Source organism: Cohnella sp. 56, assembly GCF_037963805.1.
In the GTDB taxonomy this organism is placed as follows: Bacteria; Bacillota; Bacilli; order Paenibacillales; family Paenibacillaceae; genus Cohnella.
On record NZ_JAZDQE010000004.1, the window covers coordinates 345874 to 402229 of the forward strand.

Sequence of the window (56356 nt, forward strand, 5' to 3'; positions counted from 1 at the left end):
ACGCGCGTGCTGTTCAAACGCTGTTCACTCCCTGAGACGGTTTAAATCCCAGTATCGCCCATTTATACGGAATCTAACCGCCTTCCTCCCGGTGCAGCAGACGAAAAGGCGAGACGGCGTTCGCGCTCTGAACGTATCGGATACCTCTGAACCAAAGCAAAAACATGAAAGGTACAATAATCCACATCCAAGTGCGAGGCAAAGATTGCATCAGAAAATCGTAAATACCGTGCCACGCAATCGGAAGCACGAACGCCATCGCCTGGAACAGCCGGGCTTGCTTGCCGGACGCGAACTTCGCCTTGCCCATAAAATAACCCATCACGACGCCGAACAGGGCATGTCCGGATACGGGCAGCAGCGCCCTGACGAGCAAGGTGCCGAACGTGGAAGGCTCGGCAAAGGCATACATTACATTTTCGATGGTGGCAAATCCGAGCGAGACGGCCGTCGCGTAGACGATGCCGTCATAGGGCTCGTCGAACTCCGTGTGATTGAATACGATATGGTACAGCACAAACCACTTGAACAGCTCCTCTACCCCTGCCGATACGACGAACGAAAAGGCAAAGGGAGATTCGCCAAGCCAGATCATCAGCCCCCGCTGCACGATCATAATCGGCAGCACGATCAGCGCACCGGTTACGAACATTTTGGCGACCATCGACAGCGGTTCCGTATCGTAGCGGTCCTTCCAATAAAAATAAGACAGCAGCGCAAGGCCCGGCGCGACGGCGGCAGCCAGTACCGACAGGATCAGCAAGTCGACCCCCTCCTTCCCTCCGTTATGGAATCGCACATGCCGGCTGACGGCGCGGGCGCAAAAAAAGGACAGCCGCATAAAAAACGTTGGACGTTTTTATGCAGCGTGTCCGTCTGAGAACGCCCGATCAGGCGAAGTGCTCCGTCAGTACTTGAACGGCATTGGCAGGTATAACCAACTGGCCGTACTCCTCGAGAACGGCAGGCGTCACCGAAGTTGCCTCGCCGAACTCGGCGAGCAGCGCGATGAGCGCATTGTCGTTCGCGTTTTCCCCGGTTGACGGATCGAAGCACAGTATCCAGTTGTTTTGGTATTTGTACATTCGGCCCTCGTCCGTAATGTGCGATCTCAGCATCTTGGCCGCGCCGATCGCATCCTCGATATCCCGGAACCGATATATGATGGCTTCGCTCTGCTCAAGCGTGACTTCCATTTCGTACACTTCTTCGTCAAGCTCTTCCTCCGCGCCTGCGTCGGAGCTTCGCTCGGTCTTGCCCCGCGTGACGATGACGACCATGCCTTGCGCCGGCATGGCGAACACTTCGACGGCAAGCGGCCCTGAGGCGTCGAAGCCGAGTTCGCTGTAAGCCTGGTCCATCATCTCGCTGAAGAGCTCATGTACTTTCGGAATTTCCCGCCACATGTCTTCCTTCTGGATCCCGCGTTCAGACAGATCGTCAAAGGTAAGGAAAATCCTAATCTTGTCTTGGCTAAGCCGCTCCATCCTCATGACAGGATCCTCCCTTCTGCACACGATGGGTGATAACAGCGTATGACGCAACGGGCGACAGGTGTGTAATTTGTGCTTTAACATATGTTATCACTTCTACCCTTGAAATGCACTAGCCAAAACCCACAAATTTCAGTTAAACTCGCATCTTCCGCAAGCTCCGTTATATGTAAGCGAAACAAAAACGGCCCGGCGTCTTCTGTCCGAAGATGCGCGGGCCGCCAGCCTGGATCGTTCAGATCCGGTGCTGTCCGTTTTCGCTCAAAATCTCGTTCACGTCTTCGCGCACATCCGCATCCTGGGAGATCAGATGCGCGATGTCGCCGAATCCTTTGGCTTTGGCGTCGGAAGACGATTCGGCCGCGGACTTGGCGCCGGCAGCATGCTTGCGTTCGGATCTGTCCGAGCCGAAGCGCATATCGAACATTTTGCCGATCGCGCCTTCTTTTTTGCCGAAGGAGCGATTTTTGATTTCGTGGCCGATCATGCTCGCAGCCATCGACCATTTCGGACTGCGGCGAATCGCGACCGTCAGCGCGGCTCCGACGATACCGCCCATGACAAATGCACCCATTTTCATTGCTGCCGCCCTCCGTTCGTATGCGATCAATATGTGTTGTGCGTTCCCTCGTTATTGTAGGCCTTCTCCGCCCCTCGCATCCGGCTTAAATAAAGGAAGAAGATTGACCGCGCGCTTCCTTGGGTATGGTACAATCTGATAAGCTTTAGTACCGCTGAAAGGATGTAATCGCTATGATCAAAAAAGCCGGCGGCTTCGCAGCCGCCTGTACGCTCGCAGCAGCGCTGTCCGCATGCAGCGGCGACGGGGCCAATCAAGGCGCCTCGTCCCGGGCGCCCGTCGTCTCGGCTACGGCCTCGTCTTCGGCATCGCTGCCTTCATCGCCCTCAGCCGCGCCTACCGTGGCCCCATCGCCGACCGTCTCCCCGTCTGCTTCGCCTGAAGCGACTGCGACCGGCGAAGCAGTCGCCAAAAACTACAAGATGAACAAAAATTACGACATCGTGCCTGTCGACAAAGCATCGGGCAACGACAAGGTCGTCCTGCTGACGTTCGACGACGGCCCCAAAGACGAGAAAACGCTCGCCCCGATACTCGACACGCTGGACAAGCATCACGCCAAGGCCATTTTTTTCGTGAACGGCTATCGGGTCAAGGCGCATCCCGAGCTGCTCCAGGAAATCGACAAACGCGGCCATATCGTCGGCAATCATTCGTACGACCACATTCAGCTGGGCAAGGAGAAGGCGGACAAAATCAAAGAGCAAATCGGCAAGGTGCAACAGATTGTCGAGGCGACGATCGGCAAAAAGCCTGTTTTTTTCCGACCTCCGAACGCTTCTGCCAACGCGGACGTACACAAGATCGCGGCCGACAACGGCTTGCTGTTCATGACCTGGTCGAACGGGTCGCTTGATTGGACGATGAGCGGCACGAAAATAAAAGACAAGCCGCAAGCGATCATCGACAACGTGCTGAAGCAGCTGCATCCCGGGAGCAATATCCTGATGCACGAGCTGTCCTGGACGGGCGAAGCGCTGGACAGGCTGCTCACGACGCTCGAGGACAAGGGCTATGCCTTCGTCGATCCCGACGCTATCCAAACGACTTCCTAACATGCAAAAAGCCCGCCGCATCGGCGCCGCAGTGCGGCCGAGCGTCGGGCTTTTTCAATTCTCAGATGGAATAATGCTCATACCCCCACCAGATCAAAAAACCGACCAGTCCGGCAAACAAAACGAGCAGCGTACGGTAAAACCACTTGCTGTAGCTCTTGCGAAGCGAAGGGTGAACGACCGCGCGCGGCGGCATCCCTGTCTCCGGCATCCCCGATGCCGCCGCCGCTTCGGCGATCGCCCGCTCCAGCTCGTCGATCGACATGGGCCCTGACGCCGCGGGCTGCTCATCGTCCGGCGATAGCGCGCGACGCTTCGCGGCAACAAACTTGTCCCAGGCGGTCGGGGACTGCTGCTCGCTCATGGCTGCTCCCTCCGATAGCGGATAATGATGCCCATCACGAGATCTACCAGAAAGTGAGCGACGATCGGCGCCCATATCGTGCCCGTATGCGACATCAGCAATCCAAGGCCGTAGCTGATGGCAAATACGAGTCCGGTCGGAATCCAGTGCCGCAAGTACCGGACGTGGATCGCCGCGAATATGATGCTCGTCCAATACGGACCGAATGCATGCTGTAAGGCCCCTCTGAAAAGCAGCTCCTCGCAAAAACCGACGACCGCACATAGCAGCGCGATATGCCACAGCGGACGGGCGCGGAAAATACGTTCGTTGACCCCGCCGTCATCCTTGGCATCGTCCGGAATCCAGCGGGAAATGCCGATGTCGACGGCAATTACGGCAGCAGCGGTCCCCGCGCCCCAATATAAAAACGACCAATCCCTCGGCATGTGCAATAATGCCAAAATATTCTGCCCCTGAAAAAAAATCCACGCCAATCCGATAATGAGGGTAAGCGTCTGTGTGGCGTATAAATTGATCAAAAGTCCGCGATCGCTAAGCTCGTCTACAGTCACTTTTCTAAGTTTAATTTTTTTGATGTCGAATTTACGCATGTTACCTCGTTTGATGTAAATTTTTGATATGTACGTATGCTAATAATTTCCTTATACTTGTTCTATTCATGTCGATATTTGCGAGGAGTCACCCATGGAAAAGCGTCTCTCTAGAACGGATCTGTTGTTCGCGCTCGGATTTTTGTTTCTGCTGATCGTCGCGATCGCCGCCTTCTTCAGCGGCGTCAAAGTAGGCACGCAGCGCACCGAGGCGCTGTACGCGAAGCCGTCCCCGACAATGGAGGCCAGGACGGTCACATCACCCAACGCTTATACGCAGCAGGATCTCGTATCCTTCTATCATAACGTATTTTTACCTCATCGTGAATGGATGGCCGAATGGTCCGCCGCCCGCACCCGCTGGCTCTCCGACGATACCGCGGACCGTTCGGCATCGCTCAAGGAGCTCGCGAAGCTCGCCGCGGCCAAGTACGAAGAATCCAAAGTCACTGCCGTCTCGAGCGTGTCTCCGCTGCTCATGAACGCGCAAAACAATTACTTGAAAAGCCTGAAGCTGTTCGAAAACTCGCTGGGCGAGATGGCCGCCAAAGTCAACGACGGCTCCTCCGCGTCCGCGATCGCGGCGGTATCCAAGAACGCTTACTTCAGCGAAGGCATCCGGCTGACGCTGCTCGCCCAGAGCCAATATTACAACGCGATGCTCAAATGGGGCGCCACCGTCAATCTGTCGTTGCCGGACAATTACGAGCTGCCGAACGTACTGCCGAATTCCGAGTGGTCCAAGCTCCCGCTGCTCGTCAAAAACGCGATAGCCGCGCAGTACATGTTCAAAAACCGCTCGGATTACGACTATCTGCCGCAGGATCTGACGGCGCGCATCGATCAATTCATCAATTCGGGCCAGGCGGACAAGATGAAGCAAAAAACGGTCCGTTCGACGGTCGATATGCTGATGGGAACCGGCGCGATCCGCAGCGGCGACTATCTCTCGCTGCGTTCGCGTTATTATGCCAAAGAACTGCTGCCGATGCTCCCGTTTTTCTCGTCGGATACGTGATATTACGCCGGCCGGCGACAATTGTTCCACATTTTCCATTGCAATTGCAAGTCCCATTGCTTTACAATAAGAATCGCCGCTTTTACGAGATCACCCTCAAAACGCTGTTGGTCCGTTCGGGCCGCGGGGGTTTTAGGGTGTTTTCTATATATTCATCACTTCGTAGTACAGGGGGATTACTATGTTTAAAGTGTTGGTATCGGATCCGATCAGCGATCTGGGCATCTCGCTCCTCGTCGAGGCGAGCGACATCTCCATCGATAAGAAAACCGGTCTGTCCGAAGACGAGCTGGTCGCCATCATCGGCGAATACGACGCGCTGCTCGTGCGCAGCCAGACGCGCGTCACGGACCGCATCATGACCGCCGGCAAGCAGCTCAAGGTCATCGGCCGCGCCGGCGTCGGCGTGGACAATATCGATCTGGACGCCGCCACGAAGCGCGGCATCGTCGTCATCAATGCGCCGGACGGCAATACGATCACCACCTGCGAGCATACGTTCGCGATGATGATGGCGCTCGCCCGCCATATCCCTCAAGCCTACGCCAAGACGATCGGCGGCCAATGGGACCGCAAGTCGTTCGTCGGCGTCGAGCTGCGCAACAAGACGCTCGGCGTGCTCGGCATGGGACGTATCGGCAGCGAGGTGGCCGCAAGGGCCAAGGCGTTCGGCATGAAGGTGCTCGGCTACGATCCGTTCCTGACCGAGGAGCGCGCCGACAAGCTCGGCGTGACGCTCGCCAGCGTCGACGATGTCGTCCGCGGCGCCGACTTCATCACCGTACACACCCCGCTCACGCCTGAGACGCGTCATATGATCGGCAGAGCGCAGTTCGAGGTCATCAAGCCGGGCGTACGGATCGTCAATTGCGCGCGCGGCGGCATCATCGACGAGCAGGCGCTGATCGAGGCGATCGATGCCGGGCGCGTAGCCGGCGCCGCCTTCGACGTGTTCGAGGAGGAGCCGCCTGCAGCCGATCATCCGTTCCTGAAGCATCCCAAGGTGATCGTCACCCCCCACCTTGGCGCTTCTACCGTCGAGGCGCAGGAAAACGTCGCGATCGACGTATCCGAGCAGCTGCTGCATATCCTGAGAGGCGAGCCGTACAAAAACGCAGTCAACATGCCTCCGGTGCCGGGAGACGTGCTCGCGAAGCTCGAGCCGTACTTCACCCTCGGGCGCAAGCTCGGCAGCTTCGCCGCCCAGATCACGGACGGACCGGTCAAGGAGATCAACGTCGCCTACGCCGGCGAGCTGGCCGACGTGGACACGGCGCCGCTGACGCGGCAGATCGTCCAGGGCGTGCTCGCGCATCATCTCGGCTCCGATCAGGTGAACGCGGTTAACGCGATGCACCTGGCCAAGATGCGCGAAGTCAACATCGTCGTCACCCAGTCCCAGGCCGCGAAGGGCTTCACCAACCTGGTGACGGTGACGCTGAAGACAGGACGCGAGGAGCGGTCCGCCGCAGGCGCCCTGCTCAACGGCTTCGGACCGCGCATCACGCAGATCGACAAGTACCCGGTTGACGTCGAGTCGCAGGGTCATCTCGTCCTGATCTCTCACCACGACAAACCCGGCATCATCGGACGCGTCGGCACGCTGCTCGGCACGAACGGCGTCAACATCGCGACGATGCAGGTCGGACGCAAGATCGTCGGCGGCGCCGCAATCATGGTGCTCGGCGTCGACAAAGCCGTACCGAAGGATGTGCTGAGCCAGCTCGAGGAGCTGCCGGACCTGAATTCGGCCAAGGAAATTCAGCTCGTATAAAGCAGACGCTATGTAAAAGACCGCCCGTCCGTTTGGACGCGCGGTCTTTTTTGGCGTTCCGGCATTAATGCGATCAGACTTCGAACGCGACGTTCTGGTCTGGCGGATGCGCCGGGTCGCAACTTTCTTGCGGTCCGGGGCGGCGCCTGAATACGAATGCCATACCGCTCATATCGACCGGCAGCGCAGGGCTGACGACATAATCGCAGTATGCGTGGCTGCCGCTGCTGCCCCCCTGATCTGTGCGGCATTCGAAGCCCTCTCCAAGCTCAAGCTCATAGCTCATCCAAAAGTGGGCGGGCAAATCCGGGGCGTCCATCTCGTGCCGGTCGATATGCAGCGTGACGACGCTCGCATTGTCGTACTGCCGCGCGGCAGCCAGCGTGTACAGACAGCCCGCGTGCTCGACAGAGCGATGAATCGGGACGTATCCGACGAAGCCCGCCGGCTCGATAGCCGGCTTGAACGTGTCCTCGTGCAGCAGCAGGCCGAACAACGCCTTCAAGTGCTCGTCATACAGGCCGCAGCGCGCCGCCCATTGTTCGATGTACGCGAAGGGCGGGTAGCCCGGATTGTCTGGCGAGAGCCGCTTGCGCTCCTGCAGCAGCTTGCATAATTGCTCGTCGACCGACTTTACACGTTCGTCGTAATAATCCGTGGGGCGCTGGTAAGGCATTCGCTTCATCGTTGTCCAACCTCCTCGATCATCGTTTTCCCCGTACTCTGCCCTCTGCGCCCTGCACCGATAAAAAAAGGCCCGCTCCTCCTACCCAAGAAGCGGACCTCCCTTCATTTTGTTGCAGCATAGCTGCGGTCAATCTCCGACCGGGATCAGCAGCTTGAACTCCGTGCCTTCGCCGTGCGTGCTCGACACGCGGATCGTACCGCCGTGCGCCTCGACGAGATTGCGGACGATGGCGAGTCCGAGCCCCGTCCCTGCCTTGGCGTCGCGCTTGCGGGCCTTGTCGGCCTTGTAGAAGCGCTCGAAGATGTAGGGCAAGTCTTCGGCGGGAATTCCCTCGCCCTCGTCCCTGACGGCAATCTCGACCTGCTGCGTGCCGGTCTCGTCCTGCCGCACGCAGGCGCCGAGCGAGATCGACGCGCCTGCCGCCGTATGGCGGAGCGCATTGTCCATCAGGTTGGTGAGCACCTGCTCCAGACGATCCGGATCGGCGCGATGAAGCCTCAGCTCCGCCTCCTCTCCGAATCGGACCAATTCGATGCCCCGCTCCTTGGCCAGCGCGGAGAACTTGCGCTGCACGCGCGCGAGCAGCGCGTTCACATCCACTTCCTGCATCGTCATATCGATGTAGCCGGCCTCGAGCCGCGCCAGATCGAGCAGGTCCTTCACGAGCCTGCCCATGCGCAGCGATTCGTCGTGGATGACCTGCACCAGCTCGTGCCGCTCCTCCGGCGTCGAAGCGATGTCGTCGAGCAGCGCCTCGCTGTAGCCCTGCACCATCGCGACCGGCGTGCGAATCTCGTGCGACACGTTCGCGACGAAGTCCTTGCGCATTTTGTCCACCCTGAACTCCTCGGTCACATCGCGCAGCACGGCCACCGCGCCACCGCCCGCATTAACCCCGCCCGAGGCGACCGGCGTCATGACGACCGACCATACGCCGCTCTGGACGTGGATCTTGCCCGTATGCGTCGCGCCTCTGGCGATCTGCGTATCGTAGATCTCGCGCAGCGGATCGGGCACCGAAGCCCGCACCGGATCGCCGCTGTCGTCCTCCCACTTCAGTCCGCGCCACGCCTCGAGCAGATGACGCCCTTCGGGATTGGTCAGCTTGACGCGTCCCTCCGCATCGAACAGCAGTACCGCATCGCTCATGCTTCGGAGCACGCTGTCGAGCTGATCGCGCTCGTACTGGATGTCGCGGATGAGCGTGCTCAGCTCGGACGCCATCTGGTTGAAGCTGTTCGCCAGCTCCCCGATCTCGTCCCAGGAGCGGACGACGAGCCGCGTCGAATATTCGCCCTGCGCGACCCGGTTGGCCGCCTGCTTCATCTCGCGCAGCGGCTGCGTAATCTTCGTCAGCAGAAAAAAAGCGAAGAACGTCGTAAGCAAAAAGCCCACGGCGCCCGAATAAATAAACAGATGCTTGATCTCGGCCAGCGAATCGGCGCTGACCGTCACGTCGACGATCTTGAGCAGGAACAGCCCGACCGTCGAGATGACGACGGCGACGAGCAGGATGATCGTGAGCCACAGCTTGCCGACGACAGTTCTCCAGATCGCCATCGCTTACTTGGCGACCTCGAGCTTGTAGCCGACGCCCCACACGGTCGTGATCATCGACGCCGCTTCGGTCGATACGCGGTTCAGCTTTTCCCGCAGCCGCTTGACATGGGTGTCCACCGTGCGCAGATCGCCGAAGAAGTCGTAGTTCCAGACGTCCTTCAGCAGATCCTCGCGGGAGAACACCTTGTCCGGGGAGCTCGCCAGATAGTGCAGCAGCTCGTACTCCTTGGGCGTCAGGTTCACTTCCTGGCCGCCGGCGGTGACGCGGTGCGCGTCATGCTCGATGATCAGATGCGGGAATACGATGTTGTTGCTCGTGTTCATCTCTTTGGACAGGAACGCGGTCGCGGACGACCGCCGCAAAATCGCCTTGATGCGGAAGATCACCTCGCGCGGGCTGAACGGCTTGACGACATAGTCGTCGGCCCCGGCCTCGAAGCCTTGCACGCGGTTGACCTCCTCGCCCTTGGCCGTCAGCATGATGACGGGCGTTGCCTTGGACTGGCGCAGACGCGAGCATACTTCCATGCCGTCGACGCCGGGCAGCATCAGGTCGAGCACGATCAGGTCGTACTCCTCCTGCAGCGCCATTTTCAGCGCGGTCTCGCCGTCCTCGGCCTCCTCGATGACATAGCCTTCCTTTTCCAGATACATCCGCAGCAGACGGCGGATCCGTTCCTCGTCGTCCACGACCAATATGCGATTTCCGGCGCTCATTATAGGGACAGACCCCTTTCTCCAGTTCGTTGTATACGTTATACGCCAGCGTAGGAATGCAGGCCCGCGATGACGAGGTTGACGCCGATCAGCGTGAACAGCACGACGATAAAGCCGATGACGGCAAGCCATGCCGAGCGCGTGCCCTGCCAGCCCCGCGACAATCTTAAGTGCAAGTATGCGCTATAGAACAGCCAGGTGATGAGCGCCCATACTTCCTTGGGATCCCAGCCCCAGAATCTCGACCAGGCGATCTGCGCCCAGATCATCGCGAAGATCAGCGCCCCGAGCGTGAATACCGGGAAGCCGATCGCGATCGCGCGGTAGCTGATCTCGTCGAGATCCTCGGGATCGATATCGGTCAGATGCGGATGGATGACGGCGGCCAGCGGACGGCGCGCGATCAGGCGCAGCAGCCCGTACAGGATCGCGCCGGACAGCACCGACCAGATGACGGTGTTGAGCTTGCGGCCGGCATTGACGCCGTTCATCCACGACGGGGCCTCGAACAGCGGCTTGGTGATGCCCAGATACGGCTGCATCGAGATCTGCTCGCTGTTGTACGGCGCGGCGATCGGCGGCAATCCGTATTCGACCGTCTGCGTGACGCTCTGCTCGGCGCCCTGCTGGTCGATATGAACCTCCTCCTGACGGAAGCTCGCTTCGTAGCCGCCCCCGCGGAACGCGAACACGGACACGAGGAATCCGATGATGACGACCATGAAAAAGAGCACGAACTCGACCCATTTCTGCTCGCGTCTTCCCTTCTTGTCGGTGCGGCTGAAGTCGATGACGCGCAGCAGCTGCACGAGCGCGGCAGCGAAGGCGACGGCAAAGAAAGCTTCGCCGGTCGCGGCGGTCGTGACGTGGATCTTGAGCCAGTAGCTGTTGAGCGCCGGGATCAGCGGCTGCACTTCGGACGGGAATACCGCCGCATAGGCGACGATGATGACGACGAGCGGCAGCGCGAACGCGCCGAGCAGGTTGTTGCGATAGATCGAATGCACGACGATGAACGCGAATACGATCGCCATCGCGAGGAAGGTCATGAACTCGTACATATTGCTCGTCGGGATGTGGCCGCCGCCCTTCCAGCGGGTGAAGAAGAAGGTCAGATGGCACGCCCAGCCGACGACCGCGAGTACGAAGCCGATCCGTCCCCAGCGGCGGTTGTGCAGTGCGGGCTCCCGGTTGCTCCAGCGCTTGCCGGCGACCGCGATCGCGTAGCTGATGAAGGAAGCGCAATACAGGTAAAAGGCCGCCTGGAACGCGGCGCTGCTAATATCGAGCCATTGGTTCAACGTGTATTCCTCCTGTTATCGAGCACCTTCGGATCGACCGGGATGCCGCATTTGGCGAGTGCGGACGCTGCGTCCGCCCGGATGCCGTACGTATTCTTGTTCGTATGCGCACCGAGCGTGAGCCGTCCGTCGTCGATGCGAACCCAGATGCGGCGATGCTGCCAGTACAAGCCCATGATGACGCCGATCATGAAGATCGCCGCGCCGATCCATACGTACGGCATCGCCCGGTCCACCCGGACGTTGAGATAGGACGTATACTGGGAAAACGTTACGTTTTCCATTTTGCCTACCTCGAAGTTGAAGCGGCCGGAGTTGCTGCCCAGCCTCTTGAAGCTGTCGTTGATCTGCTGCTGCACGCCCTTGTCCGCCGCGCTCGGCATCGGGAAGTAGATGTACAGCTCGCCCTTGGCGTCCAGATCCGGCCCCGTAATGCGGAAGACGAACGCCGGATTGTTGAAGTCCCGGGACTTGGTCATCGGCGCGCCCTCGGCGTCGAGGCCGAAGTCCGGATACACGTCGCTGAGCGTGAGCGTGTACGGTCCCGCCTGCGACTGCTCGGCCGGATCGCTCATCTTCAGGTCGAACGGGCCGTAAGACTGTCCGCTCACCGCATCGATCAGCATCGGCTTGACCTCGATCAGGCGGATCTTCTGCTCGAAGTTGAACTGGTAGAACTTGAGGCCCTTGTACTCGAGCGGCGAGTTCACCTCGATCGCGTGGGACTCGACCGGCTTCAGCACGGGGTCGTGCAGCGGATCGTCCCCGCAATACTGCGTACATGCGTACAGCGTCGCCTGCGTCTGATACAGCTTGGCCCTGGCGATACCCTTGAGGTTGTCCGGCAGCTCTTCGTCCTTGTAATATTCGACCGTGAACTTGTCGTTGCCGATGTAGTACTCGGTGCCGGGCACCTGCTTGACCTGATGCTCGTCCACGCCGACATACTGGTCCATATGCCAGGCCGGCACGCTTCTGCCGAGCACGGCCAGCAGGAAAATAATCAGGCCGATATGGTTGATGTACGGCCCCCAGCGGCTGAACCGGTTTTTCTCGGCCAGCAGCGCAGAGCCCTCCGTCCATACCCGGTAGCGCTTGCGGCGCAGCTGCGCCGCGAAGCGCTCGACCCACTGTCCTGCGTCGCCCTCGACCTGCATCTGCAGCACCGTCTGCTGCCGCGTGAGGAACGTCATATGCTTGCGCACCTGCTGCTTGGACAGCGCCTTGTACAGCGGGAGCACGCGGTCGAGACTGCAGATGACGAGCGACGTGCCGATCATGACGAGCAGCCCGATGAACCACCAGGACTCGTATGTACGGGAGAAGCCGAGCGCCTGGTACACCGTGCCCCAAGTTCCGTAGGTTTCCTTGTAATACTTGGCGGGCTCGTCCAGATTAATGAAGGTGCTCTCCTGCGGATAGATCGTGCCGATGGCCGAACCGATCAGCGTGAGGATGATGAGCCAGATGGCGATCTTGACCGACGAGAAAAAGTTCCATACGCGGTCGATGACGGCCGGGTTCTGCTTCTGCGAACGCCTCGCGGCTCCGTCATATCGCATCTCCAGCGGCGTGTCCAGCGGCAGATCTTCCACCAGCGGCTTGCCGCAAGACTCGCAGAGCACGGTCCCCGCAGGGTTCTGGTGGCCGCACTCGCACTTCGTATTTTGTATCAACTCTAGCTGCCTCCTGTCAGAGCCCTAATCCTTGCCCAAGAGCCGGGCGATGCGCGACTCGATCGTCTCCTCGCTCATCGGACCTCCGATGACGATGTCCTCGATCACGCCGTCCGCATTGATGAAGAAGGTCGTCGGATACTCCTTCAGCCCGTAGGCCTTCTCCGTCTTCTTGTTTTTGTCCAGCAGCACCGGGAAGCTGATGCCGTAGGACCGCAAAAAGCTGTTCACGCTGACGCGGTCCTCGCTCAGATTAATCCCGATGATCTGCGCCCCTGCGTCACTCCACTTGTCGTATTGCGCCTGGATCGCGGGCATCTCGTTCCTGCAGGGCGGACAGAACGTGCCCCAGAAGTTGATGACGAGCGGCTTGCCCTTGTAGGAGGCGAGGCTGTGCGTGGCGCCGTCGAGGCCGAGCAGCTCGAACGACGGCGCTTCGCTGCCCGGCTTAAGCGCTTTATTGGGCGTCAAAAAGGACTGACCAATCGCATATCCCCCGACGAGAAGAACGACGGCCAGTATCATATATTGGATCGGTTTGCGATAACGCTTCACTTTGTCACCACCGGCGCCTTTTTTACCATTATAACGAAAATACCGGATTCAAGGGCAAACGCCCCGAGCTCCGGTTTTGAACATTGTGTGACACGCCTGCGGCGGCAAGGTGTCAAGCTATTCGCCGCTCTCCGCCTGCTTCGCCGCATCCCGCAGTTGCTGCACCTCGCCATCGGTCAGCTTCCGGTATTTGCCACGCTGCAGATTGTCCAGCGAGAGCCCGCCGAACGATACGCGCTTGAGCCGGATAACCGGGTGATGGATCGCTTCGAACATGCGTCTGACCTGGCGGTTGCGTCCTTCGCGGATCGTGATCGAGATCGTCGCCTGCTTGCCCTCGGGATCGACGTCGTGGTACTCGATCTCGGCTGGCGCCGTCATGCCGTCCTCGAGCTTGATGCCCTTCTGCAGCTTGTCCAGCGCAGCGCCGTGCGGCACCCGCTCGACGGTCGCCAGGTACGTCTTGGCTACGTGATGGCGCGGATGGGTCAGCAGATTGGCGAGCTCTCCGTCGTTCGTGAGCAATAGCAGGCCTTCGGTGTCGTAATCCAAGCGGCCGACCGGGTACACTCGTTCCTTGACGCCCTTGAGGAAGTCCGTCACGACCGTGCGGCCTTTCTCGTCGTGCATGCTCGTGATGACGCCCTTCGGTTTATTGAACAGCAAATAAAGCTTGCTCTCGGTTTTGATCTTGTTGCCGTTGACCGCAATCTTGTCCTTGGTCGGATCGGCCTTGACGCCGAGTTCCTTCACGACCTCGCCGTTGACGGTCACCTTGCCGGCCGCGATCAGCTCTTCGCATTTGCGCCGCGACGCGACGCCGGCGTTCGCGAGTATTTTCTGCAATCTTTCTTCCACTGATGGTTCACCTCACCCCCCATCATACTCCGACGGCGGGCTTTGCACAACTTGGAAACCGGTACGAAGGGGATATTAGAAGAGGAGCCAGCAGGCGAAGACGGCGGCGAAGAAGCCGACCGCGTCGGAGAAGAGGCCGACCTTGAGCGCATAACGGGCGTTGCGGATGCCGACCGCGCCGAAGTAGACGGTCACGACATACAGCGTCGTGTCCGTGCTGCCCTGGATGACGGATGCGATTCGTCCGACGATGGAGTCGGGCCCGTGCGTCTTGATGAGGTCGGTGGCGAAGGCGAGCGAGCCCGCGCCCGTGATCGGGCGCAGCAGGCCGAGCGGCAGCACGTCGCCGGGAATGCCGAGCGCATGGAAAAAAGGGCTGAGCCAGCCGACGAGCAGATCCATCGCGCCGGACGCGCGGAACATGCTGATCGCGGTCATCATGCCGACCAGATGCGGGATGATGCCGACCGCCGTCTGAAAGCCGTCCTTGGCGCCGTCGACAAAAGTCTCGTAGACGGGAACCTTGCGGAAGGCGGCGACAAGCGGGATGAGCACGATAAACATCGGGATCGCCCAGGCGGAGACCGCATTCAGAAATCCAACCATTTTAGTCGCTCCTTTCCGTAGTCCGGCGGGATAGGTCAGATCGGGATCGCGTCAAGATCAGATCGATGCCCTCGGCTGATCCCGGCTCACCGGAGCGGAGCGCGAAGGCGGTGCCGCAGGCGGCTTGACCCGGTCGCGACGCCGGTACCAGCGGTCCGCCAGTACGGCCGCACCGGTCGAGATCGCCGTGGCGAGCAGCGTCGGCCCGATTATGTCCGCCGGGTGGGCCGCGCCGAAGTTCATGCGGATCGCGATCAGCGTCGTCGGCACGATCGTGATGCTGGCCGTATTGAGCGCCAGCAGCGTGCACATGGCGGGCGTCGCGACCGCCGGATTCGCATTGAGCTTCTGCAGCTCCTGCATCGCGCGGATGCCCATCGGGGTCGCGGCATTGCCGAGGCCGAGCAGATTGGCGCTCATATTGGACAAGATGTAGCCGAGCGCCGGATGATCCTTGGGCACGTCCGGGAACAGCCAGCGCACGACCGGCGCCATGAGCAGCGACAGCCGCCGCACGATGCCGGACACCTCCGCAATTTTCATCAGTCCCATCCAGAATACGAGAATGCTGATCAAGCCGAAGCATACCGTCACGCCCGTCTGCGCGCCGGAGAAGGCAGCCTCCGTCACCTGCTGCACGCGGCCGTTCGCCGCCCCGAAGACGACGCTAAGCGCGATCATGCCGAGCCATATCCAGTTGACCATGCGCTCGCCCCCTTTATGAGATCGACAATAATGCGCGGCAAGCCTCCCGCAGGCTGGCGCCGAGCGAGCGCCCGCCGCCCGCAGCCGGCTTCGCGGTCGTCCCGCGCGCCTCCGGCGCGCCGACCGGCGTCTGCGGCAGCAGCTCCACCGCGCCGATCCGCTTGTCCGCCAGCCAATAGACGAGTCTGCCGCGATAACCCAGGTTGTAGTCGACCGTATCGACGCCGTACAGCATGAGCTCCGTCCGGAGCTTGTCCCGCTCGCCTGCGGCCAGCGGATAGCTGAAGGCGGATGCCGCCGCGAAGGGATATCCCTTTATAGACTCGCCTGCGGCGATCAAGGTCTGCAGCGGATACGCGGTGAAGCCATAATCGAGCAGCTTCGCATGATCGTTCCAGTCGTCGCCGTCGTTAAGCGTGACGGCGGCCAGCTGCCGGCCGTCGCGGGTGGCCGAGCTGACCAGCGTCCGCAGCGCCTGCTTCGTATACCCCGTCTTGACGCCGTCCGCGCCTTCGTACATATTCAGCATTTTATTTTTGTTGATCCACCGGTAATCCCACGATTCCGCCGGATTCGGCGCCGTCTTGACCTTCGTGCTGACGATCTCGCGGAACGTCTTGTTATGAAGCGCATAGGCGGCGAGCCGCGCCATATCGTCGGCGCTGGCATAATGTCCCTTCTGATCGAGACCGCTCGGATTGGCAAAGTGGCTGTGCGTCATGCCAATCTCCTCCGCCTTGGCGTTCATCAGGTAGACGAAGCCCTCCAGCGATCCGCCTACATGCTCCGCGACCGCGACTGCCGCGTCGTTGCCCGAACGCAGCATCAGACCGTACAGCATGTCCTTCAGCTTCATCTTCTCTCCGGCCTTCAGATAGATCGAGGAGCCCTCCTTGCCTGCGGCCCGGCTGCTCACCGTCACCAGGCTGTCCAGATCGCCCTGCTCGATGGCGATGATCGCCGTCATGATCTTGGTCGTGCTGGCAATGAGCATCGGCTCGTCCCCGTGACTGCTGTACAGCAGCCGTCCGCTCGTCACGTCGATCAATGCCGCTGCTTTGGCATGCGTCGAGGGCTTGGCTGCGGGCCGCGGGGCCGTCTGATCTGAAGATCTGCTCTGTGAAGGCTCCGCGCTGACGCGTGCAGTGCCGTCCGGAGTGTATAGCGACAGCATCACGGCCGCAATCAGCGCGATCGCGCAGATCCTCGCGTTTCTTCTATTGGCAATGCCTGGCATTTCGGTTCCTCCCTGTACCGCTTGGCAATCGTTGCGTCTATCCATTGTATGCGGGCATGTCCGGCGTTATGCGAACGAGCCCCGGACCGCAAATTGCGAATGATATCTTTCGAGGAGACGTGAACGCTTGAACATTTTTGTAACGCGAGGCTCCGGCCCGGGATGCAAAGCGAAGTTCATTTCCGTATATACCGAATATTTTGCCGGACAATTAAAGTGTCGTGAGCGGCAATACATACTGACTTGTTCGCATGCAAAAGAAGCGCAAGGCCTCTGCCACGGCGGCGGGAGCGGCCTTGCGCTGTTTCTGATGCTTCGGAGAAGTTGTCGAATCAGTGGGAGGAGCTGCCCGGATCGGTCGGAACCGAAGCGATGCGGCCTTCGAGTATTTCGTCTTTGTCGCCCCGGAACATGCGCTGCAGCTTGTCGACCCAGGTCGGCGCAGCGTCTATCAGGCGCTCGAACAGATGCGTCTGATTGTCGAGCGGCACGACCTTGACGCCCTGCGCGCCGACGACGAGAAAAGCGATCGGGCTGATCGATACGCCGCCGCCGCTGCCGCCGCCGAACGGCATCTGCACCTGGGCATTGTGGCCGTCCTGCTGGCCTTGCTTGTGCTTGCCTTGCTCCTCCATGCCCTGGAACTCGGAGCCGCCCGCCGCGAAGCCGAAGCCCACTTTGCTGATCGGCAATATCACGCTGCCGTCCGGCGTCTGTACCGGTTCGCCGACGATCGTATTAACGTCGACCATTTCCTTGATATTTTCCATCGCAGTCTGCATCAAGCCCTGAATCGGATGTTCGGACATAGCTGTGACTCGCCTCCTGTGCTGTATCTGTCGTGCTGAACGCTGCGCGGCAATCGGATGAATAATACCCTCCGCCCCGATTAGGGTATCCTGAGCCGCGGCGGAATATGTACGTCGGCCGGCGAGACGGCCTTGTGCTGCAGCGGCTATGGCTGCGTGCGGCCCGTCATCGCTCCGCGGCTGCGCAGCAATCCGCGCAGCGCTCCGCCGGATTGCAGCCGCGGCAAGACGCGAAGCGCGTGCGCCAGCGCCGTGCCCGTCCGGATGCGGAAGTCCGCCTCCCACACGATGGACAGCTCGACGGCGTTGAACGACGGCTCGACACTGCCGTACGGGTGCGCCCTCAGCTTCACGAACCGATCCAGCAAGCCCACGGCTATGCCGAGCACGGACCAGCACAAGCCGGTCGCCACGCCGGTCGAAGCCGCATCGCCCGTGCCTATGCGTATGTCCATCCGGTATCGCGTGCATTCAATTTTCCGTAGGCCTGCCAGCACCCAGCTCTTCATCTCTCGCACCGAACGCAGCAGATCATAGACCAGCAGCCTCAGCCTCCGGATGCTCCGCAGGTTCAGCAGTCTGCCCCGGCTCTGGTCCGACTGCTGCGCCCCCGCCTTCGTCGTCTTTTTCATCGTGTCGAAAGATACGCCCGAACGCATGATGCGAATCGTCGGGATCTCCATCTTGAACCGGTACAGACCGTACAAAGCATGCACGATGACGATGAACTGGTCCAGCTTGCCGCTGCGCGAATACCGTATCCGGATGCGGACAAAGGACAGGCATACGGCGAAGAAGACGGCCAGCAGACCTAATATTCCTGCCGTCCACAACCAAAAAGCCATACGCTCCCCGCCTTTCGCATGGGGATAGTATGGCCTAGGCGCATCGGATCATGCGCAAATGAATGATCAGAATTCCCAGTCGTCGTTCTTGGGCGCGGCCGACTGCTGCGATCTGGACGGCGGCTCGTCTGCGTCCGCTCCGCCATTCGCCGCGCCGGACCCCGACGCCTCGCCGCCGATCGCATCGTCGGCCGGGTCCGTATCCGGCTCGTCCTCGGGGATGCCCGCCAGCAGCGCGCGATCCAGATCGTCGAGCGACAGCTGCCGGCCCTCGATCCGCTCGAACAGCATGCGCGTGCGCTCCTCCATCTCGTCGTCCGCCTCGCCCACGACTGGATCGGGCAGGTCCTCGATGCCGGACAAGCCAAAGTAGTCGAGGAACGACTTGGTCGTCCCGTACAGTATCGGCCTGCCGATCTGCTCGGCGCGGCCGACTTCCTCGATCAGATCCTTGGCTACCAGCGTCTGCAGCGGACGCTCGGCCTTGACGCCGCGTATTTCTTCGATCTCGACTCTCGTGATCGGCTGGCGGTAAGCGACGATCGACAGCGTCTCGAGCGCCGCCTGCGAGAGCGGCGTCCGGGCCGGCGAATAAGCGAGCTTCTCGAAGTAGGCCGCATGCTCGGGCGCCGTCGTCAGACGATACGTGCCGGCGATCTCGGCGATCCGGATGCCCCGCTTGCGCCGCACGAGATCCTTTTGCAGATCTTTGACGATGTCGGTGACGACCTCGCCGTCGACCTCGACGACCTCGGCGATCGTTTTTTTGGTCAAGCCGTCTTCGCCCGCGACGAACAGCAGACCTTCAAGTACCGATTTCAAGGTCGAATAATCCATCGTCGTCGGCCTCCCTTCCCGTCCACGTCAGCACGATCTCGTCGAACAGCCCGCTCTGGTGGCAGCTTACCCAGCGCCGCTTCATCAGCTCAAGCACCGCCAGGAACGTCGCGACGATCTCCTCGCGCACGGGCGCATCGCCGATCAGCTGCGAGAACATCACCTTCGCTTCGCCGGCTGCTCCGCGCGACTTCAGCACCGACATAATATCGCGGATCCGATCCTTGACCGATATCTCGTCGCGCTGAATCGCCGATATCCGGTTGCGTCCCGCGGCGCGTCTGAGCGCCTTGCGGAAGGCGCGCACCAGATCGTCGACATGCAGTCCTTCGACCGGATTGCGCTTCACGTTCGGCTCGAACGGCGTGAGATCGTACGGCTCGCGCGTGAATACGAGACTGCGTTCGAGCTCATGCTCCCGCAGCTGCCCGGCGATCGCCTTGAACTTGCGGTATTCGATCAGCCGCCGGATCAGCTCCTCGCGTGGATCCTCGCCGTACTCGTCCACCTCCGTCAGCCAAGGCTCGTCCGTAACCGGAGGCTTCGGCAAGAGCTGCCTGCTTTTCATGGACAGCAGCGTCGCCGCCATCACGAGAAACTCGCTCGTCACGTCCAGCTCGAGCTCGGTCATCGCCTCCAGATAGGCCATATATTGATCGGTTATATCGCTGATCGAGATGTCCTCGATCGCGATCTCCGCTTTGTCGATCAAGTGAAGCAGCAGATCGAGCGGACCTTCGAACGTCTCCAGCTTGTAAAGTACGGTCGTGCCGATTGTCATTCACCCTTCCAGCGAGATAAGCGAGGAGGCGGAGACGGTAGCGGCCAGGGCGTCAGACCCTCTCATCGCCTAGTGCCCCCGCCCCTCATCCGGCTGCTCAGCCTTGCAGCGCCCGCGTCAGATTGGCCATCTCGATCGCAGTGGCCGCAGCTTCCCAGCCCTTGTTGCCCGCCTTCGTGCCCGCGCGTTCGATCGCCTGCTCGATGCTGTCGACCGTCAGCACGCCGAACACCGTCGGCACGCCGGTCTTGAGCCCGACAGCGGCCACGCCCTTGGCGGCTTCGTTGCACACGTAGTCGAAGTGCGGCGTGGAGCCGCGGATGACGGCACCCAGCGTGATGACGGCGTCGTACTTGCCGCTCTCGGCCATCTTCTGCGCGATGAGCGGGATCTCGAATGCGCCCGGCACCCAGGCGACCTCGACCTCGTGTTCCTCGGCGCCGTGGCGCTTGAACGCATCCAGCGCGCCCGACAGCAGCTTGGAGGAGATAAACTCGTTGAAGCGCCCGACGACGACGCCGTATTTTAACCCTTGGGATATGAGATTGCCTTCGTATACAAATGCCATGACATTCATCCTCTCTTCGGCGCAACGCCGGTCTGTTCGTTTTGTTCGATCGTCTGGATCGGGGGCAGCGGCTGCTCCTGGTCCTCCGCGAAGGAGAGCAGATGCCCAAGCTTCGTCCGCTTCGTTCTCAGGTACGACTTGTTGTCTTCGTTTTCCTGCATCTGAATCGGCACGCGCTCCACGATCTGGAGGCCGTAGCCCTCGAGCCCGCGAACCTTGCGCGGATTGTTCGTCAGCAGCCGGATGCGGCGGACGCCGAGATCCTTGAGAATCTGTGCGCCGATGCCGTAGTCACGCAGATCGGGCGCGAATCCCAACTTAATATTCGCCTCGACGGTGTCCAATCCCTCTTCCTGAAGCTGATAAGCGCGAAGTTTGTTCAGCAGGCCGATGCCGCGGCCCTCCTGGCGCATGTACAGCAGTACGCCCCGGCCCTCGCGGGCGATCTGCCGCATCGCGGCTTCGAGCTGGGGACCGCAGTCGCAGCGGTGCGAGTGGAAGATGTCCCCGGTGAGGCATTCGGAATGAACCCGCAGCAGGACGGGTTCGCTGTCGTCGATGACGCCCTTGACGAGCGCGACATGCTCCTTGTTGTCGACCTCGTTCGTGTAGGCGACCATCTCGAACTCGCCGAAGTCCGTCGGCATCCGCACGGATACTTCGCGCTTCACGAGCTTTTCCTTGTCGTTGCGGTAACGGATCAGGTCCTGGATCGAGATCAGCTTCAGACCGTGTTCCTTGGCGAAAAGCAGCAGGTCGGGCAGACGGGCCATCGTGCCGTCTTCCTTGATGACCTCGCAGATGACGGCCGCCGGCTCCGAATCGCACAGCATCGCCAGATCGACCGCCGCTTCCGTATGGCCCGAGCGGCGGAGGACGCCGCCTTTTTTCGCGATCAGCGGGAAGATGTGACCCGGCTTGCGGAAGTCGCCCGCCTTCGACTCAGGGTCGATCAGTCCCTTCACGGTCATCGCGCGCTCATAGGCGGATATTCCGGTCGTCGTCGAGATATGATCGACGGACACCGTAAACGCGGTACCGTGATAATCCGTATTGTGGCTGACCATCGGCGGCAGGTCGAGCTGCTCCGCCCGCTCCTGCGTGATCGGCGCGCATACGAGGCCGCGCGCCTTCGTGATCATGAAGTTGATCACTTCGGCCGTCGCCTTTTCGGCGAGCGCGATCAGATCGCCTTCGTTTTCCCGGTCCTCATCGTCCACGACGAGCACCATCTTGCCCTGCTTGAGCTCCTCGAGCGCCGCCTCGATCGTATCGAACGGCGTATCGAATTCCGTATGTTCCATGGGATTTGCCCCCTTCTGCTTGCGTATCAGAAGCCGAATTCTCTCAGCTTCGCCTCGGTGAGTCCGGATGCGGCCGTTTCCTGGGAGCTTCTCCCCTGTCTCTCATGCAGCAGATGATCGATATATTTGCCCAAAATGTCGTTTTCCACATTCACCGTATCGCCTGCCTGCTTGTGTGCGAGCGCCGTCTCCGCCAGCGTGTGCGGGATGATCGATACGGCGAGCGTACCGGCCGTCCGGTCGACGGAGACGACCGTCAGGCTGATGCCGTCGAGCGTGATCGAGCCTTGCGGCACGACGAGCCGCAGCAGATGCTGCCGGTCCGGCCGCAGTCGGAATACAACCGCATTCGCCTCGGGCGTCCGCGATACGATCGTCGCCGTGCCGTCCACATGTCCCTGCACGATATGGCCGCCGAACCGTCCGCCGGCCAGCATGGCGCGCTCCAGGTTGACGTGCTCGCCCGGCTTTAACCCTTTAAGATTCGTATGTCTGTAGGTCTCCGGCATGACATCCGCGCTGAAGCCGGCGCCGTCATAAGCGACGACAGTCAGGCACACGCCGTTCACGGCGATGCTGTCCCCCAGCTTGACGCCTTCAAGCACCTTGCGCGCGGACACCGTCAGCAGCAGCGCCTCGCCGCGGCTCTCGATGCGCCGCAGCCGCCCGACCTCTTCGATGAGTCCCGTGAACATCCGTTCAGTCTCCTTCCGCCGGGCGCACAGGATAGCCGGTGACGCACCAGTCATCCCCATAGCGCTCGATCGACGCGATCTTGATATTCGCCGCATCGCCCATCAGCTCGGGGCCGCTGAATGCGAACCCGGACGGCGCGCCGTCGCCCACGATCTTGGGCGCATAGAACAGCATGAGCTTGCTCGCGAGGCCCGCTGCGAGCAGCGAGCCGTTGAGCACGCCGCCGCCCTCGGCCAGCACCGAGCCGATCCCCCGCTCGCCGAGCGCCCGGAGCCCTGCGGCGAGATTCACGCGCGGCCCCGGACCGCAGCGGACGATGTCGGCGCCCGCTTGACGCAGCCGCGCCGCGGCCGTCTCGTCCGCCTCGTCCGTCGTCAGCACGAGCGTCGGCGCCGCATCGTTCAGCACACGCGCGCCGGGCGGCAGCCGCAGCCGCGAGTCGACGACGACGCGGAGCGGGTTCAGGCCGGGCACTGCGAGCCGCGTCGTCAGCTCCGGATCGTCCGCCAGCACGGTGCCGGCGCCGACCATGATGGCCTGGTGGCGGTGCCGCAGCGTGTGGACGGCCTCGCGCGACGCGGGGCCGGTGATCCAGCGGCTGTGGCCGGTGCGCGTAGCGATCCGCCCGTCGAGCGTCAGCGCCGTCTTGATCGTCACGAACGGCATGCCCGTCACGATGAAGTGGTTGAACGCTTCGTTGAGCGCGCGCGCCTCGTCGCCCAGGAGGCCCACCTCGACGTCGATGCCGCTCTGCCGCAGCTTCGCGATGCCGCTGCCGGCGACGAGCGGATTCGGGTCCTCCGTCGCCACGACGACCCGCTTCACGCCTTCGGCAATCAGCCGGTCGCAGCACGGCGGCGTCCGCCCGAAGTGGCTGCACGGTTCGAGCGTGACGTAGGCCGTCGCGCCGACGGCCTCGGCGCCCGCCATGTTGAGCGCGTGAACCTCCGCATGCGCCTCTCCGCGCTTCAGATGCGCGCCGATGCCGACGATTCGTCCGTCCTTGACGACGACGCAGCCGACCATCGGGTTGATGCCCGTCTGCCCTGCGGCGCCTGCCGCCGTCTGAAGCGCGAGGCGCATATAGAACGCATCGCTCAGCAGCTCCATTCGCCTCTCACCTCTTCCCTTCCCTTTTTTCCCTTGCCGGACAACATAAAAACCCCGGAGATCATCCTCCGGGGGCAGTAGACGCACAGCATAGAACAGACCCGCAGCGTGCATGGACGTGGCGACGGTCGTATAGAAGCCTATGGATGAGAAGTCGGTTGTGAAAAGATGCACAAACAAAGCCGTGTGTGCGGCAATCCGTATCCATCGCAAATATACGTCTAAGCCTAGCCCAAAAACACGCGCGTGACCGCGCTGCGCTCCCTTCTCCCATCCAGACTGTAACTGTCGGTCCCGGACTCTCACCAGGTCCACCGCTTCGCGCCTTCACTCGTATGGTGGGCGCTAACACGGGTCACGGACTGACGGCCGTCCCTGCTGCATACAGATGGCAGGGATGCCGATCACCGCCGGTGGGGAATTCCACCCCGCCCCGAAGGCAAGCTGCGTCACGGCATGAAGCCGGAACGCTGAAAAAATTGTAACACTATGGGGTGACAATAGCAAGTATAATTCTGACAATTTAAGTCGGATTAGCCTTTGCTTGTCTGCCTGCCCTCAAGTGGCAGACGGCAGACCGTGTCGCCGCACAGCTTGCATTCGTATGGACGCATGGCGTTCGTACGCACAAAAAAGCCCGCCTCCGGCAAACCGGGCAGCGGGCTTGAACAGACGATGAGCGATGATATTATTCGGTAACCGCGATCGACTCGAACTTGTCGCCGCCGCGAAGCGCGTCGACATACTCCATGCCGGAGACGACCTTGCCGAATACGGTGTGGACGCCGTCCAGGTGAGGCTGCGGGGCATAGACGATATAGAACTGGCTGCCGCCCGTGTTCTTGCCGCGGTGAGCCATTGCGAGCGCGCCGCGCTCGTGCTTGTTCGGATTGATCTCGCAGTCGATCTCGTAGCCCGGGCCGCCGGTGCCGTTGCCGTTCGGGCAGCCGCCTTGCGCGACGAAGCCGGGAATGACGCGATGGAAGCTCAGGTTGTTATAGAAACCCGTGTTGGCGAGCTTCTCGAAGTTGGCCACCGTATTCGGCGCATCCTTGTCGAACAGTTCAATGACGACCTCGTTGCCGTTCGCCAGTTTGATCGTAGCTTGCTTGGACATAGGGGATCAGCACTCCTTCATTTGACTCTTTTTGACTCGTCCCATCATACTACATTTTGGGACAAAAGGGAAAAGGCCGGGCGGGAAGCGATTCGCTTCCCGTTCGGCCTTCAAAGCATCCCTGCGCTCGTCATTCCGGCGTTGATCATCCCTGCGCTCGTCGTGCGAACGCCGGGCGGCGCCGGAGATCGGCTGCCAGCCGGCTATGCCGCCGTCGCGTCCGGATGAATCAGCCGCGAACCGGCTGCTTCTTCAGGCGCTCGGGCAGCAGATCGTTGCGGGCGATGTCCTCGAACGACTCGCGGGCGACGACCAGGTCCGCCTGTCCGTCCTTCACGAAGACGACCGCCGGACGGCGAATGCGATTGTAGTTGCTCGCCATCGCGTAGTTGTAGGCGCCCGTGCAGAATACGGCGAGCACGTCGCCGGACTTCACGGCCGGCAGCTTGAGATCCCAGATGAGCATGTCGCCGCTCTCGCAGCACTTGCCGGCGACGGATACGAGCTCGGTCGCTTCGTCCTGCGGACGGTTCGCGAGCACTGCTTCGTACTTGGACTCGTACAGCGCGGGACGCGGGTTGTCCGTCATGCCGCCGTCGACCGCGATATACTTGCGGACGCCGGGGATATCCTTGCTCGTGCCGACCGTGTACAGCGTCGTGCCGGCGTCGCCGACAATGCTGCGGCCCGGCTCGACCCAGATCTCGGGCAGCGGATAGTCGGCGGCCGTGAAGGACGAGATGATCGCGTCCGTGATCGCCTTGACATATGTCGCGACCGGCAGCGGCGTATCGCCTTCGACGTAGCGAATGCCGAAGCCGCCGCCGAGGTTGATGACGGAGAACGTCTTGTCCAGCTTGGCGCGGACTTCGATCGCGAACGCCGACACTTTGTCCACGGCCATGCGGAAGCCTTCGACCTCGAAGATTTGCGAGCCGATATGGGAATGCACGCCCAGCAGGTTGAGCTGCGGCTGTGCCAGCGCTTCTTCTACGGCGCGCAGCGCGGTGCCGTTGCCAATGTCGAAGCCGAACTTGGAGTCCTGCTGGCCGGTGGAGATGTAGTCATGCGTATGCGCCTCGACACCCGGCGTCACGCGCAGCAGAATATTTACCTTTTTGCCGTGCTCGCCGGCAATCGCATTCAGCAGCGCGAGCTCCGTGAAGTTATCGACGACGAAGCAGCCGATGCCCGCCTTCAGCGCCATCTCAATCTCGTCCGGCGTTTTGTTGTTGCCGTGGAAGTGAATGCGCTCGGCCGGGAAGCCTGCCTGCAGCGCCGTATACAGCTCGCCGTCGGAGACGACGTCGAGGCTCATGCCCTCTTCTTCGGCGACGCGGCACATGGCCATGACGCAGAATGCCTTGGATGCGTAGGCGACCTGGAACTTCAGTCCCGTCGCGCGGAATGCTTCGACATATTCGCGCGCGCGCTGGCGTACGAGCGCCTCGTCGACGACGTAGAGCGGCGTGCCGAACTTCGCGGCGAGCTCGAGCGAATCGACACCGCCGATCTCAAGATGGCCTTTTTCGTTGATGCGGCTTGTTCCGTGGAAGTACATGTATAATTTCCCCTTTTGGACTGGAATGCATAATTCAATAGTATGAGTATATCCCAGTTCGCCATTTGGGGAAATGGAGGATTTCGCGCATCATTTGCATTCCTGCGTCATCCGGCGCCGCCGGGACGTCATACCGGCTGCTTGTCGCTCTGCTTCGCCCTGTAGATCGACGGGCGCGTACGGCTCTTGGGCAACGGCCTGCGCAGCAATATGTTGATCAGCGCCGGTCCGTTAAACGGTATCAGCGGCCACATGTACGGCGTGTTGTAGGAGCGGACCATCACCAGCGCGATAAATATGATCGTCGAGCAGGCGATAAAGCCCGGCAATTGAAACAAGAAGACGGACAGCAGCAGCACAAGTCTGACAATGCGGTTGGCCAGCCCCAGCTCGTAGCTCGGGGTGGCGAACGTGCCGATCGAGGCGACGGCCATATACAAGATGACCTCGTTGATGAACAACCCCGTCTTGACGGCGATATCCCCGACCAGGATCGCCGCGACGAGCGATACGGCCGACACGAGCGGCGAGGGCGTGTGGACGGCGGCCAGCCGCATCAGATCGACGCCGATCTCGACGAGCAGGAACTGTATGACAAGCGGTAGATCGCCGGTCTTGTCCGCGCCGATGAACCACAGCCAATGCGGGCGAAGATGCGCGGATTCCGCGTACATGTACCAGAGCGGGAGCAGGAACATCGACATCAGGATGCCGATGAATCGGACGAATCGAAAGTAAGTGCCGATGAACGGGCTTTGCCTGTTCTCCTCCGCGTGCTGGATCAGGTCGAAGTAGGTCGTCGGCAGCATCATGACGCTCGGCGACGTGTCCACGAGCACCGTCACGCTTCCGTCGAGCAGATGGGAGGCCACTACGTCCGGCCGCTCCGAATAACGCACGAGCGGGAACGGGTTCCAGCTCGTCTTGACCGTCACCTCCTCCAGCTGCTTGTCGGCAAGCGGGATGCCGTCGATCTTGACCGCCTTGATCTTGTCCCGCACCGACTCGACGAGCTTCGTGTCCGCGATGTCGTCGATATAGACGATTGCCACATCGGTCTTCGTCCGATCCCCGACCTTCAATATTTCGAAGCGCAGCTTCGGGTCGCGCAGGCGGCGGCGGATGAGCCCCACATTGGACAATATATTTTCGGTGAAGCCATCCTTGCTGCCCCGCACGACCTTCTCAAGCTCGGGCTGCTCCGGCTGACGCCCGGGGTACTGCTTCGCATCGAGCAGCAGCGCCCGCGGCTCTCCGTCCACATAGATCGCGGCATTGCCCATCAGGACATCGTTCACCATCTCCGTGAACGAATCGGTTTTTCGAATCTGGACCGTCGGTACATAATATTGGAAAAAGCTCTCCAGCGCATCATGTCCGGTGCTGTCGGGCGACAAATAGGTGAGCCGCTTCAGGATCTCCATCAGAGAGGCATCCTTGGCGAAGCTGCTTAAAAACAGCAAGCCCGTCCGAGCGCCGCCAAGCGTCATCTCCCGCACCTGAACGTCAAAGGACGAATCCATGCCGAGCGTTTTCTTCACCTTTTCGTGCCAGTCCTCGATATGCACAGGAATCGGATCCTGCCCCTCGTCCTTACCCTGGGCCTTATCCTGATTCTGGGTCTTGTCGTGACCCCGAGCCTGCTTCCGGCCCTGAGCCTGCTTCTGGTTCTGTTCCCGGTTCTGTTCCTGGTTCGGTTCCTGGTTCGGTTCCTGGTTCTGTTCCCGGTTCGGTTCCTGCCGCTCAGCCTGCATCTTGTCCGCTTCCCGGTCGCTGTCGCTGTCCTGCGTCATCTGCTCCGGCGCCTCGGACTTCTGCCGCCCGTCCGCTTGCTTTTCCTCATGTGAGAACTTGTCCTTGCCCGTCCGCTTGCGCCTGCTCCCGCCCTCGCCCGGAACGAGCGGGCGGATCATGGAGGAGCCGTTTGCTTGGACCGGTTCGTCCTGTGGAGGGCCGCCTTCCTTGTTCAGATCCATGCTTCCATGCTCCGTCATATCCATGCGCGATCTACCCCTTGTCGATTAATCCATCCGTTGGAAAACAAACCAGTCCGCCAGCGAGCCGGCGACCTTGCCGAGCACCATGGCGAGCAGCAGCAGCAATAAATAAGGACCGAGCCTGAGACGCTTGGCGACGATCGGAATAACGTTGAGCACCTCGGTCAGCGCTGCGGCGAGCATGCCGACGAATACGCCTTGGAATACGGCGGGCACAAGCAGCCATCCCGGTCCCAGCGAGAGACGCCAGTCGAACAGGTCCGCACAGTTGAAGCCAATCACGCCCGCGAGCAGCGCAGACTCGAATACTGCCGACCGCCGGTGCGCGCGCGTCAATTGAACGAGTCTGGGTACCAGGTCCAGCACGATCAACAACGCGACAAAGGCGCTTCCTACCGCGAAGCCGCCCGACAGTCCGATGACCGCGACGAGGACCTCGCCAGCCAGTTCAGGCATCCGGGCCGTCCTCCCGCTCTCGGGTTTTGGCGTACTCCTCCGTAATTACATAGTGGTTGACATTTTCCTGGTACATGAACATCTCGACCTCCAGCGGATTCGGCTCGTCGTTCAGACGCTTGCGGAAGACGCGGTTGAAAAAGATGAGCATGCCGAGGCCGACGCCGAGCGAATACGGAACTTCGAACAGCCAGGCATGACGCTCAGGCCGCCCTGTCAGCAGCTCGATAATTCTCCGCTGAACGTCCGGCATATCCACGTCTGCATGGAAATTCATGATCGCCATTCCCGATCCGAAAAAAAGCAGCAGCCAGGCAGCGATCAGCAGCGCATACCGGGGCCGGCTCTTGCCGCCGGGAATTGTCTCCAGCAGCACATGCGGCTCGCCGAACGTCTCCACCGTCAGCGCAGGATTCATCTGCCGAATCAGCCGGACGATCTGAAGCATGTCGATCATGAGCAGATTGCCGTCCTCGGGTCGCATCTTCCATACGATTAGCTCGCGAAGCTTGACCGCATAACGGCGATCGGTCTCGATCGAAGCGATGTCCCCCAGTCTGATCACCGCGCCCGGCAGTACAACTACCCTTCTGCGCAAGCGCAAATAAACAATCCCGGCTTCCATCCGCTTCACCTCCAGGCGATCGTTTCCTTGTAGTATGAAGCAATGCCGGGGATACAATCCGCGCGAAGCACAAATAAGCCGCAAGACCGGTAGCGGTCCTGCGGCCAACTTATTGAAGTCGCTCTGCCTCATGCGCCTTTGCTGCCGGGATTCTCCGGCGGCGGTCGCATGCGGCTACTGCGCAATTTGTTCCTTGATGCTTTGCAATATTTTCTTTTCCAGACGGCTGACCTGAACCTGGGATATGCCGAGCCGCCCGGCCACCTCGGATTGCGTCTGATCGCGGAAATACCGCAAGTACACGATCAGCCGCTCGCGCTCCGACAACGCCTGAATCGCCTGCGTGAGCGCCAGCTTGTCGAACCATTTTTCCTGGGCGTCGTCCGAGATCTGGTCCATGAGCGTGATCGGATCGCCATCGTTCTCGAATACCGTCTCGTGAATCGAAGTCGGCGGCTTGTTCGCTTCCTGCGCGAATACGATCTCTTCCGACGTCACGCCCAGGCGCTCCGCCACTTCCCCGATCGTAGGCTGCCTGCCGAGCACCTTGGACAGTTCATCCTTTGTCTTGCGCACCTTGCCTGCCATCTCCTTGAGCGAGCGGCTCACCTTGAGCGTGCCGTCGTCCCGCAGGAAGCGCTGAATCTCGCCGATAATCATCGGCACCGCGTACGTCGAGAACTTCACGTCGTACGACAGATCGAATTTGTCCACCGACTTGAGCAATCCGATGCAGCCGATCTGGAACAGATCGTCGGGATCATAGCCCCGTCCCGAGAACCGCTGCACGACAGACCATACCAGTCGTATATTGTTCGATACCAGCATATCGCGGGCGGCCGTGTCGCCCGACTGACTTAGCGCGATGAGCCGCTTGACCTCAGCATCCTCAAGATACCCCGGCGGCGAAGATCGCTTCCATTCGATTTCCATGCCCCCAACCCCTGCCGCGGTATTAGTTGAACAATGCCTTCTTGGACTCGATACGCTTCTTCATTCTGAGACTCGTGCCTTTGTGCGGAGCGCTCGTCGCTTCGAATTCATCCATGAAGTTCTCCATGATCGTGAACCCCATGCCCGAGCGCTCCAGCTCCGGCCGGGACGTGAATAGCGGCTGCCTCGCGATCTCCAGATCCTCGATGCCTCTGCCTTCATCGCGGATTACGATAGAAACCATGTCTCCCGCAATCTCCACTTCAAGATGCACTAGCCCTTCCGGATCGTTGTCATACCCGTGGATAATCGAATTGGTGACGGCCTCCGATACGACCGTCTTGATGTCGTTGATCTGGTCCAGCGTCGGATCCAGCTGAGATACGAAGGCGGCGACGGCGACGCGCGCGAACGCCTCGTTCTCGGACCGAGCGGCAAAGGAGAGCTTCATGCAATTGTCGATGCTCATGATACGACCTCCAGACCGGCTAGCGCCGAGCGTTCATTATCGTAGAAAGATAGAATCTTGAACAAACCTGACAGCTCGAACAGCCGCTTCACATTGTCATGCGCATCGCATACGACCATGCGCCCGCCGCGACCTTTGACCAGCTTGTAGCGGCCCAGCACGACACCCAGACCCGAGCTGTCCATGAACTGCAGATCGCGCAGACTCAGTACGACATGGTCGCATCTGCCGCGCAGTATCGCATCCTCCATCTTGAAGCGGACGATGTCCGCCGTGTGATGGTCCAGTTCCCCTCTCAAGCGAACGATGAGCACATTGCGCTGCTGCTCCAGCTCCACCTGCAAACTCATGCCGATTCTCCTCTCATGCGCCTTCAAGTTTATGGTAGATGCTTATCATTCTACGAGCCGTCTCCTCATTCCTGCCCTCCGACAAAACTAGAAGAAGGCCGTTAAAAGGCGACAAAATACGCAAAGAAGCGGAGACGAATTTTCGTCCCGCCGCCTTGCGTTCGCATCTATTTGCCGCCCATGAACAGCTTGCCTGCCGACCGCTTGAACAGCGTCCAGTAGCTGGCCTTGTCCACGTGCTGCGGCGCCTCGATCGGAAACTCGGACAGCACCTCGTTGCCCCGATAGACGATCAGCTTGCCGACTTCTTGTCCTGCCTTGACCGGAGCGGTCACCTTGTCCTGCAGCACAAGTTCATGACTGATATCCTTGCCGCCTTCGCCCTTGCGAACCAGAATGCTATAAGAATGCTTCGCCGTGAGCGGCACCTCGGCTGTCTCGCCCTTCTCGATCTTCAGCTTGCCGATCGCATCGCCCGCCTTGTAGATCTGTACGTTCGAGTACTGGGCAAACGCATAGTCCAGCAGCTTCGAAACTTCGGCGTTGCGCGTCTTCGTGTTGGGCTCGCCCATGACGACGACGATCATCCGCAGATTGTCCCGCTTGGCCGTCGCCGACAGACAGAACTTCGCCTCGCTGGTGAAGCCCGTCTTCAATCCGTCCGCACCAGGATAAAACCGCACAAGCTTGTTCGTATTGACAAGCCAGAACGGCTTCTCCTTATCCTTGCGCAAATAATCCTGGTAAGCACCCGTATACTTCGTGATCTCGGGATGCTTGAGCAGTTCGCGCGACATTACGGCTATATCGTGCGCGGACGACACATGGCCGGCAGCCGGCAACCCGTTGCAGTTCGCAAATCGCGTATCCTTCAAGCCGAGTTCTTCCGCACGCTTGTTCATCATCTTGACGAACTCTTCCTCGCTGCCGGCCAGCTTCTCCGCTAGCGCCACCGATGCGTCGTTGCCGGAGGCCATCGCTACACCCTTCAGCATATCATTAACCGACATCTGCTCGCCCGGTTCCAAGAATATCTGAGAACCGCCCATCGAAGCGGCATATTCGCTCGTCGATACTTGATCCGTCAGCTTGAGCCTATCATCGTCGATCGCCTCCATGATGAGCAGCATGGTCATGATCTTCGTAATGCTCGCGGGCGGCAGCGCCGAATGACTGTTTTTCTCGTAGACGATTGTCCCGCTGTCGGCGTCCATCAATATCGCCGATCTCGCATTCGCAGCCAGATCCGTCTGCGGCCCCCCCGCTTTTCCGGTGCTGTCTTCCTTCGCCCAAGCCGCACCCGGCAGCATGATCGTCGCGGCGATACCCAGCGCGATCGCCTTGCTCCACATATGTTTTCGTTGTCTATGCTGTTGGTGACTCAAGAATGATGTCCCTCCCACCGGCCGGCTGAACGCAGACCTGGATTCGTCTTGGGACATAGTGTACCCGCAGTATCTTCAACATATTCCAGCTTGTGGAGAAGCGGAGCTTGTTTTTGGAGATGGGGAGCTCAAATGTGGACCTGTATTGATTTTTTTGGGATATTTTGGTTATCTCGAGGCGGATATTACCCTTTCTCCCCTTTTCGGGGCTCATCCCCTTCGCTCAATCTGCTCGCCTCTTAACACATAATTTTATGTTTGGGCGCTTATCCCCTTCGCTCAATAGTATGTTGCTACAGTGTGAGGGCGGAAAGAATGCAGAATGTATGCGAGTGTCTGAATACAATTAAAACTGGTTCTTCACAAACAAGTTGGTGTTGTATAAGAGGGCTCGTTAACCAACGTTAAAAAGATGACGCCACTTGCTGACCCTTAGCTGCAGACACCGCCTCGTCAGTTGACGGCAGGTCACCGTCCGCCGCGTCCCGCACAGGTGCAGCAGATGCCCGAGCACTTGGTTGCTGCCGCGCCTCGATATGTTGAACACAAACGATTGATGGTTTAAATACGCCTGCAAATACTTCGGTCCGATCCCCTGCAGCTTGTGGTCGAACCAATTCATCGCATGCCGAAGTAGCGCCGACAGCGGCTTCAGGCTCTTGACTCCATAGTAGGGGTACATTTTCATCGACTTCACGCTCTCCGGCGCATGGTGCTCCGCGAACTCCTCGTATACGAACCGGCCCAGCAGCCGCGAGTTGCCCGTCACGCTCCGGTCCATATGCTCCATCTTGATCTCGAGCAGCTCTTCGTTATCGTCCATCACTGCGCCGATCACGACTGGCTGATGCTCGGGCTTCATATGCAGGCTGCCGCCCGAATACCACTTGAATCCGTAGATGCCGCCCGTAACCGCCACCGCACCTGTGAGCTGCTGCCCTTCCGCCTCCTGCGTCAGCGCATCGCGCAGCTTGTGGCCGATCAGCCATGCCGTCTTATAGGTCACCTGGAGAATCTCCGCCAGCTCGACGGACGTGCCTTCCTCCGCCACCCACAGCATCGCCCGGAACCACAGCCGAAGCGGCGTGCGTGTGCCGTGCATCACCGTGCCTGCCGTGATCGACGTCTGCCGCTTGCAGGAGGAACAGACATAGAGCGGATACTTGCGCGTCCGGAGGACCGAGCAGTGCGCGTAGTCGCAATCCGGGCAACGAAAGCCGTGCGGCCAGCGCGCCTGGTACAGCGCTTCGACACACTGCGCCTCCGTCCACGACTCCCAGGAACCTGCAGGCAGATCGATCAACAGCATAGGTCACGCCTCCAAAAAGGAACATTTGTTCCCATTTTAAATGGCGACAAAAGCGTTTGTCAATTGTTCCCTGGAAATTCGTTGAGCGAGCGGGATGAGCCCCGAAAAGGCGCGAAAGGGGTGATCGCGGGTCCCGGACTGAGCGAAAGGGATAAGGCCCGAAAAGAAATAGAACACTGATTTCATGCGAGTTAAATTACATTTTTTTACAAATAAAAAAACTCCTTCACTCCAGAACAGGAGGAAAGAGTCTTGAATTGCTGCAACGCAGGTTATTGTACGATCCCGTGCAGTAAAGGTCTGTCCGGACCTCTCTCTGCACCTAGACGGTATGCGGAACGGACGGATTCAATGGCGCTCGCTGCGCGGTCGTCATCGGATTGAACGTACAGCGTGGCGATCGGATCGCCCTTGCGGACGCGATCTCCCGGCTTGGCCGACAGTTCGATGCCCACGGCATAGTCAATCTGATCATCCTTGGTCGCGCGGCCAGCGCCCAAGGTCATCGCCGCGAGGCCGATCGCTTCGGCTTCGATCCCCAGCACGTAGCCATCGGCTGGAGCAGGCACGGGCAGCCGAATCGGCGCTTGCGGGAGCAGCGACAAATCCTCGGTGACGGCAGGATCGCCGCCCTGAGCGGCAAGCAAGTCGGCGAGCTTGCGGAGCGCCTCCCCGGAGGCGATGGCCGCCTCCAGACGGCTCCGCGCTGCGGTGATATCCGGCGCGATGCCTCCCAGGACAAGCATATGGCCGGCCAATACGAGGGATACCTCGCGCAGGTCGTCCGGTCCGTCTCCTCGGAGCACTTCGATCGCTTCGCGTACTTCAAGCGCATTGCCGATCGTGCGGCCGAGCGGCTGGTCCATATCGCTGATGACGGCAACGGTGCGGCGCCCGACTTGGTTGCCGATGGAGACCATCGCCTCGGCGAGTCTCGCAGCGTCTTCGGGTGTCTTCATAAAGGCGCCGTCTCCCGCTTTGACGTCCAACAAAATGGCGTCGGCACCGGCCGCAATCTTCTTGCTCATGACGGAACTCGCGATGAGCGGGATCGACTCGACAGTCGCTGTCACATCGCGCAGCGCGTACAGCTTCTTGTCGGCAGGCGCGATATTGCCGCTCTGGCCGATGACGGCGACGCCGATGTCGTTCACCTGGGCGAAGAAGTCCGCTCGGCTCAGCTCCGTGCGGAAGCCGGGAATTGACTCGAGCTTGTCGATGGTCCCGCCGGTATGGCCGAGACCGCGGCCGCTCATCTTGGCGACCGGGACGCCGCAGGCGGCGACGAGGGGGGCGACGATCAAGGTCGTCTTGTCGCCTACGCCGCCCGTGCTATGTTTGTCCACCTTGATGCCGGCGATCTGGGACAGATCGACTGTGTCGCCCGAGTGAGCCATCGCCAGCGTCAGCGCGGCGGTCTCCTTGTCGGTCATTCCCATGCAGCACACGGCCATCGCCCAGGCGGAGATTTGATAGTCGGGAATCGAGCCGTCTACGAGGCCGTCGATGAGGAACTGAATCTCGGCTTCGCTGAGCTCGCCGCCATGTCTTTTTTTGCGAATGATGTCTACTGCTCTCATATGCGCAGCGTCCTCTCTCTGTATAAGCTCGGTAGCGTCCCTGTCAAAGCTTGGGCAGGAGAGCCAGCACCAGACGAATAAATTGCTGCTTGACGAGCTCGGTCGTCTCCATGACTTCCTCATGCGACAGCGGCTGATCGAGAATGCCTGCCGCCATGTTGCTGATGCAGGAAATCCCGATAACTTCGAGTCCGGAATGACGAGCGACCAGCACCTCGGAGACGGTCGACATGCCGACGGCGTCTGCGCCGATCACGCGCAGCATCCGAATCTCGGCCGGCGTCTCATAATTCGGACCGAGCAGGCCTGCATATACGCCTTCGCGGACAGGTATGCCCAGCTCGGCGGCCGTAGCCTTCGCGAGTTCCCGCAGCCTGCGCGTATAGGCGTCCGACATATCGGGGAAGCGGACCCCGAGCGCATTGTCGTTGGGCCCTACGAGCGGATTGCGGCCCGTCAAGTTCAAATGATCGGATATGATCATCAGATTGCCTGGCTCATAATCCAGGTTGACACCGCCCGCCGCGTTGGTGACGAACAGCGTCTTGATGCCGAGCGCCTTCATGACGCGTACGGGAAGCGCGGTGCGTTCGGGCTCGTAGCCCTCGTACATATGGAACCGCCCGCGCATGAGAGCGACCGGCCGCCCCTGAAGCTTGCCGACAACGAGCTCGCCGGCATGGCCTTCGACTGTCGATACGGGGAAGTGCGGAATATCTTCGTATGGAATCGTGACCGCTTCTTCCATATCGTCTCCGATAACGCCAAGTCCAGAGCCGAGAATCAGGCCGACCTCCGGGCGCAGCTCCGTACGGTCCGCAATATATGCTGCCGCTTCTTCGATAATATTGATGGATTGGTAGACCATGTGATCCGCTCCTCATTCCGTAAAGTAGGTATGTTAGGTCAGCTTGTGCAGGAAGCTCGTCCCGTTCGATGTGCGGGTTACGCCGAAGTTGTCGGCAATCGTGGCCGCCAAGTCGGCGTATGTCGAGAGCGTGCCGAGATCTCCGGGTTTGCCGAAGGAAGGACTGTAAGCCAGCAACGGAACGTATTCCCGCGTATGATCGGTACCGGCGTGTACCGGGTCGTTGCCGTGGTCGGCCGTAATGACGAGCAGATCGTCGTCCGTCAACCGCGAGAGCAGTTCGGGCACGGCACGGTCGAACTCTTCAAGCGCACGAGCGTAGCCGTCCACGTCGCGACGATGTCCGTACAGCGAATCAAAGTCAACGAGATTGGTGAACAGCAGTCCTTCGAACGTGCCGCCGAGTTGACCGATCGTCTTGTCGATGCCGTCTTGATTGCTTTTCGTAGGATAAGACTTCGTGATGCCTTCCCCGCAAAAAATATCGTTGATCTTGCCGACAGCAATGACGTCCTTGCCTGCCTTCTTGAGCGCATTCAGCACGGTCGGCTCCGGCGGCTTGACCGCATAGTCGTGCCGGTTCGGCGTACGCGTGAAGCTCCCCGGCTTGCCGACGTACGGCCTCGCAATGACGCGGCCGACGGAATATTCGTCCTTGTTGGTCAGCCTGCGGGCGATCCGGCAGGCTTCGTACAGCTCCTCCAGCGGGATGACATCCTCATGGGCCGCGATCTGGAACACGCTGTCCGCGGACGTGTAGACGATCCAGGCGCCGCTGCGCATCTGCTCCGCGCCGAGCTCGTCCAGAATCTCCGTTCCCGAAGCGGGCTTGTTGCCCAGGACGCCGCGGCCGGTCTCCGCCTCGAACGCCTCCAGCAATCCTCGCGGGAAGCCGCCGGGGAATGTGCGGAAGGGCTTGTCGATCTTCAGGCCCATCAGCTCCCAATGGCCTGTCATCGTGTCTTTGCCGGCAGATACTTCGGCCATCTTGCCGTAATAAGCCGCGGGAGCGGCTGCGGGCTCCCAATCGGCGAGTCTCGCGATGTTGCCGAGGCCAAGACGCCGCAGATTCGGAAGCTTGAGGCCGGACGGGCCTGCCGCGATATGCCCTAATGTGTGCGCGCCGGCATCGCCGTACGCCGCAGCGTCCGGAAGCTCGCCGATACCGACACTGTCAAGCACGATTACGGTAATTCTTTTAAACGGCATGCCGGAAACCTCCCTCAAAATTCGCGCCTTCGTTCGTACGATTCAATTGTTCTGGCTGTCGCTGCCGCCGCTCGAACGCGGATGGAAGCTGTCGTACACATCTCTTAGCTTCGCCCTGACTGACGGCTGATACACTTGCGTAGCCGTTAAATCCGCATGGCCCAAAATCTCCTGGACGGCTCTCAGGTCCGCCCCGTTGTCAACCAGATGATACGCAAACGAGTGCCTTAGCGTGTGGGGCGTCACTTCCGTGCTGACGCCTGCGGCGGCGGCGTATTTCTTGATCAGCTTCCAGAAGCCCTGCCTCGTCATGCGGCTCCCCAGATGGCTCACGAACAGGGCGTGTTCCGAGCCATTCTCGCGAACCATCCGAGGCCGAGCTTCCTGCAAGTATTTTATCATCCAATCGCGGCACATGGAACTAATCGGAATCATGCGCTCTCTCCCGCCCGAGCCGCGACAGACGAGCAGACGCAGATCGGTCCGGACGTCGGAGACGTCGAGCCCGGTCAGCTCGGTCACACGCATCCCCGTGGCGTACAGCGTCTCCAGCATCGTACGGTCGCGAATGCCTGCATCGTCCGCCAGCTCGGGCGCCTCAAGCAGCCGCTCGACGTCCGTCAACGAGAGCGCCTTTGGCGGTTTGCGTTCCGCCTTGGGAGGCGTCAGACGGGTGGACGGGTTCGACGGCGTTATCTCCGATTCATGGGCATATTGGAAAAAGGCTTTTATGGATACGATTCTGCGGGACAGCGTGGCGTTCGATCTGCCTTGCTCCCGCAGTTCGTGAAGGTACGCGGACAGATGATGCGGCTTGACATCGGCTGCACGGACAATGCCGTGTCGTTCCTCGAGCGTCCGCCCGACATCCTCGAGATCCCGACGATAGCCGTCGAGCGAATTGGCGGCCAGATGCCCGGCCGCCTTCAGGTTCGCCAAAAAATTCGCAATGTCCTGCTTCATGGGGCAGCGTTCCTCCCTCGAATATACTCCCCCATTTTAACCCTGAATTCAGCCGTGCGCTACTCGCCGAGCCAGTAGAACAGTTTCAGCCGGTCCGCAGGGGATGCCGGCCCCGACTGCGGGTCTCCGGACTCGAACACTTTCTCCGCCCTGCCTTCCGGCACGCGGTACGGGTCCAGCGGTGACATCGCCGTCTGCAGCCAACCGTACACATAATGCGCTGCGATCGTCAACGACAAAAATAACAGCGTAAACTGCAAGCGATCCCACCACTTGCCGGTCGCTCCGCTCATACGCCGCCCCTCCCCTCTCCTATACGCTCGTCCGCGTCTATTACCACGGTATGAACGTCATGGAGCGATAATGCCAGGCGGATGCCCGGGCGCCGCACAATCGGTTGCGTTCGCCAATAAAATGCTCTCAGGGACAAATCGCATAAGCATGATTCTCATCAGAAGGGGGAGACGCATGAAGCGGAAAATCAGAGAGGTAGCCAGACAGCTGAGAAAAGTCCAAACGGGAGAGGGTCCTCGCTCGGTCAGAAGCCTCATCGTCCTGAAGCATCGAAAAGGCTACGATAGCTGTCTCCGCCAGCTACGTGCGGCAGGCATACGCCCCGTCAAGACGGTGCGCGGCTGCCGCATGATCGGCTGCAGCGCTCCCAGAAGTACCGACTGGACGGCGCTCGCCAAACATCCGGACGTCGCTTATATCGAGACGGACCGCAGAGCCAAAATACATGGAAAACCCGCATCCGCAGCTGCGAACGGCCTGCGGCGCGGGGCCGCGCGCCGCAAGCGAAGCGAGTCCGCGCGGCCGAATGGGCCGGAGCGTGTGCATCACAAGCGTCGGGAGTCCGCAAATGCCAATCGACTGGCGTGCGCGCCTCACAAAGGGCGTGCGCCGGGTTGCCCCGGCATACCGTGGAACATCTCGCGCGTATTGGCGCCTCCTCTGTGGAACCGCACGAAGGGAGCCTGCGCGCGGCTCGCCGTCATCGATACGGGTATCTCCCCGAACCCTGACCTGTCAATCGCGGGCGGCGTCAATACGTTGGGCGGCCGTTCGTTCAAGGACGACAACGGCCATGGCACGCATGTCGCCGGCATTGCCGCCGCCACGGGCCACAAGCGCATCTTTGGCGTCGCTCCCAAGGTCAAGCTGTATGCGGTGAAGGCGCTGGACGAGTTCGGGACCGGCTTCGTCTCCGACATCGCGGAGGGCATCGACTGGTGTATCGCCAACCGCATGCAAGTCATCAACATGAGCTTCGGCCTCCCCGGCGGCAGCCGCGTGCTTCGCGATGCGGTCGCCAGGGCGAGGCGCGCGGGCATCGTCATGACCGCATCGGCCGGCAACGACGGGCCGGACAATCCAAGGATCGACGCTCCCGCCAGGTATCCCGGCGTGCTCGGGATCGCCGCCACGACGAGGCGGAACCGCCCAGCCTCGTTCTCGAGCAGAGGCGCCGGCATCGCGCTCGCCGCGCCCGGCGTCAACATCCTGTCCACCGCGCCGGGACGCGGCTATGCGCGCATGAGCGGCACGTCCATGTCGTCGCCGCATGCCGCCGGCGGCGCGGCCCTCATCCGAGCCCTCGCGCCGCGTCTGCCGGCGTCCTGCGTGGCGCGCAGGCTCAAAAGCGCCGCCCGCCCGCTGTCCGGCGGCCGGCGCGCGGTCGGGCGCGGCCTGCTGCAGATCGCCCCGGCCGCAGCCGGCCTGCGCTGCGAGCAGCGACGCCGCTCCCGCGAATAATCAAATCCCCTCGCCCGCAAAAGGACGAGGGGATACATAGGCTCGTTCGATAAGGCTTTCACTGCGGTGTCCTCTCAAATAGGGAGGCTGCCGGCAGCTTGGGAACGATGTGATTCCCATCATGGTGGAATGCCGGCTCAAGGCGGGATGCCCACTCATGACGGGATGTCCGCTCAGGGCTGGATGCCGGCTTATGACGGGATACCCGCTCAGGGCTGGATGCCGGCGTTCGCGCAGAAGTTTAGAGCAGCGCTTCGAGCTCCGCGGTCATCGATTCGGGCGTTTCCTTCGGTTCGAAGCGCTTCACCACGTTGCCTTCGCGGTCGATGACAAACTTCGTGAAGTTCCAGGCGATGTCCTGGCCGCCGGTCTCTGCGACGAGATGCTTGAACAGCGGCAGCGCATTTTCTCCGTTGACGTCGCTCTTGGCAAACAGTGGGAACGTAACGCCGTAGTTGATCTTGCAAAATTGCTCGACTTCGGATGCCGAACCCGGCTCCTGCTCCGCGAACTGATTGCATGGGAATCCGAGCACGACCAGTCCTTGGTCTGCATACTGCTCGTACAGCGCCTGAAGCCCTTCATACTGCGGCGTCAGACCGCATTTGCTCGCCGTGTTGGCAATGACGAGCACTTTGCCCTCGTACGCGGACAGCTCGACCTGCTCCCCCCGGATCGACGGGGCGGTGAATTCATAGACGGACATAGTAAGTCTCCTCTCCAGTATCGTTCTCGATTATCGGTCCATGGTCGGCTGAAGCGCCGCCATCAATTCGTTCATCTGACTGCGCACGCTCATCAACAGCTCGACGTCGACGCCCGTCCGGCAGAACGCCAGCTCGGGCACCTCGAGCGCACGCGCCTTGAGCGCTATGCCTCGCTCCGTCAGCTTGATGAGCAGCTGCCGCTCGTCGGCCGCATCCCGGACCCGGGTCAGCAGCCCCTGCGACTCCAGCTTCTTGAGCAGCGGCGTCAGCGTGCCCGAGTCCAGATACAGCCGCTCGCCGAGCTCCTTCACGCTGACTCCGTCCCGCTCCCACAGCGCGAGCATGGCGATGTACTGCGTATAGGTCAGTCCAAGTGTCTTGAGCACGGGCTGGTACAGCTTCGTGATCTCCTTGGCGCAGGCGTATACGGCAAAGCAAGTTTGATTGTCCAGCCTCAGCTTGTCCTCCTCGCGCATGGGCCCTCCTTTCCGATATCGCGCAGCTAGCAAATTAGATTGTTCGCAATCGAATCATATGCAATTTTAAAACCGGCGGACGCCGAAGTCAACTGCTTGACATTCGATTTAAATTGCATACAATTTAATTTATTGCTATTAAACTTGCGTTGAACGCCATCTGTTCAAAAAGGAGCGATCGTATGTCCATCTACGATATCGAGGTTGCAGACGCCCGCGGCGGACGCCGCCGGTTGGCCGACTACAAAGGTCAAGTGGTGCTGATCGTCAATACGGCGACCAAGTGCGGATTCGCGCCGCAGTTCAAAGGCCTGCAGAAGCTGTACGAAAATTACAAGGATCAAGGCTTCACGGTGCTCGGGTTCCCGAGCAATCAGTTCGCCGGCCAGGAGCCGCTCGAGGGCGAAGCGATCGCCCAGGCTTGTGAGCTCAACCACGGCGTGAACTTCCCGCTCTTCGCCAAGATTGACGTCAAAGGGGAAAATGCGCACCCGCTGTTCAAGCATCTGACGAAGGAAGCGCCGGGCCTGTTCGGCACACGCAAGATCAAGTGGAACTTCACCAAATTTCTCGTAGACCGCAACGGCCGCGTCGTGAAGCGCTATGCCCCTACCGAGACGCCCGACAAAATCGAAGGGCGCATCCGCGAGCTGCTGCAGACCGGGAATCGATAAAGGACAGGCATCGGAACGGAATCAGGTAGAGAAAAAAAGCGGGAAGACGGAAAAAGTCCCTGAGGGCCGCAGCCTTCAGGGACTTCGTTTGATAATATGGGTTGATAGAACGCTTCTAGCTCATGCCGCATGTCGAACGGGACGCGGACTTAGGAGGAGATGCCGGAAGCGGCCGCTTCCTCGGTGCCTTTGGACGCGGCTTCGTTCTTGGCCTGGCACTTGGCGCAGACGCCCTGGAAGTCGAGGCGATGGTCGAGAACGGCGAACCCGTACTCGCGCTCCAGCCGCTCCTCGAGCGGCGTCAGCCAGTCCTCCATGATCTCGGACATCGTCCCGCATTGGACGCAGATCAGGTGATGATGATGATGCTTGTTGGAATCGGTGCGAAGATCGTAACGGGCGACCCCGTCTCCGAAGTTCATTTTCTCGACGATATGCATCTCGCTCAGCAGCTCAAGCGTACGGTACACCGTAGCGAGGCCGATCTCAGGCGCCTTGTCCTTCACCAGCATGAATACGTCTTCGGCGCTCAGATGATCTTCTTCGTTCTCCAGCAGCACCCGGACCGTCGCTTCCCGCTGCGGGGTCAGCTTGTAGCCCTGGGACTGCAGCTGCTGCTTCACTTTGTCAATTCGGGCCTCCATGTCGCTCCCCCTCCGCCCCAAAACACACTTGGTTTCATTATAGGGGGAGCTTCTTGGGGAAGTCAAACCGCAGCTGCCGATTCAGGAAATCCAGCGCGCCAGACCCGAGACGATATGCGGCACGACGAACGTCTCCCACATCGAAGCGACGGCTAGCACGAGCAGCATTGTCGCGGCAACGCCCGTATGTGCCGCCAGCGGCGGGAGCAGCCTGCCGCCGCCCAGGAACAGCCGCTCGCGGCCGATGTAATACGCGAAGCGGAGCGCGGATACGCTCGCGACGGCGAGTGCGGGCACGATGACGAGGTTCTGCGGCGCGATGACGGCGAGCGATACCGCGACGCCCTGCCAGGCCAGATGACGCACGGTCAGCCCGATTGCGAAGCCGATGAGCACGCCTTTGAGAAAATCGAGCGCGAGCACGAACGGACTGCCCACGACCGATATGCCGAGCAGCCAGATGAGCGCGAGCCATTTCAGATGAAAAAAAAGCCGCTCGCGGAAGCCTTCGACGGCCGGTGCATTGGATGCCGTGCCGCCAAAATACGCCGCCAACTTGTCGGACAGGCTCTGCTGCTGCTCGAGCGACAGCGCGTTGACGAGAAGCGCGCCGAACACGGCGCCGACCGCGATCAGCACGCCGACGAACAAATACAGATTGAGACTGCCGCGATCCGTCATACTTACGGGCTTCAGCTTCAAGTCGCCTCCGCCTCCCCGCATAAGCTTGTTCCAACGCCTATACGTATGCAGGACTCGTCCCGAATATGCAAGCTCATGCATGCAAGTTCGGATAGGCCAGCTACCCTTCGAGCTTCCCGTACTTGCCTCCGCTGCCGGCCGTCATCGTCAGCTTGCCGGCGCGCGCATCGACGATCGCCCTCGCGATCCGTTCTCCCGCCACGGCCGCGATCGCTTCGAAGTCGAGCCTGTGCAAGACGTCCATCTCCGTGCCCACCTCGCGCAGCAGCCGCTCTCTCATCCGCGGCCCGACGCCGGGAAAGAAGTGAAGCGGCACCTGATGCCGGTAGGGCGGCCTTCCGGCCGGCCAAACCGCGGTCTCCCGGTCGGCCAGGCGCCGGATGCGGACGTCGACGCCGGTCACGAGCCGCGGGCTCCCGCACGCCGGACAGACATCTGCCGCCGCGCCGTTCGGGAGCGGCGACTTGCAGGACGGGCAGAAGCTGGCGTGGTACTTGCCCAGCATCGGGTGCAGCCCCAGGTTGGCCGTCACCCGCCTGCCGTCCGTGCCGCTCAGCGCAGCAGCGAACTCGGCGAACGACGGCTCCGCGATCAGCAGCTCGTTGCATTCGCGTCCGATCATCGCCGCCGAGTGGGCGTCGGAGTTCGTCAGCACGGCGTAGCGGTCGAGCTGCGACAGACGCCCCGCCATCGCGCTGTCGGCGCTGAGGCCCAGCTCGACCGCCGCGATCCCGTCAGGATCGAGTCGGTCGGATATGCGGTCCGCCGAGCAGCCCAGCAGGCCGCGGTGCGGCGTGAAAATATGGGCCGGCACGAGCAGGCCGCCCCGGTCCAGCAGCTCGCGCTGCAGCTCGCGCCCCGTGACGCGTATCCGCTGGGAGCTTAGCGTTACGTTTTTCATCCGCGGCTCCATCCAGCGGGTCCAGTCCTTCATCGCCGCCAGCGACGGCAAATAAGCGAGCAGATGGTAGGGGCCGCCGCCCCAGCCCTCGTCCCGCACCTCCATCTCCACGCCGGGCAAAATGACCGTGTCGCGGTAACGGATGCCCCCGCCCGGCACCTCGGCCATCTCGCCGGTGTCCAGCAGCCGCTCGATATCGTCCTGCACGGCCGGCGCGTGGCAGTCGATGACACCGACGAGCGCGATTCCCTTGCGCTCTGACGCTTCCTCCGCGATCGACTGAAAGGTCAGGCTCCGGCTCGCGCTGATCTTCACGGGCTGGCCGTCCGCGCTGCTGCCGATATGCACGTGCATATCGGCATAGCAGGGCCGTAGCCCGCTCATGCGCCGAATTCTCCCGTCTGGCGGTAGTGGCGCCAGACGAGCACGGCCAGCAGCGTCTTGGCGTCGCAGATGCGTCCGTCGCGGATGTAGGCATCCGCCTGCTCCGGCGTCAGCGCGTCGCAGTCCAGAAACTCATCCTCGTCCAATTGCGCCTGTCCCGCCTCGAGTTCGTCGGCGAAGTACAGATGAATCAACTCGTCCGCAAAGCCCGGCGAGGTCGCAAACGTCCGCACGTGGCGGATGCTTTTGGCCCGGTACCCCGTCTCCTCCTCCAGCTCGCGCAGCGCCGCCGCCTCCGGCTCCTCGCCCGCGTCCAGCTTGCCGGCCGGAATCTCGACCTGCATGCGCTCGAGCGGCTTGCGGAACTGCTCGACGACGAGCAGCTTGCCGTCCAGAACGGCGATCACCGCCACCGCGCCCGGATGCTTCACGATCTCGCGCGTCGCCGTAGCGCCTCCCGGCAGCCGTACCGTGTCCACCTGCAGCGAGATGATGCGGCCGTCGAACCGCTTGTCGGTCGATATCGTTTCCTCGTAATAGGGATGGTTGGACGTGCTGCCGCCTTCGTTGTTCGCGTTCATATACTTGTCCTCCGCTTCGATAAGATGCTGTCATCAGCCGGCGCACCGGCGCATACAACAAACATAAAGACTTGTCCCGCCGAATGCAAGACGAGCGTCACGCGGCCGGCGGGACATCCGGGGAGGATTCGAATATGCTTAAACGATACGAGGGGCCCGACCGCATCCGCTGGGTCGGCAAAGCGTGGGAGATCAAGCGCTCGCTCGCGGTTCTGCAGCGGCAAAAAGGCGGCGCGGCCCGCTTGGCGGATCTGCTGCCGTCAAACAGAAGGCCGGCGGCGCGCTAAAACCGCCATGTACCCGCCAGCTTAACAACTTGCCAGCTCGCCAAACTGAACGTCATCAGATCAAAAAAACGTTGAAGCTCCGCCCGGGCGGCGATTCAACGTTTTTTCTTTTTCTAATGGGTGATTGTCCGGTCCGGGAAGCTCGAGTATCAGCCGTATCGCAGCAGCATCTCGGACAGCTTGGCGCGAATCGCCTCACGCAGCGCCTCGGGCCCCGCCACAGCGGCCTCCCCGCCCAGTCCGATGAAAAAATCGGCGTAAAACGGAATGTCGCCGCCGTCTACGTCGCGATCGATAAAGCCGCTGCCGTCTTCGCGCATATCGAGCATCGGCGCGAGCCACAGCTCGGCTTCGCAGCGCTGTACGCCCGCACGGCTCAGCTCGACCCGAAGGCGCACGGGCTCCCGCAGCTCGGCGGCTTCGTGGCGGCTCAGGCGCATGTCGCCCAGGACGAGCGGCTCCATGCCCGAGTCGTCGCGCGCGGCTTCGCGAATCCGGTCGCAGCGGAACACGCGGTAGCCCGATCGCAAAAAGCAGTAGGCCGTGCAGTACCACAGGCCGTTGTTCGCATAGATGCGTACGGGCTGAATCAGGCGGCGGCGCTCGCCCTCCTCCTTGGTCGCATAGACGATGGAGAGCACCTGCTGGCGCACCGCCGCATCGAGCAGCACGGCGAGGCACGGCGCGTCGCCCCTTCTCATCGGCGTGATGAAGTCCACCCGGTTTTTCATACCGTCGATCCGGTCCCTGACGTCGCCGGGCATATGCAGATAAAACTTGCTGAGCGCCGAAGCGGACTCCGCCTCGAACGGCAGCGACCTGTAATGCCGCAGCGCATGCACAGCAAAAAACATCGCGACCGCCTCCTCCTCCGTGAAGGCGATCGGCGGCAGCACACGTTCCCGGACGACCTGGTAACCGCCGTGCGGGCCTACCTCCGAGTACAGCGGCACGCCAAGCTCGCTCAGCTCCTGCAGATCCCTCAATATCGTGCGCTTCGATACGCCGAATTCGTCGGCCAGCTCCTGCACCTTGAACCGGCGCTTGCGATTGACCGTCATCATCAGCTCCATCAGCCGTTTCGATTTGGGCATGGCGGCTCCTCCCGAACCTTTCTTAGCGGCAGCAAAGGTTCATGACAATTGTTGTCACCATTATGCCTTATGATCGGAATCGCAAGCAACTATGTGACGGGAGTGACCGACGATGTTTAAGTTTACCGTTTTGTTTTTTCTCGTGATGTTCATGATCGGAACCGATACGTTCCTCATCTCTCCCCTGCTGCCGACGCTTCAGGAAGCGTTCGGCGCGCCGACCGGCAAGGCGGGATGGATGCTCGGCGCATATACGCTCGGCTCCGCCGTATTCGCCCTGATCGCAGGCCCGCTGTCCGACGGCTGGAACCGGAGGACCGTCATGCTCTGCGGCTTGATCGCCTTTTCCGTCTCGACGGTGCTGTGCGGCTTCGCGCAAGACTTCTGGTCGATGTGCCTGTTCCGTCTGCTCGCCGGGATCAGCGCGGCGTTCACCGCGCCGCAAGTATGGGCAGCCATTCCGGCCGTGATGCCTCCGCACAAAATAGCCAAGTCGATGGGCGTCGCATATGCCGGTCTTGCCGCCTCCCAGGCGCTCGGCGTGCCGATCGGCAGCTGGCTGGCGGCCGGCGGCTGGTCGCTGCCGTTCTGGACGATCGGCGCCCTGTCGCTCGCACTCGCCGCCTTCGCCTACCGCCTGCTGCCCGACATGAGACCTTCCGGCGCCACGGCCGGCCGCGGCTCGATTTTCCGCCGGTACGTGCCGCTCATCCGCAGCGGCAGAGCCCGGAGCGGGTTCCTCGCTTACCTGCTGCTGCACCTGGGAGGCGGCACCGCATTCGCCTTCGCCGGCAAGTGGATGGCCGACAGCTTCAGCCTGTCGGTTGGGCAGATCGGCGGAGCCATGCTTGTGTTGGGCTTCGGCAACTTGCTGGGCAGCACGATCAGCGCCTTCGCCGCGCGCAAGCTCGGCACCGTCCGCGCGGTGGCGATCGGGTTGACACTGCTCGTCGCGATGTATGTGGTCATTCCCCGCCTGCCGCATCTGTACGCGGCGACGGCCGTCTACTTCTTCGTCTTCGCGATTCTCGGCGTCCTGTTCCCGATCATCATGGCGGCGCTGACCTCGCTCAACGCGACATTGCGAGGGACGATCTCAAGCCTCGCCAATGCGACGATGAACGGCGCGAACACGCTTGGCGCCTCGCTCGCGGGCCTACTGTACGTGCATGCCGGAGGTTACGCGGCGATCGGGCTGTTCGCCTCCGTCAGCCTGGCGCTGTCGCTAGTCGCTTTTCTGACCGGCGGCATCCTCAGATCGCGGCCGGCGACCGCCGGGGACAGCGTCTAGTCGCTCGACGTCCCGGACGCTCCCGCGGGCGCCTTCAGCCGGATCGAAGCCGTCTCCGGCTCGGTCGGCATCGGACTGCCGCCCTTCGGCTCGACCGTGAGCAGGAGGGCTTCCCACTCTTCGGGACGAACGTTAGCGGAGTATAGATGAGCGCGCGTATCGTGGAACCGCAGCAGGCCCAAGTTCGCGCTCTTCCCTCCGGTTTGCGCCCACGCTTGCATGTCGGTACGGTCCGAAGGCAGCAGCCCTTCCATCAGCAAAAAAAGCTCATGCGTCCGAACGTTCAGCCATAACGTCTCCCGGGCTCCGGGAGGCAGGGCCGATCGGGCCCAGCCGTCTGCCGCGGCGGAGCGCGAGCCGGAATCGGAACTGTAGATGACCGTGTCCGGCTGATTCATGACGGCTGCGCCGTCCGGTTCGTGCAGCATCGCATAGCCGGCCGGGCTCAGGCTCCCGCCGGGCGCCGTCCCGCCGCGCGCGAACGGATACAGCAGCATCAGCAGCACGGCGACCGCCGCGCCCAGCCCGCAGACCGCTGCGATGGCCGGGCGCTTGAAGGCGTTCCGGAGCGCGGCGGACGTTCGTCTGGCGAAGGCATAAGCGGCGGCACGGCTGCGCAGGCTGAGGCGGCGGGTCGCCGAGAGAGCCGTATCGGCGCCGCCGATCGCCGCGCGCAGGGCGTCGGACCGGGCAGCGTGCCGGTCCGCTGCAGCGCGCAGGGCGCCCGGCCGCCGGGCAGCGTATCGTCCCGCAGCAGCCGGTCCGCCGCGCTCGTCAGGAGTGGGTCCTCCCCGCTCGCCGCCGAGCAGCGCCGCCCACTGTCCGTAGACAGTCTGACAGGCCGCACAGCCGTCCTTGTGGGCGAGCAGCGCATCCTTCTCCCGCGAGCTCAGCCTGGCGCCGAGCAGGTCGACCCAACGCTCCTCGGGAACATCGCATCTGCGCTCACTCATGGCGCTCGCCTCCGTCCCCCTGGCCCCAGCCCATTCGCTCGAGCGCCTTGCGCAGATGGCCGAGTCCGTAGCGCACCCGCGACTTGACCGTGCCGAGCGGCACCTCCCAGGCGTCCGCCAGCTCCCGCTGGCTGCTCGCCGAATAGTAGGCCGCCGCCAACGCCTCCCGCTGCAGCCCGGGCAGCTGCCCGAGCGCACGCCGCACCGCCTCCCGCTCGAACCGGGCCAGCGCGGCCGCCTCCGGCAGCGCGTGCGTTCGCTCCTCGGGCGCGGTCTCGCCCGAGGAGCCCGTCAGCACCGTCCGGCTGCGCTTGCGGAGCCGATCGAGGCATCGGCTCTTGACCTGGACGGCGAGCCAAGCCTGCACAGAACCTCGCGCCGGGTCGTACCGCCCGGGTCTGCGGATGACGGCGAGCAGCACGTCGTGGCATACATCCTCGGCCTCCATCCGGTCGCCGAGCAGCTGGCACGCCAGCGGCAGCAGCTGAGGCACGGCATGCTCATACAGCTTTTCGAAGGCGTGCGGGTCGCCCATCTCCATTTTCCTCAGCCATTCGGCCATCTCCAGGACAATCTCCGCCGAAGTCCCGTTCATACGCGTTCTACCTCCGATCGATAGCATAACTACTTTTATTCATAGCAGATTCGGCGCTTTCCGCGCATCGCTTTCGCGCGATTTTTATCTGATTTTAAGCTTCCTTTAAGCGATTTTTTATGTGAAAAACCGGCCAAAAATTAAATCCGCCGCCGCCTCTCCCGCGTACTCCATGTGAAAAAAAAGTGCTTAGGGAGGTCTCGTTCAAATGTTAAAAATCCGCTCCAAAAAACTCGCAAGCCTCATGATGACGCTGCTCGCGGCAATCGGCCTGATCGCGCTCTCCGCGCCCGCAGCGGCCGCCGGCACGGCCAAGCTGTACACGCCGTATGTGAGCCTGTCCGCGGCGCCCGGCGAATCGATCTCCTACGACATCGATCTGATCAACGACGGCGACGGCATCGAGACTGCGGCGCTCAGCTACACGGCTCCCGGCAAGGAATGGAAAACCGATCTGACGGCCGGCGGCCATCCGATCTCCGAGGTCGCCGTCAAGCCGAAGGAGTCGCAATCGGTGAACTTGAGCGTGCTGGTGCCGTTCGAGGTCGCCAAGGGAAGCTATACCGTGCAGCTGAACGCCGGCACGTTCGGCAGCTTGAGCCTGAAGATCAACGTCACCGAGCAGGGCACCTACAAAACCGAGCTTAGCGCCGAGCAGCCGAATATGGAGGGGCACAGCGACTCGACGTTCACCTACAATCTGACGCTCGCCAACCGGACCGCAAGCAAGCAGCAATATGCGTTGACCGCAGAGCCGCCGGCCGGCTGGGATGCCAGATTCAGCGCAGACGGCAAAAACGTGACGGCCGTCGACGTCGAGCCCAATGCGACCACGTCCATCACGCTGACATTGACGCCTTCGGAAAAAGCTGCGGCCGACACCTACAAAATACCGGTCCACGCCTCCAACAGCAGCACGTCGGCCGACGTCACGATGGAAGCGGTCATTACCGGCACGTACGGCATCGATCTGTCGACGAGCAATCAAGTGCTCAGCACGAACCTGACGGCCGGCGGCAAGCGGACGCTGGAGCTGGCGGTTAAAAACACGGGTACGGCCGAGCTGACGAACGTCAGCCTGACGAACACGGCGCCGACGGATTGGGAGGTTACGTTCGAGCCCAAATCGATTTCGTCGATCAAGGCGGGCGAATCCGTGCCTGTCACGGCCACGATCAAGTCGTCCGGCAAATCGCTCTCCGGCGATTACGTCGTCGGTCTGACCGCGCAGGCGGCGGAGAAGTCCGCGGATGCGGCGCTCCGGGTCACGGTCAAAACCTCGGTGCTCTGGGGCTGGATCGGCGTGCTCATCATCGTCGCCGTCCTGGGCGGCGTGTACTGGCTGTTCCGCAAATACGGGAGGCGTTAAACGATGGATGATAAGGTAATCGAGCTGAGCGGACTGACCAAGCGATACGGCGAATTCACTGCCGTATCGGAGCTGGATCTGTCCATACGTCGCGGCGAGATCTTCGGCCTGCTCGGGCCGAACGGGGCGGGCAAGACGACGACCATCCTGATGATGCTCGGACTCGCCGAGCCTTCGGGCGGCCGGGCGACCGTCTGCGGCATCGACGCTACGCGCAATCCGATCGAGGTGAAGCGCCGCGTCGGTTACATGCCCGACGATATCGGCTTCTACGAGGACCGGACCGGACTCGATAATCTGATGTACACGGCGATGCTGAATCGGATATCCGAGGCGGAAGCGAGACGGAGGGCGCTCGAGCTGCTGGATCGTGTAGGGCTCGGTGCGGCTGCCGATAAAAAAACAGGCGCATATTCGCGAGGCATGCGGCAGCGCCTAGGGCTCGCGGATGTGCTCATCAAGCAGCCGGAAATCGTCATTCTCGACGAGCCGACGCTCGGCATTGATCCCGAAGGCGTACGCGAGCTGCTCGCGCTCATCCGTGAGCTGAGCCGGGACGAAGGACTGACCGTACTCCTCTCCTCCCACCACCTTCACCAGGTTCAGCAGATCTGCGATCGCGTCGGTCTGTTCGTCGGCGGCAAGCTGATCGCATCGGGCGATCTGGCCGCCCTGTCGCAGCTGCTGGACGGTCAGTCCGCCTATGCCGTCGAGCTGGACGTCGCCGGCTGGAGCGATCGGCTGGCAGAAGACATACGTGGGCTGGAGCGCGTCACGGCCGTCTCGCTGCAGGAGCCGGACGCGCTCGATGCGGCACATCGGGCGGAGGGCATCGTCACTGTGCGCATTAACGGTTCGGACGATATCGCCGCCGAATTGGCTGCGTCAGTCGTCGGCAGCGGCGCCTCCTTGCTCGGCCTGAGGCCGCTGCGGTATGGACTTGACGAGATTTACCACCGGTACTTCGAGGGAGGCGATCCGATTGGCGAACTTCATTAAGAGACTTCTTCCGGCCGGCGCCGGAATGCGCGAGCGAGCCGGAGCTGCCCGTGCCGTGCGGGCCCCCTCCCCGTTCTGGGTCATGGTGCGCAAGGAATTCGGCGATCACATCCGCAGTTGGCGGTTCGTCATCCTGCTCGCCATCGTTGTGCTCGCTTGCGCGGGATCGCTCTACTCCTCGATATCCGCACTGAAGGACGGCCAGGCAGCCAGCGCAGCGGCGGGCGAAGGCGGCTCCGTCTTCCTGTTTCTGCGCATGTTTACGGAGTCGGACGGCTCGCTGCCGGGCTTTTTGACTTTCCTGTCGTTTCTCGCGCCGCTCATCGGCATCGCGCTCGGCTTTGACTCCGTCAACACGGAACGCAACAAAGGAACGCTAAGCCGCCTGCTGTCGCAGCCGCTGTACCGCGACGACTTCCTGAATGCGAAGTTCGTCTCCGGTCTGCTGTTGATCGCGGTTGTCGTGTTCTCGCTCGGCTTCCTGGTTATGGGTACCGGACTGTTCACGATCGGCTATCCGCCGACGCCGGAGGAGTTCTGGCGCGTCGTCGTCATGCTTGCGATCACTGTCGTCTACGTCGGTCTATGGCTGAATCTATCCTTGTTGTTCTCGGTTCGCTTCCGACAGGCGGCGACTTCGGCGCTCGGCGGCATCGCGCTGTGGATCTTTTTCCTCGTATTCTACGGCATGATCGTGAGCCTCGTCGGCAATGCGACCGCGCCCGCGGATACGGCGGCAGCGAGTGAGGTCATCCGCCATCAGGACTGGATGATGCTGCTGTCACGGCTGTCCCCGGCTTACCTGTTCCAGGAAGCCGCATCGACGCTGATGCTGCCGGACACGCGCACGCTTAATCCGTTCATTACGCAGGATCAAGCATACTTGGCCATTAATGCACCGCTCTCGTTCGGACAGAGTCTGCTGCTCGTGTGGCCGCAGGTCGTGGCGATCGTGGCGGAGACCACGGTGTCGTTCGCGGCCGCTTATGTCACCTTTATGCGGCAAGAAATCCGTTCACGCTCCTAAGGCTAACCGGGGTGGGCTCATCCCCTTCACTCAGCGCGCGGGACCGGTATATCTCCTCACAGCAACCGGGGTGGGCTCATCCCCTTCACTCAACGCGCGGGACCGGTATATCTCCTCACAGCAACCGGGGTGGGCTCATCCCCTTCGCTCAACGCGCAGGACCGGTATATCTCCTCACGGCAACCGGGGTGGGCTCATCCCCTTCGCTCAGCGCACGGGACCGGTATATCTCCTCACAGCAACCGGGGTGGGCTCATCCCCTTCGCTCAGCGCACGGGACCGGTATATCTCCTCACAGCAACCGGGGTGGGCTCATCCCCTTCGCTCAATAATGAGCAAACGGGATAAGCCCACCCCGGTACAAAAAACAAGGGACAAGGCACGCCACCACAGCCGCCTTGTCCCTGTCTTTATTCTATTATATAGATACGCGCCTCATGCGGGCGCAATCGCGCCATGCCTTCCTCCGGCACCCCGCCATCCGCTCCCGGATAATTCCCGAGCAGCAGCCGCAGCGTCCGTCCGCGCACATGCGCCGGCCATGCGAGCTCGGCCGATTCGTCCCCATGGTTCAGGACGACAAGCCAGCGTACGTCACCCAACCGGCGCTCATAGACGTATAGATGCGAATCGTCCATCCACTCCGGCCATTCCGCGAAGTCCCCGTAGGCCATGACATCATGTTCCTTGCGAAGTGCGATCAGTTGCCGGTAATACGCATAGATCGAGTCTGGGTCAGCCAGATCCCGTGCGACGTTCAGCTCCCGGTAGTTCGGATTGACCTTGATCCACGGCGTGCCTGTCGTGAACCCTGCGTATGCGGAGTCGTCCCACTGCATAGGCGTCCGCGAGTTGTCTCGGCTCAGGGGCTGCAGGGCGGCGAGCGTCTCGGCCGGATCGCGTCCTTTGCCGATCTCCTCCGCATAGCGATTCCGCATGGCGATGTCGTCGTAGTCGTCGATCGAAGCGAATCGTACGCCGGTCATGCCGATCTCTTCGCCCTGATAAATGTACGGAATGCCGGGCAGCGTATGCAGCATCGTTGCGAGCAGCTTGGCCGACTGCACCCGGTACGCGCCATCGTTGCCGAACCGCGTCACCTGCCGCGTATGATCGTGGTTGTTGAGAAATTGGGAGTTCGAGCCTTTGCCCCACAGCCCTTCATACCAGCGGCGCTGAATTTGCTTGAAGCGGAGCATATCCCATGCCGGCATCTCGTCGCATACTTCGAAGTGGAACAGCATGTCCAGCTCGCCGCGATCTTCGCCGACGAACTTCAAGCCTTCCTCCGGAGATACGAATGCCGCCTCGCCCACCGTGACGATCTCGTAGCCCGCGAACGTCCGCTCGTTCATTTCCCGCAAATAGTCATGCAAGCCAGGGTTATTGGTCAGATAACGGATATCCTCGGGTCGCTCCGCGTCCGGGAAGCCGTCGGGCTTGGCGAGCAGCGCGATCGCGTCCAGCCGGAAGCCGTCAATGCCCCGGTCGAGCCAGCGACGCATCATGCCGTAGATCGCTTCGCGCAGCTCCGGATTGCGCCAGTTGAGGTCGGGCTGCTCCACGGCGAAGGAATGAAAATAATACTGCTCCGTCGCCGGGTCCCATTCCCAGACCGAAGGCGCGAAGTAGGAGCGCCAGTTGTTCGGCGGCCCGCCTGCCTTCGCGTCCTGCCATATATACCAGTCGCGCTTCGGGTTGTCCCGGGACGACCGCGATTCCACGAACCATGGGTGCAGATGCGAGGTGTGGTTGACGACGAGATCCATGATCAGCTTCATGCCCCGACGGTGCACCTCGGCGATCAGCCGGTCCAGCGTCTCAAGCGTCCCCGCCTTCGGCATAACCGCCTCGTAATCCGAGATATCGTAGCCGTTGTCCAGATCGGGCGACGCATAGACCGGATTGAGCCAGATGATATCGACGCCGAGCGTCTGAATGTAGTCGAGCTTCGCCAGTACGCCCTCCAGATCGCCGACCCCGTCGCCGTCCGTATCGTAGAAGCTTCTCCAGTAAACCTGATAGACGACGGCTTTTTTCCACCATACGCGATTGATTGCGGTCATGACTACCTCCATGCGTGCGTCTTGTTGTATTGTGCAGCGGCAGCGGCGGCCGCTTCCGCGTTTACTTGACCGCTCCGGCGGCAATGCCCTTGATAATGTACTTCTGCGCGAACATGTAGAAGATTACGACCGGAATGATCGTCAGTGTGAGACCGGCCATCGCCAGGTTCCATTGAATCGTGAATTCGCCGAAAAAGTAAAAGGTCGAAAGCGGAATCGTTCGCAGCCCCTTGTCCGAGAGCGTCAGTGAAGGCAGCAGGTAGTCGTTCCACATCGCGATGACATCGAGGATGGCAACTGTAATCGTAATCGTCTTGAGCATCGGAAATACGATTCTCCAGAATACACCGAACTTGGTGCAGCCGTCGAGCGTGGCCGCTTCTTCGAGCGCGATCGGCACGGACTTGATGAAGCCGTGGAACAAAAATACGGCCATGCTCGCGTGGAAGCCGATATTCATGTAGATCAAGCCGCCGCGCGTATTAAGCATCGGAATATGCAGCGTGCTGCGAATCCAGTCCATCACCTGCATGAGCGGCATCATCAGCGTCTGGAACGGGATCAGCATCGTCGAGACGAACACCATAAATATAATCCGGCTAAGCCGGTTGTCCGTCCGCACGAGCATCCACGCCGTCATGGAAGCGAGGACGACGACGAAGATGACGGATACGATGGTGATGAACAGCGAGTTGCCGAAGGCGGTCATGAAGTTCATCTTGTCCGCCGCTTTGCTGTAATACTGGAAGCTGAAAGACGAGGGCAGCGCCAGCGCATTGCGGTACAGCTCCGCCCGGTCCTTGAAGGAGTTGACGAGCATCAGGTAAATCGGGGACAGAAATGCCAGCGCCAGCACGACGAGCAAAGCATTGACGGAGGAGCGGGTCGCTCTGTTCATCAGTACTGGACCTCCTTTTTCTTCGTGATGATGACCTGCGTCAGCGTGACGGCAGCCACAAGCACGAAGAATACGATCGCTTTGGCCTGACCGAGGCCGTAATGACCGTAGCCGAATATTTCATTGAAAATATTCATGGCGAACAGCTCGGTCGTGTTGTTCGGTCCGCCCTTGGTGAGCGACAGGTTGACGTCGAAAATCTTGAACGCGCCCGACAGCGTAAGAAACAGGCAAATCGTGAAGGCCGGCATCAGCAGCGGGAAAACGATCCGCGTCAGCCGCTGCCACAGGTTGGCGCCGTCCACCTTGGCCGCCTCGCTCAGCTCGTCCGGAATGCCCTGAATGCCGGCGATATAAATGATCATCGTGTAGCCGGCCATCTGCCAGGCAAAGACGATGAC

General features: G+C 61.2%; 62 protein-coding genes and 1 riboswitch (2 of these 63 running past the window's edge). Of the genes, 11 read left to right on the plus strand and 51 right to left on the minus strand.

Going from position 1 to position 56356, the window contains the following annotated elements:
- From VQ071_RS09915 to VQ071_RS09930, 4 genes are all read right to left on the minus strand, one after another.
- On the minus strand, positions 1-17 hold the start of the coding sequence (locus VQ071_RS09915; RefSeq protein ID WP_340513827.1) for a hypothetical protein. The gene continues 145 nt to the left of window position 1, outside the view; only the first 17 of its 162 coding nucleotides appear in the window; it begins with the start codon at positions 15-17; its stop codon lies beyond the left edge, outside the window.
- 56 nt (positions 18-73) lie between these two features.
- Positions 74-763 carry a glutamic-type intramembrane protease PrsW gene (prsW, locus tag VQ071_RS09920; protein WP_340513828.1) on the minus strand — a complete coding sequence of 230 codons (690 nt, stop codon included), beginning with the start codon at positions 761-763 and terminating at the stop codon, positions 74-76.
- 127 nt (positions 764-890) lie between these two features.
- A complete protein-coding gene (locus VQ071_RS09925; protein WP_340513829.1) occupies positions 891-1493 on the minus strand; it encodes a genetic competence negative regulator in 603 nt (200 codons plus the stop codon).
- A 235-nt stretch (positions 1494-1728) separates the two neighbouring features.
- Positions 1729-2073: a hypothetical protein gene (locus tag VQ071_RS09930; RefSeq protein ID WP_340513830.1), complete on the minus strand. Its 345-nt coding sequence runs from the start codon at positions 2071-2073 to the stop codon at positions 1729-1731.
- Between the two features lie 173 nt (positions 2074-2246).
- Here VQ071_RS09930 and VQ071_RS09935 point away from each other — a divergent pair, with 173 nt between their 5' ends.
- Positions 2247-3128, plus strand: coding sequence for a polysaccharide deacetylase family protein (locus VQ071_RS09935; RefSeq protein WP_340513831.1), 882 nt, complete (start codon positions 2247-2249; stop codon positions 3126-3128).
- A 61-nt stretch (positions 3129-3189) separates the two neighbouring features.
- Here VQ071_RS09935 and VQ071_RS09940 read toward each other — a convergent pair whose 3' ends face one another.
- A complete protein-coding gene (locus tag VQ071_RS09940; RefSeq protein ID WP_340513832.1) occupies positions 3190-3492 on the minus strand; it encodes a hypothetical protein in 303 nt (100 codons plus the stop codon).
- The gene (locus VQ071_RS09945) at positions 3489-3935 is read right to left on the minus strand and encodes a CPBP family intramembrane glutamic endopeptidase (protein WP_340513833.1); all 447 of its coding nucleotides are present in this window, start codon (positions 3933-3935) and stop codon (positions 3489-3491) included. Before VQ071_RS09945 ends, VQ071_RS09940 begins: the two co-directional genes overlap by 4 nt.
- Positions 3936-4179: 244 nt before the next feature.
- On the opposite strand from VQ071_RS09945, the gene VQ071_RS09950 reads away from it, so the two are divergent.
- Entirely contained in the window at positions 4180-5103 is a 924-nt protein-coding gene (locus VQ071_RS09950) for a hypothetical protein (RefSeq protein ID WP_340513834.1), read from the plus strand.
- 181 nt (positions 5104-5284) lie between these two features.
- Positions 5285-6877, plus strand: a complete 1593-nt coding sequence (gene serA / locus VQ071_RS09955; protein ID WP_340513835.1) for a phosphoglycerate dehydrogenase — start codon at positions 5285-5287, stop codon at positions 6875-6877.
- 73 nt (positions 6878-6950) lie between these two features.
- On the opposite strand, the gene VQ071_RS09960 is transcribed toward serA, so the two are convergent.
- The 19 genes from VQ071_RS09960 to VQ071_RS10050 all read right to left on the minus strand — a co-directional run bounded on the left by VQ071_RS09960 (position 6951) and on the right by VQ071_RS10050 (position 24847).
- Positions 6951-7562 (minus strand): hypothetical protein, encoded by a 612-nt coding sequence (locus tag VQ071_RS09960; protein WP_340513836.1) that lies wholly within the window; start codon positions 7560-7562, stop codon positions 6951-6953.
- A gap of 129 nt (positions 7563-7691) precedes the next feature.
- The gene (locus tag VQ071_RS09965; protein WP_340513837.1) at positions 7692-9125 is read right to left on the minus strand and encodes a sensor histidine kinase; all 1434 of its coding nucleotides are present in this window, start codon (positions 9123-9125) and stop codon (positions 7692-7694) included.
- Positions 9126-9128: 3 nt separating this feature from the next.
- Positions 9129-9845, minus strand: coding sequence for a response regulator transcription factor (locus VQ071_RS09970; RefSeq protein ID WP_340513977.1), 717 nt, complete (start codon positions 9843-9845; stop codon positions 9129-9131).
- Positions 9846-9880: 35 nt separating this feature from the next.
- Positions 9881-11143, minus strand: a complete 1263-nt coding sequence (gene ccsA, locus VQ071_RS09975) for a cytochrome c biogenesis protein CcsA (RefSeq protein WP_340513838.1) — start codon at positions 11141-11143, stop codon at positions 9881-9883.
- Positions 11140-12819 carry a cytochrome c biogenesis protein ResB gene (gene resB / locus VQ071_RS09980; RefSeq protein WP_340513839.1) on the minus strand — a complete coding sequence of 560 codons (1680 nt, stop codon included), beginning with the start codon at positions 12817-12819 and terminating at the stop codon, positions 11140-11142. Before resB ends, ccsA begins: the two co-directional genes overlap by 4 nt.
- Positions 12820-12843: 24 nt before the next feature.
- Complete coding sequence (locus VQ071_RS09985) at positions 12844-13374, minus strand: redoxin domain-containing protein (protein ID WP_340513840.1); 531 nt, start codon at positions 13372-13374, stop codon at positions 12844-12846.
- 117 nt (positions 13375-13491) lie between these two features.
- Positions 13492-14232, minus strand: a complete 741-nt coding sequence (locus VQ071_RS09990) for a pseudouridine synthase (protein ID WP_340513841.1) — start codon at positions 14230-14232, stop codon at positions 13492-13494.
- A 75-nt stretch (positions 14233-14307) separates the two neighbouring features.
- Positions 14308-14838 carry a spore maturation protein gene (locus VQ071_RS09995; RefSeq protein ID WP_340513842.1) on the minus strand — a complete coding sequence of 177 codons (531 nt, stop codon included), beginning with the start codon at positions 14836-14838 and terminating at the stop codon, positions 14308-14310.
- A gap of 57 nt (positions 14839-14895) precedes the next feature.
- Positions 14896-15543, minus strand: coding sequence for a nucleoside recognition domain-containing protein (locus VQ071_RS10000; protein ID WP_340513843.1), 648 nt, complete (start codon positions 15541-15543; stop codon positions 14896-14898).
- A 13-nt stretch (positions 15544-15556) separates the two neighbouring features.
- On the minus strand, positions 15557-16780 hold the full coding sequence (locus tag VQ071_RS10005; protein ID WP_340513844.1) for a D-alanyl-D-alanine carboxypeptidase family protein: 1224 nt from the start codon (positions 16778-16780) through the stop codon (positions 15557-15559).
- A 332-nt stretch (positions 16781-17112) separates the two neighbouring features.
- Positions 17113-17589 carry a GerW family sporulation protein gene (gene ytfJ / locus VQ071_RS10010; RefSeq protein WP_340513845.1) on the minus strand — a complete coding sequence of 159 codons (477 nt, stop codon included), beginning with the start codon at positions 17587-17589 and terminating at the stop codon, positions 17113-17115.
- Positions 17590-17735: 146 nt separating this feature from the next.
- Entirely contained in the window at positions 17736-18434 is a 699-nt protein-coding gene (locus VQ071_RS10015; protein WP_340513846.1) for a DUF2953 domain-containing protein, read from the minus strand.
- 66 nt (positions 18435-18500) lie between these two features.
- On the minus strand, positions 18501-19271 hold the full coding sequence (gene scpB / locus VQ071_RS10020) for an SMC-Scp complex subunit ScpB (protein WP_340513847.1): 771 nt from the start codon (positions 19269-19271) through the stop codon (positions 18501-18503).
- Positions 19240-20052, minus strand: coding sequence for a segregation and condensation protein A (locus VQ071_RS10025; RefSeq protein ID WP_340513848.1), 813 nt, complete (start codon positions 20050-20052; stop codon positions 19240-19242). The genes scpB and VQ071_RS10025 overlap by 32 nt, the downstream gene beginning before the upstream one ends.
- 97 nt (positions 20053-20149) lie before the next feature.
- The gene (ribH, locus tag VQ071_RS10030; protein WP_340513849.1) at positions 20150-20620 is read right to left on the minus strand and encodes a 6,7-dimethyl-8-ribityllumazine synthase; all 471 of its coding nucleotides are present in this window, start codon (positions 20618-20620) and stop codon (positions 20150-20152) included.
- A 5-nt stretch (positions 20621-20625) separates the two neighbouring features.
- On the minus strand, positions 20626-21924 hold the full coding sequence (locus VQ071_RS10035; protein ID WP_340513850.1) for a bifunctional 3,4-dihydroxy-2-butanone-4-phosphate synthase/GTP cyclohydrolase II: 1299 nt from the start codon (positions 21922-21924) through the stop codon (positions 20626-20628).
- Between the two features lie 26 nt (positions 21925-21950).
- Positions 21951-22619, minus strand: a complete 669-nt coding sequence (locus VQ071_RS10040; protein ID WP_340513851.1) for a riboflavin synthase — start codon at positions 22617-22619, stop codon at positions 21951-21953.
- A gap of 4 nt (positions 22620-22623) precedes the next feature.
- Positions 22624-23730, minus strand: coding sequence for a bifunctional diaminohydroxyphosphoribosylaminopyrimidine deaminase/5-amino-6-(5-phosphoribosylamino)uracil reductase RibD (gene ribD, locus VQ071_RS10045; protein WP_340513852.1), 1107 nt, complete (start codon positions 23728-23730; stop codon positions 22624-22626).
- Between the two features lie 258 nt (positions 23731-23988).
- Positions 23989-24175, minus strand: a riboswitch (FMN riboswitch).
- A 243-nt stretch (positions 24176-24418) separates the two neighbouring features.
- Entirely contained in the window at positions 24419-24847 is a 429-nt protein-coding gene (locus VQ071_RS10050; RefSeq protein WP_340513853.1) for a peptidylprolyl isomerase, read from the minus strand.
- A 21-nt stretch (positions 24848-24868) separates the two neighbouring features.
- Here VQ071_RS10050 and VQ071_RS10055 point away from each other — a divergent pair, with 21 nt between their 5' ends.
- Positions 24869-25075 (plus strand): hypothetical protein, encoded by a 207-nt coding sequence (locus tag VQ071_RS10055; RefSeq protein WP_340513854.1) that lies wholly within the window; start codon positions 24869-24871, stop codon positions 25073-25075.
- Between the two features lies 1 nt (position 25076).
- Here the strand turns inward: VQ071_RS10055 and lysA are convergent, their stop codons facing one another.
- From lysA to VQ071_RS10125, 14 genes are all read right to left on the minus strand, one after another.
- Positions 25077-26408: a diaminopimelate decarboxylase gene (gene lysA / locus VQ071_RS10060; protein WP_340513855.1), complete on the minus strand. Its 1332-nt coding sequence runs from the start codon at positions 26406-26408 to the stop codon at positions 25077-25079.
- 128 nt (positions 26409-26536) lie between these two features.
- Positions 26537-28201, minus strand: coding sequence for a spore germination protein (locus VQ071_RS10065; protein ID WP_445293281.1), 1665 nt, complete (start codon positions 28199-28201; stop codon positions 26537-26539).
- 228 nt (positions 28202-28429) lie between these two features.
- The gene (locus tag VQ071_RS10070) at positions 28430-28861 is read right to left on the minus strand and encodes a stage V sporulation protein AB (RefSeq protein ID WP_340513857.1); all 432 of its coding nucleotides are present in this window, start codon (positions 28859-28861) and stop codon (positions 28430-28432) included.
- Positions 28854-29486 carry a stage V sporulation protein AA gene (locus VQ071_RS10075; RefSeq protein WP_340513858.1) on the minus strand — a complete coding sequence of 211 codons (633 nt, stop codon included), beginning with the start codon at positions 29484-29486 and terminating at the stop codon, positions 28854-28856. The genes VQ071_RS10070 and VQ071_RS10075 overlap by 8 nt, the downstream gene beginning before the upstream one ends.
- 174 nt (positions 29487-29660) lie before the next feature.
- Positions 29661-30419 (minus strand): RNA polymerase sporulation sigma factor SigF, encoded by a 759-nt coding sequence (gene sigF / locus VQ071_RS10080; RefSeq protein ID WP_340513859.1) that lies wholly within the window; start codon positions 30417-30419, stop codon positions 29661-29663.
- 22 nt (positions 30420-30441) lie between these two features.
- Positions 30442-30888: an anti-sigma F factor gene (gene spoIIAB / locus VQ071_RS10085; protein WP_340513860.1), complete on the minus strand. Its 447-nt coding sequence runs from the start codon at positions 30886-30888 to the stop codon at positions 30442-30444.
- Positions 30885-31238 (minus strand): anti-sigma F factor antagonist, encoded by a 354-nt coding sequence (gene spoIIAA, locus VQ071_RS10090; RefSeq protein WP_090112966.1) that lies wholly within the window; start codon positions 31236-31238, stop codon positions 30885-30887. Before spoIIAA ends, spoIIAB begins: the two co-directional genes overlap by 4 nt.
- A gap of 167 nt (positions 31239-31405) precedes the next feature.
- Positions 31406-32590, minus strand: coding sequence for a D-alanyl-D-alanine carboxypeptidase family protein (locus VQ071_RS10095; RefSeq protein WP_340513978.1), 1185 nt, complete (start codon positions 32588-32590; stop codon positions 31406-31408).
- Between the two features lie 427 nt (positions 32591-33017).
- Positions 33018-33932, minus strand: a complete 915-nt coding sequence (locus VQ071_RS10100) for an IS1595 family transposase (protein ID WP_340513861.1) — start codon at positions 33930-33932, stop codon at positions 33018-33020.
- A 272-nt stretch (positions 33933-34204) separates the two neighbouring features.
- Entirely contained in the window at positions 34205-35512 is a 1308-nt protein-coding gene (locus VQ071_RS10105; RefSeq protein WP_340513862.1) for a pyrimidine-nucleoside phosphorylase, read from the minus strand.
- Positions 35513-35555: 43 nt separating this feature from the next.
- Positions 35556-36380, minus strand: a complete 825-nt coding sequence (locus VQ071_RS10110) for a purine-nucleoside phosphorylase (RefSeq protein WP_340513863.1) — start codon at positions 36378-36380, stop codon at positions 35556-35558.
- A gap of 33 nt (positions 36381-36413) precedes the next feature.
- Complete coding sequence (locus tag VQ071_RS10115) at positions 36414-37589, minus strand: phosphopentomutase (protein ID WP_340513864.1); 1176 nt, start codon at positions 37587-37589, stop codon at positions 36414-36416.
- Between the two features lie 42 nt (positions 37590-37631).
- Positions 37632-38552, minus strand: coding sequence for a site-specific tyrosine recombinase XerD (xerD, locus tag VQ071_RS10120; RefSeq protein WP_340513865.1), 921 nt, complete (start codon positions 38550-38552; stop codon positions 37632-37634).
- Between the two features lie 59 nt (positions 38553-38611).
- Complete coding sequence (locus VQ071_RS10125; RefSeq protein ID WP_340513866.1) at positions 38612-38845, minus strand: DUF4227 family protein; 234 nt, start codon at positions 38843-38845, stop codon at positions 38612-38614.
- A 175-nt stretch (positions 38846-39020) separates the two neighbouring features.
- On the opposite strand from VQ071_RS10125, the gene VQ071_RS10130 reads away from it, so the two are divergent.
- Entirely contained in the window at positions 39021-40307 is a 1287-nt protein-coding gene (locus VQ071_RS10130) for a S8 family peptidase (RefSeq protein ID WP_340513867.1), read from the plus strand.
- 241 nt (positions 40308-40548) lie between these two features.
- Here VQ071_RS10130 and VQ071_RS10135 read toward each other — a convergent pair whose 3' ends face one another.
- Both VQ071_RS10135 and VQ071_RS10140 read right to left on the minus strand, forming a co-directional pair.
- On the minus strand, positions 40549-41013 hold the full coding sequence (locus tag VQ071_RS10135; RefSeq protein ID WP_340513868.1) for a glutathione peroxidase: 465 nt from the start codon (positions 41011-41013) through the stop codon (positions 40549-40551).
- A gap of 30 nt (positions 41014-41043) precedes the next feature.
- Complete coding sequence (locus tag VQ071_RS10140; protein WP_340513869.1) at positions 41044-41490, minus strand: MarR family winged helix-turn-helix transcriptional regulator; 447 nt, start codon at positions 41488-41490, stop codon at positions 41044-41046.
- 182 nt (positions 41491-41672) lie between these two features.
- Between VQ071_RS10140 and VQ071_RS10145 the strand changes: the two genes are divergently transcribed.
- Positions 41673-42164, plus strand: coding sequence for a glutathione peroxidase (locus tag VQ071_RS10145; protein WP_340513870.1), 492 nt, complete (start codon positions 41673-41675; stop codon positions 42162-42164).
- A gap of 149 nt (positions 42165-42313) precedes the next feature.
- Here VQ071_RS10145 and fur read toward each other — a convergent pair whose 3' ends face one another.
- The 4 genes from fur to VQ071_RS10165 all read right to left on the minus strand — a co-directional run bounded on the left by fur (position 42314) and on the right by VQ071_RS10165 (position 45376).
- Positions 42314-42808: a ferric iron uptake transcriptional regulator gene (gene fur / locus VQ071_RS10150; protein ID WP_340513871.1), complete on the minus strand. Its 495-nt coding sequence runs from the start codon at positions 42806-42808 to the stop codon at positions 42314-42316.
- A gap of 81 nt (positions 42809-42889) precedes the next feature.
- Positions 42890-43510, minus strand: a complete 621-nt coding sequence (gene spoIIM / locus VQ071_RS10155; RefSeq protein ID WP_340513872.1) for a stage II sporulation protein M — start codon at positions 43508-43510, stop codon at positions 42890-42892.
- 100 nt (positions 43511-43610) lie between these two features.
- Positions 43611-44795 carry an endonuclease Q family protein gene (locus tag VQ071_RS10160; RefSeq protein ID WP_340513873.1) on the minus strand — a complete coding sequence of 395 codons (1185 nt, stop codon included), beginning with the start codon at positions 44793-44795 and terminating at the stop codon, positions 43611-43613.
- Positions 44792-45376 (minus strand): NUDIX hydrolase, encoded by a 585-nt coding sequence (locus VQ071_RS10165; RefSeq protein WP_340513874.1) that lies wholly within the window; start codon positions 45374-45376, stop codon positions 44792-44794. The genes VQ071_RS10160 and VQ071_RS10165 overlap by 4 nt, the downstream gene beginning before the upstream one ends.
- 134 nt (positions 45377-45510) lie before the next feature.
- Here VQ071_RS10165 and mciZ point away from each other — a divergent pair, with 134 nt between their 5' ends.
- Positions 45511-45663, plus strand: a complete 153-nt coding sequence (gene mciZ, locus VQ071_RS10170; RefSeq protein WP_340513875.1) for a Z-ring formation inhibitor MciZ — start codon at positions 45511-45513, stop codon at positions 45661-45663.
- 149 nt (positions 45664-45812) lie between these two features.
- Here the strand turns inward: mciZ and VQ071_RS10175 are convergent, their stop codons facing one another.
- Complete coding sequence (locus tag VQ071_RS10175; protein WP_340513876.1) at positions 45813-46757, minus strand: helix-turn-helix transcriptional regulator; 945 nt, start codon at positions 46755-46757, stop codon at positions 45813-45815.
- A 112-nt stretch (positions 46758-46869) separates the two neighbouring features.
- On the opposite strand from VQ071_RS10175, the gene VQ071_RS10180 reads away from it, so the two are divergent.
- On the plus strand, positions 46870-48048 hold the full coding sequence (locus VQ071_RS10180; RefSeq protein WP_340513877.1) for an MFS transporter: 1179 nt from the start codon (positions 46870-46872) through the stop codon (positions 48046-48048).
- Here VQ071_RS10180 and VQ071_RS10185 read toward each other — a convergent pair.
- Together VQ071_RS10185 and VQ071_RS10190 are read right to left on the minus strand one after the other, a co-directional pair.
- On the minus strand, positions 48045-49001 hold the full coding sequence (locus VQ071_RS10185) for an anti-sigma factor (RefSeq protein WP_340513878.1): 957 nt from the start codon (positions 48999-49001) through the stop codon (positions 48045-48047). The genes VQ071_RS10180 and VQ071_RS10185 overlap by 4 nt on opposite strands.
- On the minus strand, positions 48994-49596 hold the full coding sequence (locus tag VQ071_RS10190; protein WP_340513879.1) for an RNA polymerase sigma factor: 603 nt from the start codon (positions 49594-49596) through the stop codon (positions 48994-48996). Before VQ071_RS10190 ends, VQ071_RS10185 begins: the two co-directional genes overlap by 8 nt.
- Before the next feature lie 208 nt (positions 49597-49804).
- Between VQ071_RS10190 and VQ071_RS10195 the strand changes: the two genes are divergently transcribed.
- From VQ071_RS10195 to VQ071_RS10205, 3 genes are read left to right on the plus strand one after another with little or no spacing between them, the layout of a single operon-like run.
- Positions 49805-50965, plus strand: a complete 1161-nt coding sequence (locus VQ071_RS10195) for a COG1470 family protein (RefSeq protein WP_340513880.1) — start codon at positions 49805-49807, stop codon at positions 50963-50965.
- Positions 50966-50968: 3 nt separating this feature from the next.
- Complete coding sequence (locus tag VQ071_RS10200; protein WP_340513881.1) at positions 50969-51964, plus strand: ABC transporter ATP-binding protein; 996 nt, start codon at positions 50969-50971, stop codon at positions 51962-51964.
- A complete protein-coding gene (locus VQ071_RS10205) occupies positions 51948-52991 on the plus strand; it encodes an ABC transporter permease (protein WP_340513882.1) in 1044 nt (347 codons plus the stop codon). The genes VQ071_RS10200 and VQ071_RS10205 overlap by 17 nt, the downstream gene beginning before the upstream one ends.
- 410 nt (positions 52992-53401) lie before the next feature.
- Here the strand turns inward: VQ071_RS10205 and VQ071_RS10210 are convergent, their stop codons facing one another.
- The 3 genes from VQ071_RS10210 to VQ071_RS10220 all read right to left on the minus strand — a co-directional run.
- Positions 53402-55048 (minus strand): glycoside hydrolase family 13 protein, encoded by a 1647-nt coding sequence (locus VQ071_RS10210; RefSeq protein ID WP_340513979.1) that lies wholly within the window; start codon positions 55046-55048, stop codon positions 53402-53404.
- Between the two features lie 70 nt (positions 55049-55118).
- The gene (locus VQ071_RS10215; protein WP_340513883.1) at positions 55119-55955 is read right to left on the minus strand and encodes a carbohydrate ABC transporter permease; all 837 of its coding nucleotides are present in this window, start codon (positions 55953-55955) and stop codon (positions 55119-55121) included.
- Positions 55955-56356, minus strand: partial view of a carbohydrate ABC transporter permease gene (locus VQ071_RS10220; RefSeq protein WP_340513884.1) — the 3' end only. Its footprint extends 471 nt past the window's final position; only the last 402 of its 873 coding nucleotides appear in the window; its start codon lies off the right edge, out of view; the stop codon is at positions 55955-55957. The genes VQ071_RS10215 and VQ071_RS10220 overlap by 1 nt, the downstream gene beginning before the upstream one ends.

Coding starts and splice junctions, on each gene's coding strand:
- VQ071_RS09925 (WP_340513829.1), bottom strand. CDS start 1,493: ATGAGGATGGAGCGGCTTAGCCAAGACAAGATTAGGATTTTCCTTACC.
- VQ071_RS09930 (WP_340513830.1), bottom strand. CDS start 2,073: ATGAAAATGGGTGCATTTGTCATGGGCGGTATCGTCGGAGCCGCGCTG.
- VQ071_RS09935 (WP_340513831.1), top strand. CDS start 2,247: ATGATCAAAAAAGCCGGCGGCTTCGCAGCCGCCTGTACGCTCGCAGCA.
- VQ071_RS09940 (WP_340513832.1), bottom strand. CDS start 3,492: ATGAGCGAGCAGCAGTCCCCGACCGCCTGGGACAAGTTTGTTGCCGCG.
- VQ071_RS09950 (WP_340513834.1), top strand. CDS start 4,180: ATGGAAAAGCGTCTCTCTAGAACGGATCTGTTGTTCGCGCTCGGATTT.
- serA (WP_340513835.1), top strand. CDS start 5,285: ATGTTTAAAGTGTTGGTATCGGATCCGATCAGCGATCTGGGCATCTCG.
- VQ071_RS09960 (WP_340513836.1), bottom strand. CDS start 7,562: ATGAAGCGAATGCCTTACCAGCGCCCCACGGATTATTACGACGAACGT.
- VQ071_RS09965 (WP_340513837.1), bottom strand. CDS start 9,125: ATGGCGATCTGGAGAACTGTCGTCGGCAAGCTGTGGCTCACGATCATC.
- VQ071_RS09995 (WP_340513842.1), bottom strand. CDS start 14,838: ATGGTTGGATTTCTGAATGCGGTCTCCGCCTGGGCGATCCCGATGTTT.
- VQ071_RS10000 (WP_340513843.1), bottom strand. CDS start 15,543: ATGGTCAACTGGATATGGCTCGGCATGATCGCGCTTAGCGTCGTCTTC.
- VQ071_RS10005 (WP_340513844.1), bottom strand. CDS start 16,780: ATGCCAGGCATTGCCAATAGAAGAAACGCGAGGATCTGCGCGATCGCG.
- ytfJ (WP_340513845.1), bottom strand. CDS start 17,589: ATGTCCGAACATCCGATTCAGGGCTTGATGCAGACTGCGATGGAAAAT.
- VQ071_RS10015 (WP_340513846.1), bottom strand. CDS start 18,434: ATGGCTTTTTGGTTGTGGACGGCAGGAATATTAGGTCTGCTGGCCGTC.
- scpB (WP_340513847.1), bottom strand. CDS start 19,271: ATGGATTATTCGACCTTGAAATCGGTACTTGAAGGTCTGCTGTTCGTC.
- VQ071_RS10025 (WP_340513848.1), bottom strand. CDS start 20,052: ATGACAATCGGCACGACCGTACTTTACAAGCTGGAGACGTTCGAAGGT.
- ribH (WP_340513849.1), bottom strand. CDS start 20,620: ATGGCATTTGTATACGAAGGCAATCTCATATCCCAAGGGTTAAAATAC.
- VQ071_RS10035 (WP_340513850.1), bottom strand. CDS start 21,924: ATGGAACATACGGAATTCGATACGCCGTTCGATACGATCGAGGCGGCG.
- VQ071_RS10040 (WP_340513851.1), bottom strand. CDS start 22,619: ATGTTCACGGGACTCATCGAAGAGGTCGGGCGGCTGCGGCGCATCGAG.
- ribD (WP_340513852.1), bottom strand. CDS start 23,730: ATGGAGCTGCTGAGCGATGCGTTCTATATGCGCCTCGCGCTTCAGACG.
- VQ071_RS10050 (WP_340513853.1), bottom strand. CDS start 24,847: ATGTCCAAGCAAGCTACGATCAAACTGGCGAACGGCAACGAGGTCGTC.
- lysA (WP_340513855.1), bottom strand. CDS start 26,408: ATGTACTTCCACGGAACAAGCCGCATCAACGAAAAAGGCCATCTTGAG.
- VQ071_RS10065 (WP_445293281.1), bottom strand. CDS start 28,201: ATGACGCAGGACAGCGACAGCGACCGGGAAGCGGACAAGATGCAGGCT.
- VQ071_RS10070 (WP_340513857.1), bottom strand. CDS start 28,861: ATGCCTGAACTGGCTGGCGAGGTCCTCGTCGCGGTCATCGGACTGTCG.
- VQ071_RS10075 (WP_340513858.1), bottom strand. CDS start 29,486: ATGGAAGCCGGGATTGTTTATTTGCGCTTGCGCAGAAGGGTAGTTGTA.
- sigF (WP_340513859.1), bottom strand. CDS start 30,419: ATGGAAATCGAATGGAAGCGATCTTCGCCGCCGGGGTATCTTGAGGAT.
- spoIIAB (WP_340513860.1), bottom strand. CDS start 30,888: ATGAGCATCGACAATTGCATGAAGCTCTCCTTTGCCGCTCGGTCCGAG.
- spoIIAA (WP_090112966.1), bottom strand. CDS start 31,238: ATGAGTTTGCAGGTGGAGCTGGAGCAGCAGCGCAATGTGCTCATCGTT.
- VQ071_RS10095 (WP_340513978.1), bottom strand. CDS start 32,590: ATGTGGAGCAAGGCGATCGCGCTGGGTATCGCCGCGACGATCATGCTG.
- VQ071_RS10100 (WP_340513861.1), bottom strand. CDS start 33,932: ATGCTGTTGATCGATCTGCCTGCAGGTTCCTGGGAGTCGTGGACGGAG.
- VQ071_RS10105 (WP_340513862.1), bottom strand. CDS start 35,512: ATGAGAGCAGTAGACATCATTCGCAAAAAAAGACATGGCGGCGAGCTC.
- VQ071_RS10110 (WP_340513863.1), bottom strand. CDS start 36,380: ATGGTCTACCAATCCATCAATATTATCGAAGAAGCGGCAGCATATATT.
- VQ071_RS10115 (WP_340513864.1), bottom strand. CDS start 37,589: ATGCCGTTTAAAAGAATTACCGTAATCGTGCTTGACAGTGTCGGTATC.
- xerD (WP_340513865.1), bottom strand. CDS start 38,552: ATGAAGCAGGACATTGCGAATTTTTTGGCGAACCTGAAGGCGGCCGGG.
- VQ071_RS10125 (WP_340513866.1), bottom strand. CDS start 38,845: ATGAGCGGAGCGACCGGCAAGTGGTGGGATCGCTTGCAGTTTACGCTG.
- VQ071_RS10130 (WP_340513867.1), top strand. CDS start 39,021: ATGAAGCGGAAAATCAGAGAGGTAGCCAGACAGCTGAGAAAAGTCCAA.
- VQ071_RS10135 (WP_340513868.1), bottom strand. CDS start 41,013: ATGTCCGTCTATGAATTCACCGCCCCGTCGATCCGGGGGGAGCAGGTC.
- VQ071_RS10140 (WP_340513869.1), bottom strand. CDS start 41,490: ATGCGCGAGGAGGACAAGCTGAGGCTGGACAATCAAACTTGCTTTGCC.
- VQ071_RS10145 (WP_340513870.1), top strand. CDS start 41,673: ATGTCCATCTACGATATCGAGGTTGCAGACGCCCGCGGCGGACGCCGC.
- fur (WP_340513871.1), bottom strand. CDS start 42,808: ATGGAGGCCCGAATTGACAAAGTGAAGCAGCAGCTGCAGTCCCAGGGC.
- VQ071_RS10160 (WP_340513873.1), bottom strand. CDS start 44,795: ATGAGCGGGCTACGGCCCTGCTATGCCGATATGCACGTGCATATCGGC.
- VQ071_RS10165 (WP_340513874.1), bottom strand. CDS start 45,376: ATGAACGCGAACAACGAAGGCGGCAGCACGTCCAACCATCCCTATTAC.
- mciZ (WP_340513875.1), top strand. CDS start 45,511: ATGCTTAAACGATACGAGGGGCCCGACCGCATCCGCTGGGTCGGCAAA.
- VQ071_RS10175 (WP_340513876.1), bottom strand. CDS start 46,757: ATGCCCAAATCGAAACGGCTGATGGAGCTGATGATGACGGTCAATCGC.
- VQ071_RS10180 (WP_340513877.1), top strand. CDS start 46,870: ATGTTTAAGTTTACCGTTTTGTTTTTTCTCGTGATGTTCATGATCGGA.
- VQ071_RS10185 (WP_340513878.1), bottom strand. CDS start 49,001: ATGAGTGAGCGCAGATGCGATGTTCCCGAGGAGCGTTGGGTCGACCTG.
- VQ071_RS10190 (WP_340513879.1), bottom strand. CDS start 49,596: ATGAACGGGACTTCGGCGGAGATTGTCCTGGAGATGGCCGAATGGCTG.
- VQ071_RS10195 (WP_340513880.1), top strand. CDS start 49,805: ATGTTAAAAATCCGCTCCAAAAAACTCGCAAGCCTCATGATGACGCTG.
- VQ071_RS10200 (WP_340513881.1), top strand. CDS start 50,969: ATGGATGATAAGGTAATCGAGCTGAGCGGACTGACCAAGCGATACGGC.
- VQ071_RS10215 (WP_340513883.1), bottom strand. CDS start 55,955: ATGAACAGAGCGACCCGCTCCTCCGTCAATGCTTTGCTCGTCGTGCTG.